The sequence below is a fragment of the Rugamonas violacea genome, assembly GCF_016461825.1.
Taxonomy (GTDB): domain Bacteria; phylum Pseudomonadota; class Gammaproteobacteria; order Burkholderiales; family Burkholderiaceae_D; genus Rugamonas.
This window is the reverse complement of the sequence record NZ_JAEMNU010000011.1, coordinates 10,762-55,322: the sequence shown is the minus strand read 5'-3', so window position 1 is coordinate 55,322 and position 44,561 is coordinate 10,762. Positions and strand designations below refer to the sequence as shown.

Genomic DNA, 44,561 nt, shown 5'->3' with positions numbered 1-44,561 from the left:
GCGGCGGCGGCGGCCGCCTCGTCCTCGGCCGCCAGGCGGGCGGCCAGGCGCGCCGCGAAGGCGGCGCCCGGCAGCGCCTCGGCGCCGCGCAACATGTCGCCGATCAGATGGTAGGTCTGCCAGGCCAGGCGCCCCTCGGCGTCGTTCAAGGCGGCCAGCGTCAACTCCAGTTCGCTGTCGGGCAGCTCGCCGTCGGCCAGCGCCGAAATGTTTTCATGCAGACTCTTCAGGGTATCCATCACGTTTCCAGCCAGGTCTATGCCAACAGTTCACGCCGTGCGATGCCGAAGTGCATCGCTTCGATGATTGCCGCCCTACCAGCGCTTGTCAATCGGCAAATCCAACAAGGGGCGCAATTTCTCCGCGATCACCTCGCGCGCCCGGAAAATACGGCTGCGCACGGTGCCGATCGGACAGGCCATGATCGCCGAGATCTCCTCGTAGCTCAGGCCCTCGATCTCGCGCAGCGCGATGGCGGTGCGCAGGTCGACCGGCAAAGCATCCATGGCGGCGTTGACGGTCTGGGCGATCTGCTTGCTGGCCAACAGCGACTCCGGCGTATTGATGTCGCGCAGATGGTCGCCGTCCTCGAACACCTCGGCCTGCTCGGCGTCGGTCTCGGTCGAGGTCGGCGTGCGGCGGCCCTGGTTGATGAGGAAGTTCTTCGCCGTGTTGATGCCGATGCGGTACAGCCAAGTGTAAAAGGCCGACTCGCCACGGAAGTGGCGCAGCGCGCGGTATGCCTTGATGAACGTCTCCTGTACCACATCTTCGGCCTCCGCCGGATCATGCACGATGCGCGACACCAAACGCATCAAGCGTCGCTGGTATTTCGACACCAGCAAATCGAATGCCTGCCTCTCACCTGCCCGGACCCTGTCGACCAGCAGCTGATCACACTCACGTTCTGTTGTCACTCCCGATATCCTTGGTGGCCTGCAGCGTGGGCGCCCGCGGCGGCGGTTTCGCTGAACTGAAACGGCCCCCATACAGCTATAGAGTTAGCCCACTGCAATAAGTTCACGGTTTCTGCATTTTTTTTATTGCTCAACGCCGCGCGCGGCGATGGCACGACACGCCACCACCAATCCACGCAGCCGCGCGCCGGGCGCCACCGCCAACGTCGTCACCCGGCCATCGGCATGGCGCAGACGCAGCAACAGCAAGCCCGGCCACAGCGTCGATCCGGCCAGCAAGACAACCGGTTCGGCGACGCTGAAGGCCCCTGTCTGTTGGTATACCGTCAGCCGAATTTGTCCGACAGCGGAAATATCAAGCCTGCTCAGCATAGGCTGGCGCGGCGGCAAGAGCAGTCCGACCGCCCCACCCAGCAGACACACGGCAGCCCAACTCCAAGCCGGGCACAAGGCGGACGCGGCCATGACGCAAACGCACACGGCGGTATGCGACAGGCGCAAACAGGCCGACGGACGAACGACGACGGACACCGCGATCGACATGACTCAGCGACAGTGGATAATGCAAAAAGGGAAAAAACTACTGGAAGCGCCGGCCGCGAAGGCCGGGCAATTCAGGTGCCCGCGAATGCGGGCACCGAATCAGCGCTCACCCCGTTCGACCAGGGCGGGCGCTAAAAAGTTCAAACTTTTCCGAACACGAGGCTACCGTTGGTGCCGCCGAAACCGAACGAGTTCTTCACCGCATACTCGATCTTCATCGGCCGCGCCACGTTGGCGCAGAAGTCCAGATCACAATCCGGGTCCGGGTTGTGCAGGTTGATGGTCGGCGGCGACACCTGGTGGTGTACCGCCAGCACCGTAAACACCGCTTCCAGACCGCCGGCGCCGCCCAGCAAATGGCCGGTCATCGACTTGGTCGAGTTGACCACCAAATTCTTGACGTGGGCACCGAAGGTGCGCTTGATCCCCTTCACTTCCGCCACGTCGCCTTGCGGGGTCGACGTGCCGTGGGCGTTGAGGTACTGCACCTGATCGGGATTGATGCCGGCGTTGGCCAGCGCGGCGATGACGGACTTGCTGCCGCCACTGCCATCCTCCAGCGGCGAGGTCATGTGATAAGCGTCAGCGCTCATCCCAAAACCGAGCAGCTCGGCGTAGATCTTGGCGCCGCGCGCCTTGGCGTGTTCGTACTCTTCGAGCACCATCACGCCGGCGCCCTCGCCCAGCACGAAGCCGTCACGCTCGGCGTCCCACGGCCGCGAGGCGGCCGCCGGGTCGTCGTTGCGGGTCGACAGCGCGCGGGCCGAGGCGAAGCCGCCCAGGCCCAGCGGCGAGACGGTCGCTTCCGCGCCGCCGGCGATCATGACGTCGGCATCGCCGTACTCAATCAGACGCCCCGCCGCGCCGATGCTGTGCAGGCCGGTGGTGCAGGCCGTCACGATCGACAGGTTGGGACCGCGCATGCCGTACTTGATCGACAGGTTGCCGGAGATCATGTTGATGATCGAGGCGGGCACGAAGAACGGCGAGATACGGCGCGGACCGCGCTTGTCGTAGTCTTGCTTGGTTTCTTCGATCAGCGGCAGGCCGCCGATGCCCGAACCGATGATCACGCCGATGCGGTCGGCGTTTTCCTCGGTCACGACCAGGCCGGAATCCTGCACCGCCTGGATGCCGGCGGCCATGCCGTAATGGATGAAGGTATCCATATGACGGGCTTCTTTGGCGGGGATGTAATCCTCGATGTTGAAGCCTTTGACTTCGCCGGCGAAGTGGGTGCTGAAGGGCTGCGCATCAAACTTGGTGATGTTGGCGATGCCCGACTTGCCCTCGGTGATGGCGCCCCACGCTTCGGCAACGGTGTTGCCGACGGGTGAAACGCAACCCAGGCCAGTAATCACGACACGACGGTTTTTAGAACGGCTCAAGCGATTCTCCTGGAGTCGATCGGACAGGCTTAGGCCTTGACGTGGGCAGTAGCGTAGTCGATCGCTTGCTGCACGGTGGTGATCTTCTCGGCTTGTTCGTCCGGGATTTCCATTTCGAACTCGTCTTCCAGGGCCATCACCAGCTCAACGGTGTCGAGCGAATCGGCGCCGAGGTCGTCGACGAACGACGATTCGATTTTGATGTCCGCTTCGGCGACGCCCAGTTGTTCAGCGACGATTTTCTTTACGCGTTGTTCGATATCCGACATGTTATGGCTCCATTATGTTTGTTACGGAAAGCGCGCATTTTATCAGGTTTGCGCACCTAAAAACTAATTTCGGTGTCTGCTGCTAAATATTCCGAAATCACTACTAAATGACAGGAACAGGCGGCTTCAAGCCGCCCGGGCACATCAATTCATGTACATGCCGCCGTTCACGTGCAGCGTGCTGCCGGTGATATAGGCCGCTTGCGGCGAGGCCAGGAAGGCGACGGCGGCGGCGACGTCCTCGGGCTTGCCCAGGCGCGCCAGCGGAATTTGCGTCAGCAACGCGGCGTGCTGCTCCTCGCCCAGCGACTTGGTCATGTCGGTGTCGATGAAGCCCGGCGCGACGCAGTTGACGGTGATGTTGCGGCTGCCGATCTCGCGCGCCAGCGCGCGGCTCATGCCTTCGACGCCGGCCTTGGCCGCCGCGTAGTTCATCTGCCCCGGGTTGCCCGACGAGGCCACCACCGAGGTGATGTTGATGATGCGGCCGGCCTTGGCCTTCATCATGCCGCGCAACACGCCGCGGGCCAGGCGGCCGACCGCCGACAGGTTGGTGGCGATGACGCTGTCCCACTCCTCGTCCTTCATGCGCATGGCCAGTTGGTCCTGGGTGATGCCGGCGTTGTTGACCAGGATCGCCACGGCGCCATAGGTCTTGCCGATCTCGTCGATGACGGCGGCGCAGCGCGCCGGGTCGGTCACGTTGAGCACCAGGCCCTTGCCGGCCTCGGCGCCGATCTCGGCCAGATAGGCGCTGATCGCCTCGGCGCCGGACTCGGTGGTGGCGGTGCCGATCACGCGCGCACCCTGGCGCGCCAGTTCCTGCGCGATCGCCTTACCGATGCCGCGCGACGCGCCCGTGACCAGGGCGACTTGATTTTGCAGATTCATGAAAGTCCTTAACGTAATTAATCATACTGCACCAGTCGGCGCCACGGCGCCAGCCGGTCTTACTTGAGCAAACTCAGCACTCGTTCGAGCGAGGCCTGGTCGACGATGGCGTCGCCCACCAGGTTCGGGTCGATGCGTTTGGCCAGCCCCATCAACACCTTGCCGGGGCCGCATTCGACCACCTGGGTGATGCCTTCGGCCGCCACCTTTTGCATGGTCTCGACCCAGCGCACCGGGCTGGCCGCCTGGCGCACCAGGGCGTCCTTGATGCTGGCCGGATCGTTCAGCACGGCGACGTCGACGTTGTTGATCAGGGCGATCTGCGGCGCGGCGAAGTGCAGCTCGGCCATGTAGTCGCGCAGACGGTCCGAGGCCGGCTTGAGCAGCGAGGAGTGGAACGGCGCCGACACCGGCAGCTTCATGGCGCGCTTGGCGCCCTTGGCCTTGGCCAGTTCGCAGGCGCGCTCGACGGCGGCCGTGTGGCCGGCGATGACCACCTGGGCCGGCGCGTTGAAGTTGACCGGCTCGACCACCAGGCCCGGCGCGGCGGCGGCCGCCTCGAGGCAGGCGGCGCGCACGTCCTCGTCGGACAGGCCGAGCACCACGGCCATGCTGCCCTGGCCGACCGGCACCGCCTCCTGCATCGCCTGGGCGCGGAAGCGCACCAGCGGCACGGCGTCCTTGAAGGCGATCACACCGGCGGCCACCAGGGCCGAATACTCGCCCAGGCTGTGGCCGGCGACCACGCTCGGCAGCGCGCCGCCGGCCGCCAGCCAGGCGCGGTAGACGGCCACGGCGGCGGTCAGCATCACCGGCTGGGTGTTGCTGGTCAGGTCCAACTCTTCCTTCGGCCCCTCGGCGATCAGCTTGCCCAGGTCGAACTGCAAGGCGTCGGACGCCTCGGCGACGGTCTGCTCGACCACCGGGTTGCCGGCGAAGCCGTCGAGCATCGCGATCGCTTGCGAGCCTTGGCCGGGGAAAACAAATGCAAATTTAGTCATGCTGAGATTCCATCTCTGTGTTGTCTGTGTTCAGTCGGTAGTGCCGTTCAGTTTAGCAAACCCACAGGCGAAAATCTGGGGTCGGACCCAGCGGGTCTGACCCCGGCTCTCTGCCTTTGGGTGCCGGTGTGGCCGCCGGCGCCTAAACTTAACAGCATTCTGTTCAGTCGGTGTTCCGGCTTCCTGCGGCGCCCGCCCGCTGGCGGGCTTGTCAACATGACATCGGACGCGGGCCGAAGCAAGCTGGACGGGCGCCTTTAGAATTCTAATTCTAAATTACTTCCGGAAAATTACATCCGGGCCCCGTCCTGCCGAGCAGAAGTAAGCCATTACATCCTCACCAGGACAGCGCCCCAGGTGAAGCCGCCGCCGACCCCTTCCATCATCACATTGTCGCCCTTCTTGATGCGGCCATCGCGCACGGCGATGTCCAGCGCCAAGGGGATCGAGGCGGCCGAGGTGTTGCCGTGCTGGTCGACGGTGACCACCATCTTTTCCAGCGGCAAGCCGAGTTTCTTGGCGGTGCTGTTCATGATGCGGATGTTGGCCTGGTGCGGGATCAGCCAGTCGAGCTGGTCGGCGCTCATGCCGGCCTGTTCCAGCGCCTCGTGGGCGACCTTCTCCAACACCGAGACGGCCAGCTTGAACACCGCCGGGCCGTCCATGTAGAGGAAGGCGCTGCCGGCGACGGCGCCGCCGGCGACACTGCCGGGAACGCTGAGGATGTCGGCGTGGCGTCCGTCGGCGTGCAACTTGGTCGCCAGAATGCCCGGCTCGGCGGAGGCGCCCAGGATGATGGCGCCGGCGCCGTCGCCGAACAGCACGCAGGTGCCGCGGTCGTCGAAATTGAGGATGCGCGAGAACACTTCGGCGCCGATCACCAGCACTTTTTTATGCGCGCCGGACTTGATGAAGCTGTCGGCGGTGGCGACGGCGTAGACGAAGCCGCTGCAGACGGCCTGCACGTCGACCGCCGCGCAATTGTTGCTCATGCCCAGCTTGCGCTGGACGATGCAGGCGGTGCTGGGGAAGCTGCCGAAGAAGTCCGGCGTCGAGCTGGCGACGACGATCAGGTCGATATCGTCGGGCTGCAGGCCGGCCATGTCGAGCGCACGGCGGGCCGCGTGCACGGCCAGGTCGGAGGACTTCTGCTCCGGCTCGGCGTAATGGCGCGCCGAGATGCCGCTGCGCGAGACGATCCACTCGTCCGAGGTTTCGATGCCCTTGGCCGCCAACTGCTCGGTCAACTCCTGGTTGGTCACACGCTTTTCAGGCAGATAGCTGCCGGTACCGATAATTTTGCTGTACAAAGTCATGCCGTTCTACCGTCCACTAAATAGTTGAGCTGGGTAATTCCGGTGCTACCGGGTCGCGCGGCATCAGTTCAGCGATCATGGTCGACAGATGTGCCAGCACGTCATTTTTTGCAGCATCATACGCTCGCTTGATCGCCCATTCAAAGGAATATGCGTCGGCGCTGCCGTGGCTCTTGAACACCAGGCCGCGCAGGCCGAGGAAACTGGCGCCGTTGTAGCGGGCCGGATTGAACTTGGCCTTGATCGATTTGAGCGCACCCATGCCGATCAGGGCGGCGAGCATGGTGAAGATGTTACGCTTGAATTCGCTGCGCAGGGTGTTGCCCATGAAGCGGGCCACGCCCTCGACCGCCTTCAGGGTGACGTTGCCGACGAAGCCGTCGCAGACGACGATGTCGACCGTGCCCTTGAAGATGTCGTTGCCCTCGACGTTGCCGTGGTAGTTCAGGGCGCCGCGCTCGTGGTCGGCCTGCAACAGCTTGGCGGTCTGCTTGACCACCTCGTTGCCCTTGATGTCCTCGGTGCCGACGTTGAGCAGGCCGATGGTCGGCCGGGCGATGTTCTCCATCGCGCCGACCAGCACCGAACCCATGATGGCGAACTGGTGCAGGTGGTGCGACTCGCAGTCGACGTTGGCGCCCAGGTCCAGCATATACGTCGGGCCGTCTTTTTCGTTGGGCATGATGCTGCAGATGGCGGGACGGTCGACGCCGGCCATGGTCTTGAGGACGTAGCGGGCCACGGCCATCAGGGCGCCGGTGTTGCCGGCCGAAACCGAGGCCTGCGCCTTGCCGTCCTTGACCTGCTCGATGGCGACGCGCATCGACGAATCCTTCTTGCGGCGCAGGGCCACTTCGAGCGGATCGTCCATCAACACCTGCTCGGAAGCGTGCAGCACGGACAGGCGCGGATGCGCCTCGGCGTGGTGCTTCTTGAGCTCGGCGCGGATGACGTCTTCCAGGCCGACAAGGATCAGCTCGGCGTCCGGTTCACTGTTTACGAAGGAAATTGCGGCGGGAATGGTGACCGACGGGCCATGATCTCCGCCCATGCAGTCGATAGAAATTTTGATTGTCATTGTTTTGATTCAGTACCACGCTGCAACCCTTCTGGGGCAAGCTGCGGCAAGGGGCGGACCACTAGCGAACAGGGTCGACGCGATTCAAAATGACGGTGTGCAAATGAGGATTGCAGCCGATGATAAAGAAAAAGCGGCGCCACGCCGGTATACACCACGTCGCACCGCTTTCATCTTAGCCTACTAAAAACGTCGATTACTCGTCGTTTTTGGTTTTCAGGACTTTGCGACCACGGTAAAAGCCGTTAGGGCTGATATGGTGACGCAGGTGGGTTTCACCGGTGGTTGGCTCGATACCCAGTTGTGGTGCTACCAGGAAATCGTGCGAACGGTGCATACCGCGCTTCGAAGGGGACTTCTTGTTCTGTTGAACTGCCATGATGACTCCTAATACATAAGTTCTAAAATTTTAACACATTCGACTGGCAAATACATGCGAATCGAGTATCCCAGCGGCAAAACCGAGCTTGCTTGTCTTGCCGACATCGTTAAACCACTTTTACTACGTTTTCACTACACACTGCCATACTCGATTACCACACGCGTTTGACACGTTCTTTACAACACTTCAATTCGGTACCGCGGTTTATTCTGGTTTGAGGCCCTTGAGGGCGTCGAAAGGCGACTTCTTCTCGACCTTGAGGGCGTCCAGCGCCGAACTGTCCGGGCAAGCGCCGTGCTTCGGCGTGTGCGGCAGGGCCAGCAGGGCTTCGTCCTCGACCAGGTCGGCCACGTTCATGCTGCGGCTGCCGACGATCACATCGATCGTCTCGTCGTCCAACATTTCTTCGATTTCATCAGCCTGATCGTCGTCCTTGCCCAGCATCAGCAGGGTCGAGGCGTTGATCGTATGGGCATACGGGGTCAGGCAGCGCTGACAGATCAGTTGCACCGTGCCGGTCACCGACATGGTCATCTGCGGAAAGCCCGTCTTGCTGGTGCTTCCCACGATTTTCCAGGCGATGGAGCCAGACTGGTCCGCGCAATCCTTGGTCAACCGGGTCATTTCGGCGACAGGCGTGACGCCCTCGCGGCTCCCGCTGATCCGACAAAATTCAAAGGCGTCGATCACAAAAGCGTTCATTGGTAGAAAATTTCCCCGGAAAACCTGCGATAATAACAGGGTTTTCGCCGCCGAGTCAAAGCCTTAGCACATTTTTTTCGTTCTAATGCGTGCCTTGCTTGCCCGGCCACAGAGCATATAACATTTCGCCCCCGGGAGCCAGTGTTGCCGCCCTATTCCCCGCTTAAAACTTGCTCCACACCTATAAAAATGACCTTCAGCACAACTAGTCCGTCCGCCGCCCACGGCGCCCCCGTCCGCCTGGTCCTCGCCTCCAGCTCCGCCTACCGCAAAGAATTATTGCAGCGCCTCGGCCTGCCCTTCGAGGTGGCCGTGCCCGACCTGGACGAACGCCCGCTGGCCGGCGAGACGCCGAGCGCCACCGCGCTGCGCCTGGCGCGCGAGAAGGCCGCCGCCGTCGCCGCCCGCCTGCCCGGCTGCGTGGTGATCGGCTCGGACCAGGTCGCCACCCTGGACGGCGAGCAGATCGGCAAACCGGGCGACCACGCCAATGCCTTGTTGCAATTACAAAAGATGCGCGGCCGCGAAGTGGTGTTCCACACCGCCCTGTGCGTGTGGGACGGCCGCGCCGCCGACCCGGCCGCCGCCGCCCAGGTCGAGGACGTGCAAACCGTGGTGACTTTCCGCGACCTGCCCGACGCCGAACTGGACGCCTATCTGCGCATCGAGCAACCCTACGACTGCGCCGGCAGCGCCAAGAACGAGGGCCTGGGCATCGCCATCCTCGAACGCATCACCAGCGGCGACCCGACCGCCCTCACCGGCCTGCCGCTGATCGCCCTGACCGGCATGCTGCGCCGCGCCGGCGTCGCCTTTTTCCAGGCTTGAAGCGCCGCCATTCAAGCGCCCCCGCCTATTACTTACCGAATCCCTACCGAACACTAGCTAAGCACCCATGACGACTCCCGGCACCCTTTATCTGATCCCCAACACCCTCGGCGACACCGAGGCGCTGTCGCAAGTGATACCCGAGCAGGTGCAGCGCATCACCGCCGGCCTCGACTACTTCGTCGCCGAGAACGCCAAGACGGCGCGCGCCTTCCTGAAACTGATCGCCGCCCAGCATCCGCTGGCCAAGCCGCTGCAGGAAATCCAGATTGCCGAATTGAACGTCAACACCCAGCCGCAGGCGCTGGCCGGCCTGCTGGCGCCGCTGCTGGCCGGCCGCGACGCCGGCCTGGTGTCCGAGGCCGGCGTGCCGGCGGTGGCCGATCCCGGCGCCGACCTGGTGCGTCTGGCGCACCAGCACGGCGTGCCGGTGCGGCCGCTGGTCGGTCCCTCCTCGCTGCTGCTGGCGGTGATGGCGAGCGGCCTGAACGGCCAAAGCTTCGCCTTCAACGGCTACCTGCCGACCGATGCGGCGCAGCGCGCCAAGCGGATCAAGGAGTTGGAGCAGCGCTCGCGCGGCGAAAAGCAGACCCAGCTGTTCATCGAGACGCCCTACCGCAACGCCGCCATGCTCGAGGCGCTGGTGGCCAACTGCCAGCCCGGCACGCTGATCTGCGTGGCGACCGACATCAGCCTGGCCAGCGAAAGCATCCGCACCATGACGGGGTCGCAGTGGAAGGGTTTGCTGAGCACAGGCAAGGCGCCGGACTTCCACAAGAAGCCGACCGTGTTCCTGCTGCTGGGCCAATAGCCGGCAGCCAACAAGCGGTCAGCAGTCAGCAGCAAGCAGTGAGCAGTGAGCAGTGAGCAGTGAGCGGCGGCGGGCGACCGGCGGGCTACTGCACGCCGTGGGCGTATTCGTTCACCCAGTCGAAGGCGGCCAGCTGGATTTCGTACAGTTCGGCCGGGCTCAGCCGCAGCTCGTGCAGCATCTTCGCCAGCGTAGGCCCGCGCTCGGCCAGTTCGATATGCTCGATCAGGCTGAGCATGCTGCCGTAGTCGCCGGCGCGGTGCAGCAACGCCTGGCGCACCTCGTCGAGCACGTTGACGCTGTCGAGCACGTCGCTCATCTGGATCGAAAACAAGGTGTCCATCAGCGACATGATGCCGACGGTGAAGCCGATGTCGGCGCTGACGCGCTGGCCGGGACGCAACTTCTCCATCATCAACTCGATGGTCTTGCCGCGCGTGGTGGCCATCTGCAACAGCGGCGAGGTGAATTCCTGGCGCTGGCCCGACTTCACGTACAACAGGATCTGCAACCAGCGCTGCAACTGGCGCCGCCCCAACACCACCAGCGCGTGCCCCACCGAATTGATGCGGAAGCGCGCGCCGACCGACGGCGTGTTGACCAGGCGCAGCAGGTTGAGCGAGATCAGCGCGTCGTGCTTGACGCTGCGCTCGATGACGTGGCTGTCGGCGTCGGCGCCGAGCAGGTCGAGCAGGTGCAGGATGGTCAGCTGCGAGGGTGCGATCTTCTTGCCGCTCAAAATCACCGGGCGGGCGAAGTAATAGCCCTGGAAGTACTCGAAGCCCATCGCCATGCACTGGCGGAACTCCTCGACCGTCTCGACCTTCTCGGCCAGCAGTTTCTGCTGCGGATTCTTCAGCACCCGCGCCAGGGTGCGCAAGGTGCCGGGGTGCATGTCCTTGATGTCGACCTTGATGACGTCGCACAGCGGCTGCAACTTCTGCACGTCGTCCGATTCGGCGATGACGTCGTCGAGGGCGAAGCGGAAGCCGGCGCGCTTGAGCTCGCGCACCCGCTCGATCACCTCGGGCGTCGCCTTGACGGTCTCGAGGATCTCCAGGATCACCTTGTTGTTGGGCAAAAAACTGATGAAGTCGCTCATCAAGCCGACCGTGTCGACGTTGACGAAGGCCATCTGGTCGCCCACCACCTGCTCCATGCCCAACTCGGAGGCGTGGGCGATCACGGTGGCGGTGGCCTCGGCGTCGTCGGTGATGTTGGCTTCGTTGCGGTCGGCGGCGTTACGGAAGAGCAGCTCGTAAGCGACCAGGCGTTGATGACGATTGAGAATCGGTTGGCGGGCCAGAAAAAATTGATTGGCGAGCGCGGCGGAAATGGGGGACGACGGTGACAAACCGGTGGTCATGGGAAAACCCAATCTGCGATTAGCACTGGTGGCCGTGGCTGGGCCACGGCAAGCCCGGCCGGGATGTCAATTGCATCCCGGTTGATACAAGACTATACCTATCGGTAGAGTCCTGACAATATTTTATTTGCTGATTTGCGGCCGGCGCGCACTAGTGTTGCGCCCAGCCGTCGGCTGACCGGACTCGAGCACGAATTTGGCGCCGGAATCCTTGCCCAGCACCTTGACCAGGTAGGGCATGATTTCTTTGAGCATAGGCTCCAGCGTGTACGGCGGGTTGATGACGAACATGCCGCTGCTGTGCAAACCGAAGCCGTCCGGCATCGGCGTGTTGATGGTCAGGGTGACGTGCAACCATTCGCCGGGCAGCTGCTTGAGCTTGTCGGCGAACTGGCGCGACTCCATCCGTTGCAGCACCGGATACCAGACCGCGTAGGTGCCGCCGGGGAAGCGTACCAACGCGTCGGCCAGGGTGTCCTTGACCTTGCGGTAGTCCATTTTGTCTTCATACGGCGGATCGATCAGAATCAGGCCGCGGCGCGACGGCGGCGGCAGCATCGCCTTCAGGGCGTGGAAACCGTCGCCCTTGGTGATGATGACGCGCTTGCCGCGCGTGGTCGGCCGCACTCCCTGGGCGGCGGCGTGCGCCTCGACCTTGCGGAAGTTATCGGCCAGGATCTTGGCGTCGGCCGGGTGCAGCTCGAACAGGCGCAGGCGGTCCTGCTCGCGCGCCACCTGGTCGGCGCAGTACGGCGAGCCGGGGTAGTAGCGCATCTTGCCGCTCGGGTTCATCGCCTTGACCAGGTCGACGTACTCCTTCAAGGGCGCCGGCAGGTCGGTGCGGTTCCACAGCGGACCGATGCCGGTTTCGAACTCGGCGTTCTTCGAGGCGTAGCCGCCGTCGAGGGCGTAGACGCCGGCGCCGGAGTGCGTGTCGATATAGCTGTAGGCCGTATCCTTCTGGTTCAGATACTGCAACAACTGAATGGTCACGAAATGTTTCAACACATCGGCGTGATTCCCCGCGTGAAAGGCGTGGCGGTAACTCAACATAAGCTTGGTAATTCCTAAAATGGGGTGGCGGCGCGGCGGCGCGGGGCGCCTGGGCGATAGGCGTCCGCAGCATGGCACGACGCAAGAATACCGCCATTATCCACCAGAACGCCCGCGACGCCAAAAAAGCGCGCCGCCGGCAACCTCGCCCGAGCTTACATTGAGAAACAAAACGCCGCCGTGGCGGAGTCGATTCTGCTGTATTCTAGGCAAGTTATCGCCATACGAACCCGCATCGCCCCGGATGAAACGCCTGCTTCCCCTGTCATTGCTCTCCCTCTCGCTGATCTGCCGCGCCGCCCCGGCGCAGGATTGGCACGTCTACACGCACAGCAGCGCCAACCAGACGGCGCTGATCGACGGCAAGCTGCACGGCAAGCCGAACGGCGGCAAGCGCGCCTATTATGTCGAGCTGATGCACGCCATGCTGGCCCAGCTCGACCTGCCCGACCGCATCGACGAGGTGCCGCTGGCGCGCGGCTTGGCCATGCTGCGCAGCCGCGACGACGTGGTGCTGTTCAATCTGGACCGCACGCCGGAGCGCGAGGACAAGTTCGCCTGGGTCGGACCGATCTCGGAGGAATCCGATTATCTGTACGAAAGAACGGCGGCGCCGACCGGCATCCGCAGCCTGGCCGACGCCCGCGCGCTGCGCGTCTGCGTGCTCAACGGGAATATCCACGACGAGCTGCTGGCCGCCGCCGGCCTGAGCAATCTCTACCGCCACAACAATTACGCCGGTTGCTTCCAGATGCTGATGTTGGGCCGGGTCGACCTGGTCGCCTCGGCCGACAGCGGACTGCGCCACAAGCTGCGCGACGCCCGCGTCGATGCGGCGGCGATCCAGGCCACGCCGGTGCGCATCTCCCACTCCAAGGGCTATATCGCGCTGTCCAAGGCCACCTCGGCGGCCGAACTGGCGCGCTGGAACGCCGCGCTCGCCACGCTGGGCAGGAACGGCGCGCTGCGCAAGCTGCAGCAACAATACGCCGGCGGCGCCGAACCCTAGGCGGCCAAGGCCGACACCGAGGCCGAGGCCAAGCCGCCCCACTGCGCCGGCCCGCCCACCCGCCGGCCGGAGCGAGCCCATGCGCGACACCGACTGGATCAATGCGCCGCCGGCGCCCCTGCCTATGATGAAACAGCCGGGACGCACCCGCGCCCGGGCTTTTTTCTTGGAGGGAATCATGGCTTTTACCAATGTCGGTCCCCTGGTGTACCTGGCGCCCGGAGAGACCGCGTTCTGGAACTTCAGTTACGGCGACGACCACGGCCCGCAACTCGCCGAGGCCGACGTCAAGACGCCCAACCTGGGCGCGGTGCACCAGGCCGACCATCAGCGCAAGCGCAAGGACAACAACGAGGTGGTCACCTACTTCGTCGACATCCACAACCTGGGCGCCGGCGGCTGCTTCCACAATCTACAAGGCGGGGGGATGTCATGAAGATGACCATCGTAACGGACGACAGGGGCAACCTGCTCGGCGCCGTGCAGGGCCACAGCCTGACGCAGCGCGACGGCGACATCGAGGCCGGCGTCAACTTCGCCGCCGGCCATCAATTGCATTACGTCGATGTCGACGACGACATGGCCACCGTCACCGACGCCGGCACCTTCCAGCAGCGCCTGATCCAGCACCTGCCCAAGCCCTGAGCGCGGGCCGCGGTCCTGCCGCTGTCCTGCCGCAAGCCGGCGCAAAAAAAGCCGCCACGGGACCTACTCCCGTGACGGCTTGTGAAGTCGGCGGGAGTCGCACCCGCCATTCCCCTAAACATTCCCTCCTACGCGACTTTCTTGGCGTCGAAGAACTGTTCGTTTTCCGTCGAACCGTGCAGCGCGGTGGTCGAGCTTTGACCGTTCTGGATGCACTGGGTGACGGCGTCGAAGTAGCCGGTGCCGACCTCGCGCTGGTGCTTGACGGCGGTGAAGCCCTTGTCGGCGGCGGCGAATTCGGCCTCCTGCAACTCGACGAAGGCCGACATCTGGCGCCGCGCGTAGCCGTGCGCCAGGTGGAACATGCCGTAGTTCAGCGCGTGGAAGCCGGCCAAGGTGATGAACTGGAACTTGTAGCCCATCACGCCCAGCTCCTTCTGGAACCTGGCGATGGTGGCGTCGTCCAGGTTCTTCTTCCAGTTGAACGAAGGCGAGCAGTTATAGGCCAGCATCTTGCCGGGGAACCTGGCGTGCACCGCGTCGGCGAACTGTTTGGCGAAGGCCAGGTCGGGTTTGCCGGTTTCGCACCAGACCAGGTCGGCGTACGGCGCGTAGGCCAGGGCGCGGGCGATGGCCTGCTCGATGCCCGGCTTGACCTTGTAGAAGCCCTCGACGGTGCGCTCGCCGGTGCAGAACGGGCGGTCGTTGTCGTCCACGTCCGAGGTCAGCAGGTCGGCCGCCTCGGCGTCGGTGCGGGCGATCACCAGGGTCGAGGTGCCCATCACGTCGGCCGCCAGGCGGGCGGCGGTCAGCTTCTCGACCGCCTCGCGTGACGGCACCAGCACCTTGCCGCCCATGTGGCCGCATTTCTTGACCGAGGCCAGTTGGTCCTCGAAGTGGACGCCGGCGGCGCCGGCGTCGATCATCGACTTCATCAGCTCGTAGGCGTTCAGCACGCCGCCGAAACCGGCTTCGGCGTCGGCCACGATGGGGGCGAAGAAGTCGATCTCGCCCTTGCCCTCCGACCATTGGATCTGGCCGGCGCGCTGGAAGGTGTTGTTGATGCGCTTGACCACCATCGGCACCGAGTTGGCCGGATACAGCGACTGGTCGGGATACATTTCGCCGGCCAGGTTGGCGTCGCCGGCCACCTGCCAGCCGGACAGGTAGATCGCCTTCAAGCCGGCCTTGACCTGCTGCATGGCCTGGTTGCCGGTCAGCGCGCCCAGGGCGTTGACGAAGGGCTCGTCGTTGAGCAGGTCCCACAACTTCTCGGCGCCGCGCTTGGCCAGGGTGTGCTCGATCTGCAGGGAGCCACGCAGACGCACCACGTCCTCGGCGCTGTAGCTGCGCGTGACACCCTTCCAGCGCGGATTGGTATCCCAGTCTTTTTGCAGGGCTGCTACTTGCTGTTCACGAGTTGCCATGGTGTTCTCCTATTCAAGTGCAAATTAAAAACGACTCCGTTGGATAAATCATAGACTGTTTTGCGTTACGCAACATAGTCTTATATAAGACATATAAGCAAAATAAATCCTCATTTAATCAATGGCTTAGTTTTAATTTCCCTGTATGTGAAATGAAATTCCTCTCCGTGAAAGAAAAACATGCTGCGCCCACACATCATTTATCATGATGTGGAATGCATTTCCCGTCAGATGAAAACAGGCGGCGAAAACGGCGCTTCGATTTGAACCGGCTTGCTGGCAGACGACAGAGGGGCGGTAGCAGCGGGAGGGGGGGGGTATTACGCCGTCAAGGCGCAGGTGTGCCGGCCAACCCCACAGGCAAAATCTGGGGTCGGACCCGGCGGGTCCGACCCCGGCCTGCGCCCTTGGGTGGTCTAAAATGCGCCGTCGGCCCGATCAGCCGAGCTTCTGGCGGGCGACGAGTACGCCGTCGGCGTCGGCGTAGATCCAGTCGCCCGGACTGACCGCCACGCCGGCGATGCTGACGCGCACGTCGCGCTCGCCCTCGCCCTTCTTGCTGCTCTTTTGCGGATGCAGGCCCAGCGCGCGCACGCCGATGGCGCAAGCATTGATCTCCGCGCTGTCACGGATGCAGCCGTTGACGACGATGCCGCTCCAGCCATTGTCCTGCGCCAGCAGGCCCAGTTGGCCGCCGACCAGGGCGCGGCGCATGCTGGCGCCGCCGTCGACCACCAGGACGTGGCCCGCGCCGGGCATCTCCAGGGTGGCGCGCACCAGCGCGTTGTCCTCGAAGACTTTCAAGGTGCGCGCCGGGCCGCTGAATTGAAGGCGCCCGCCAAAGTGCTGGAACACCGGCGGCAGCACGGCCAGGCCGCCCTCCTCCAGCAAGACCGGGTTGTCGTCGCACAGATCGGTTGTCGCAAAGCTCATGGTTACTCCACAGTGGTGTTGGCGTCGGATGATTCTAAACTTTTTGCGGCCGCAGCGCGCGGCGGGTATTGCCGCCCACGCCCACCGCCGTCAGGATCGCCAGCGCCTGGAACAGCGCGATGCCGACAAACACCCAGGCCGGCCGGTTGGCGTCCATCAGCGCGCCGAACAACAACGGACCGAGCGCCAGGCCGCTGTCCAAGCCCGAGTAGACCACGCCGAAGACGCGGCCGGTGGCGTTCTTCGGCGCGGCGGCGCGGATCATCAGATCGCGCGACGGCCCGGCCACGCCGGAGGCCAGGCCGATCAAGCCCATCATGACCAGCGCCAGCCAAGCCGGCGTGACGGCCAGCGCCAGCAGCAGCGCCAGCAAGGCGGCGAAGGAGAAGGCGAAGACGATGGTGCGGTCGTGGTCGCGCGAGCGGGCCGCCAAAAAGCCGCCGTAGACCATGCCCAGCGCCGAGGTCACCATGTAGATCGTGTAGGCGCCGGTGGCCCAGGCCAGTGGCATGCCGAACAGCGCCACCAGGCTGAGCGAGGCGAAGCTCTGGATGCCGCCCAGCGCCACGGCGGTCAGCAGGAAGAAGCCGAAGCACATCCACACCGAGCGCAGGCGCAGGAAGTCGAAGGAGCCGGCCGGCGCCAGGCCGGCGTCGCCGCTGTGGCGCACGATGGGGTCGGGGCGCAGCGCGTGGCGGTTCAGCGCCAGCACCAGCAGCACGACGAAGGGCAGCGCGGCGGCCCACAGCAAGGCCACGCGCCAGCTCGACATGCTGGCGACGAAGGTCAGGAACAGCGGCGCCGCCGCCCAGCCGATATTGCCGCTGATGCCGTGCACGGAGAAGCCGTGCGCCAGCCGCGCCGCCGAGACGCGCTGGTTGAGCAAGGTGTAGTCGGCCGGATGGAACACGCTATTGCCGGCGCCGGCCAGCAGCGCGCCCAGTATCAGCATGGTGTAGCTGTTGGCGGCGGCCAGCAGCAGGGCCGACAGGCCGAGCAGGCCGATGCCGGAGAACAGGACGGCGCGCGCGCCGAAGCGGTCGACGACGAAGCCGGCCAGCGCCTGGCCGACGCCGGAGATGGCGAAGAACACCGTCATCAGCAGGCCCAGTTCGGCGTAACTGAGGCCGAAGGCGGGCTTCAGCCAGGGGAACAAGGCCGCCAGCACCAAATGGAAGAAATGCGACACGCCGTGCGCCAGCCCGACCAGGCCGATCACGCGGGCATCCTGCCGCAGTGTGGTTGTACTCATCTTGCACTCCTGTTTCAACAATTGAAACTCAGTGTAAGCAAAATGCGGGCGACTGATTTAAGATAGGAAGACAAGCTTTGTCGCGATTCCGCCAACCCTCGTTTACATCCGCCATGCCGATACCCGTCGTCACCCACACCAGCCACTACCGGCCTTGCAACGATCCGACGCCGCAGCGGCCGCTGACGATGAGCGCGCGCAATCTGCAGGCCGACGAGCACCTGCCGCCGCACCGGCATCCCTGGGGCCAGATCACCTACGCGATGGAGGGCGTGGTGCGGGTAACGGCCAACAACAGCAGCTGGATCGTGCCGCCGTTGCGGGCGATCTGGATTCCGCCGAACGTGGTGCACGAGGTGACGGTGCTGCAGAAGACCCGCCTGCGGCCGCTGTGGGTGCAGGCCGAGCACGCGCCCTTCCCCGGCGCCGAGTGCGAGGTGCTGGAGGTGTCGCCGCTGCTGCGCGAGTTGATCTCGGCGCTGGAGCAGCTCGACCTCGGCGTGGCGCACGCCCGCGAGCCGCTGCTGATCGCCTTGATCCTCGACGAGGTGGGCCGCTCGGCGACGCGGCCGATGCGCGTGCCGCTGCCGCAGGATAAACGTTTGAAGGGCTTGTGCGCGGCGCTGATCGCCCAACCCGGTTCGCCGCTGACCCTGGACGAATGGGCGGCGCGGGCCGGCGCCTCGGCGCGCACCTTGGCGCGGCTGTTCGAACGCGAGCTGGGGATGGGCTTCGTGCAGTGGCGCCAGCAGGTGCGGCTGGCGCACGCCGCAGCGCTGATCGCGCGCGGCATGCCGCTGGCGCAGGTGGCCGAGCAGCTCGGCTACGCCAGCCAGTCGGCCTTCTCGGCGATGTTCAAGAAGACCTTCGGCAGCACGCCGTCGGCCTTCTTCGCCGCGCGCGGCGGCTAGCCGCCGGCTGCGAAGCTGCCGCCGGCCTCGAACACCAGCGCGCCGTCGCGCACGTCGATGCGGATGGTGTCCTTCGGCGCGAAGGTGCCGGCCAGGATCTGCTTCGACAACGGATTTTCGATCTGCTGCTGGATCGCCCGTTTCAAGGGACGCGCGCCATACACCGGATCGTAACCCGCCTCGGCGATCCGCTGCAGCGCCTGTTCGCTCACCGTCAAGCCCATCTCCATGCGGGCCAGGCGGTTTTCCAGAATCTTCAGCTGGATCTTGGCGATGGCGCCGATGTTCTTCTCGTCGAGGCCATGGAACACCACGATCTCGTCGATCCGGTTAATGAACTCGGGACGGAAGTGCGAACGCACCTCGGCCATCACCTGCAGCTTGATCACGGCCGGCTCGCTGCCCTCCAGCGCCTGGATCTTATGCGAACCCAGGTTCGAGGTCATGATGATGACCGTGTTCTTGAAGTCCACCGTGCGGCCCTGGCCGTCGGTCATGCGGCCGTCGTCGAGCGCCTGCAACAGCACGTTGAACACGTCCGGGTGGGCCTTCTCGACCTCGTCGAGCAGGATCACGCTGTACGGCTTGCGCCGCACCGCCTCGGTCAGGTAACCGCCCTCGTCGTAGCCGACGTAACCCGGCGGCGCGCCGATCAAACGGGCCACCGAATGCTTCTCCATGAATTCGCTCATGTCGATGCGGATCATCGATTCCTCGGTGTCGAACAGGAAGCCGGCCAGCGCCTTGCTCAGCTCCGTCTTGCCGACCCCGGTGGGGCCGAGGAACATGAAGGAGCCGTACGGACGGTTGGGGTCCGACAGGCCGGCGCGCGAACGACGGATGGCGTCGGCCACCGCGACGATCGCCTCGTCCTGCCCCACCACGCGCTCGTGCAGCTTCTCCTCGATGTGCAGCAGCTTGTCGCGCTCGCCCTGCATCATGCGCGAGACGGGGATGCCGGTGGCGCGCGAGACCACCTCGGCGATCTCCTCGGCGCCGACCTCGGTGCGCAGCAGCTTGGGCGCGCTGGCCGCCACGCTGGAGATTTTCTCGGCCTGTTTGAGCTGGGCCTCGAGTTCCGGCAGCTTGCCGTACTGGAGTTCCGAGACGCGCTGCCAGTTGCTCTCGCGCGTGGCGCGCTCCATCAGCAGCTTGACCTGCTCGATCTCCTCCTTGATGTGGGTGCTGCCCTGCACCACCGCCTTCTCCGCCTTGAGGATCTCCTCGAAGTCGTTCAGCTCGCGCTGCAGCTTGACGATCTCCTCGTCGATCAGGCCGAGGCGGCGGCGCGAACCCTCGTCCTTCTCCTTCTTGACGGCCTCCTTCTCGATCTTCAACTGGATCAGGCGGCGTTCCAGCTTGTCCATCACCTCCGGCTTGGAGTCGATCTCGATCTTGATCTTCGCCGCCGCCTCGTCGATCAGGTCGATCGCCTTGTCGGGCAGGAAGCGGTCGGTGATGTAGCGGTGCGACAGCTCGGCGGCGGCGATGATGGCGGCGTCCGAAATGGCCACCTGGTGGTGCAACTCGTACTTGTCCTGCAGGCCGCGCAGGATGGCGATGGTGGCCTCGACCGTCGGCTCGTCGACCAGGATCTTCTGGAAGCGGCGCTCCAGCGCGGCGTCCTTCTCGATGTATTTGCGGTACTCGTCGAGCGTGGTGGCGCCGACGCAGTGCAGCTCGCCGCGCGCCAGCGCCGGCTTGAGCATATTGCCCGCGTCCATCGCCCCCTCTGCCTTGCCGGCGCCGACCATGGTGTGCATTTCGTCGATGAAGACGATGGTCTGGCCCTCGTCCATCGCCAGTTCCTTCAGCACGGACTTGAGGCGCTCCTCGAACTCGCCGCGATACTTGGCGCCGGCCAGCAGGGCCGCCATGTCGAGCGACAGCACGCGCTTGCCCTTGAGCGATTCGGGCACCTCGTTGTTGACGATGCGCTGCGCCAGGCCCTCGATGATGGCGGTCTTGCCGACGCCCGGTTCGCCGATCAGCACGGGGTTGTTCTTGGTGCGCCGTTGCAGCACCTGGATGGCGCGGCGGATCTCGTCGTCGCGGCCGATGACCGGGTCGAGCTTGCCGGCGCGGGCGCGCTCGGTCAGGTCCAGGGTGTATTTTTTCAGCGCCTCGCGCTGGCCCTCGGCCTCCTGCGAGTCGACCTTGGCGCCGCCGCGCACGGTGTCGACGGCGCTCTCCAGCGACTTGCGGCTCAGGCCGTTCTCGCGCGCCAGCTTGCCGGCGTCGGACTTGTCCTCGGTCAGCGCCAGCAGCACCATTTCGCTGGACACGAACTGGTCGTTGCGCTTCTGCGCTTCCTTGTCGGCCAGGTTCAGCACGGCGATGAACTCGCGGCTGGCCTGCACGTCGCCGCCGGTGCCGGAGACCTTGGGCAGGCGTTCCAGCGACGATTTCAGCGCATTGCTCAGCGCGTTGACGTTGACGCCGGCGCGCTGCAACAGCGAACGGGCGCTGCCGTCGTCCTGGTTCAGCAGGGACGTCAACAGGTGGACCGGTTCGATATAGGGATTGTCGTTGCCTACAGCCAAGCTTTGCGAGTCGGCCAGGGCTTCCTGTAATTTCGTGGTGAGTTTGTCTTGCCGCATGGAAGTGCTCCGGTGAATTTGACTTAGCGCTACAGGTTGGGCTGCGCGTTCCGTTTTCAAGGAGACCACTATTTAAATGACATTTCCATGATCTGGGTCAAATAGCCCGACAGTCACCCATGCGAGGCGCCGGCGGCCACCAAACCACCCACGGGCGGAAGCCGGGGTCGGACCCGCCGGGTCCGACCCCGGATGTACGCCTGTGGGTTTTTCAAGCGCAGCCGGGCGGCGTCAGGCGGCGTTCCACTTTTCCAGCGCCGCCTCGTCGCTGACGCGGGCGTCGACCCAGCGCGCGCCGTCGGGCGTGTGTTCCTTCTTCCAGAACGGCGCCTCGGTCTTCAGAAAGTCGATGATGAACTCGCAGGCGGCGAAGGCTTCGCCGCGATGCGCCGACGTCACCGCCACCAGCACGATCTGTTCGAGCGGCTGCAGCGGGCCGACGCGGTGGATCACCAGCGCGCCGTAGATGGGCCAGCGCTGCTTGGCCTGCTCGATGATGGCGCCGATCGACTGCTCGGTCATGCCGGGGTAGTGTTCCAGCTCCATCTGCGCCACCTCGGCGCCCTCGTTCAGGTCGCGCACCGTGCCGACGAAGCTGACCACCGCGCCGACCTTGGGATTGTCGGCGCGCAGCTTGGCCAGTTCGGCCGTCAGGTTGAAGTCCCATTCCTGGATGCGCACCTGGTTCGGCGCCGCGCCGCTCACGAGGCCTCCGCCGCGCCGATCCGGCGGAACAGCTGCTCGATGCGGCTGGCGGTGCGGTCGTCGGCCAGCGCCGGCATGGCGCACAGCTGCAGGTACTGGGCCGCCTGGGTCAGCGGCTTCTGGCCGGACTTGAGCGACGACTGCAGCACCTCGACCTGCATCTTCAGGCGTTCGCGGGCGAACTCGGCGCCGCTGTCGACGCCGGCGACGATCTCCAGGCGCAGCACCTCGTCGAGCAGGCGGGCGCGGTTGGCCTCCAGCTGCTCGGCGTAGCGGCCGCGTTGGCCGTCCAGCGCCAGCAGCGCGGCGTTGAAGCGGCCGTGCAGCGCGCGCTCGTACTCGGCGGCCAGCGGCGGCAGGGCCTGCCAGCGGCCGTTCCACTCGGCCTGGTCGGCGCTGGCGCCGTCCTGGCCCAGCGTGACTTCCAATTGCTGGCACAGGCGCAGCTTGTCGCGCAGGGCGTTGGCCTGGGCCGCGCCGGCGCGGCGCTTGATGGCGTCGGCCTGGGCCTGCACGGCCGCCACGGCGGCCTGGTAGCGTTGGGTGATCTTGGCCTCGGTGGCGCGCGGCACCGCGCCGGCGCCGTGCCAGGCGCTGGCGGCTTCGCGCAGCGCGGCGGCGATGGCGGCCAGCTGGGCCTTGTCGGCGCCGTCGAAGGCGGCCGTTTCCAGCCCGGCGCAGATGGCCTCGCGGGCGTGCAGGTGGGCCTTGCGTTCGCTGTCGGCGGCGTGGGCGCTCTCCTTGCGCTGGGCGAAGACATGGTCGCAGGCGGCGCGGAAGCGCTGCCACAGGGCCTGCTCGGCCTTGCGTTCCAGCGGCAGCGCCTTGGCCTGCTCCTGCCAGCGCTCCTGCAGGTGACGCATCACGTCGAGCGTGCCACGATCATGCGGCACCAGCGCCTCGACCTCGGCGATCAGCTGTTCGCGGCGCGCCATCTCCAGCGAACGCTGCTCGGCCAGCGGCGCCATCATGGCGTTCATGGCCTGGTCGAAGGCGCTGTCGAATTTTTTCTTTTCCTTGCGGTCGATGGTGCCCAGGCGGCCCCACACCTGGCGCAGGCGCTGCGCGGCGGCGGCCACCTGCTTCCAGTCGGCGTGCTCGGTGCCGGCCATGGCGCTGACCTCGTCGATCAGGGCCTGGGCCTTGGCGGCGTTGTGGTGGCGCTCCTCGGCCAGCTGCTTGAAGTGGGCGGCGGCCGGCGCGTAGGCGGCGCTGCAGGCCGCGTCGAAGCGCTCCCACAGGGCCTTGGGGGCGTGGCCGGAGACCGCGTCCAGAGCCTTCCAGCGCTCGCGCATACTGCCCACCTTCTTGGCCAGCTCGCTCATCGCCAGGCCCTGCGCGGCCAGTTCCTCGACCGCCTTGACCAGCTCCTCGCGCGAGACGTTGCCGCCCCAGCGCGCCCAGTCGCCCAGGCGTTTCAGCTCGGCGCGCACGTGCGCCAGACGCTCCGACTGGGCCGGCGTCAGGCGCCCGCCCTTGTGCTCCTTGAGCCACTTGTCGTGCTCGGAGGCAGCGTGCAGCAGGCCCTGCTCCAGCGCCGCCTCCATCGCGTCCAGCGTTTCGATGAATTGCTTGTTGTCTTGCTTGCCGTCTCGCTTGTTGTCCTGCTTGCCGTCCTTGGCCGGCTTGGCGCCAGTGGCAGCGGCCGTGTTGGCACCGTGGGGCGGATTGGCTTCGCGGGTCTTCGCGTTGCGCTCGGCCGGAGCCACCGGCGGCTTGGCGGCCAGCACGGTGGCCAGCACCACGTCCAACTCGGCCTGCTGGCGCGCGGCCAGTTCGCCGGCGGGCACCTGGCCCAGCGCCTGCCAGGCGCGGCGCAGCTGCTCGGCGTGCAGGCTGTCCGGCGCGGCGGCCTGCCACTCGGCCAGCGCCGCCTGGCGCGCGTCGAAGACGGCTTGATGCTGTTCCAGCGCCTGCAGGGCGGTGCCGGCCAGTTCCAGCGCGGCGGCGACGTCGTTCAGCAGATGCTTGGGCAGCGAGGTCAGCTCGGCCGACGCCAAGGCGCTGGCGTGGCCGGCGCGCAGCCGTTCCAGCGTCTGGGCGGCGGCCGCCGGGGCCAGGCCGGCGGCCGGCAGCGCGCGCAGCTCGGCCAGCGCGTCGATGACGGTGCGTTGCAGGCTGACCTGGGTTTCCAGCCGTTGGGCCAGCGCCACGCGCAGCGGCGCGAAGCGCTCGGCCTGCTCGGCGGCGGCGGCGGTGACGGACCATTGGCGGTCGAGGTCGGCCACCATGTTCGGTGTCAATTTTTCATCCTGGATCAGGCGCTCGGCCTGGGCGATGCAGGCCTGGGCCTTTTGCTGCTCGGCGTGCTGGTAGCGGATCGCGTCCAGCCGGCCCTGCATCAGCTTGGCGACGCGGCGGTCGCTATTGCGCATGGCCAGCAAAACTTGCTCCAGCGCAGGCTGCGACACCACGTGTTCGGCGGCGGCCAGGCGCACGCCGGCGAATTCGCTTTGCAGGATCAGCTCCACCGCCGCCGCCTCGTCGCCGGCCAGCATGCCGGCGCGGGCGGTCTGCTCGTCGCGGCGCGACGCGGCCTGGGCGACGGCGGCGTCGCTGGCTTCGGAGGCGGCCGTGGCCCGTTGCGGCTCGGCGGACTTGTCGGTAGCTCGTTTAAATAGGAAATCGAACATGGTGAGCTATGAGTGGGGAAAACCACCATCATAGCAAAGCAGGGGAAATTTGCCCGGCGATGCTGCATTCCCGGCGCCGGCGCCGGCCGCGCCGCCGTCCCAACCCGGCCGTATTGGCCTTACTGGCCTTACTGGCCTCGCTGGCCTTACTGGCGCGCCAGCGGATCGGCCAGCGGCAGGTCCAGCGCGGCCAGCGACAAGGCGCCGGTGGCCAGCGGGGCCTCCAGCTGTTCATGGGAGTCGGCCGTCATATCCAGCGGCGGCAACGGCAGCAAGGCCAGCCGGGGCGACAGCAGGCGCTCGATGGCGGCGGCGGAGGCTGCGGCCGAGGCGGCCTTGGCGGCGGCGGAGGCAACCGCAGCGGCGGAGGCGGCGGAGGCAACTGCTGCTGCGGAGGCAGCCGAGGCGGTGGCGGCGGCAGCGGTGGCGGCGGTGGGCAGCGTGATCGGCGCGGCCGAGCGGGCGCGGCGCTCCTCGACCATCTTGGCGTCGTGCAGCAGGAACTGGTTGGCGATGGCGAACCAGGCCTCGCCGCAGATCACGCTGCGGGCGATGGCGAACAGCTCCTTCTCCTCCTTCTCCAGGCGCTGCAACAGGGCGCTGCAAAAGGTTTCGATGCTGGCGCAGATCTGGCTGACCTGCTCCTCGGCGCCCTCGTGCAGGCCGCCGATGCGCTCCTGCATGGCGCGGATCACCGCCAGCGCCGCCTGGTTCAGACGGCTCAGCTCGTCGAGCAACTGGTCGGCCCGCTCGGTGGCCTGGCGGATCGCCGGGATCAGGTACATCTCGATCTTGCGCCAGTGGCAGGCCTGGTACAGGCGGTTCAGGGTCTCGCAGGCGTATTCCAGCTGGCCCAGGGTGATGCTGTTTTGCTGCATGAGGTTGGCGCGCACGTATTGTTGAAACGACTGCAGGCTGACGCGCACGCTGGCTTGCTCGACCGATAGAGCTACCAGGGTATAGGTGGCCGTTAACATTCTGACTCCCAGGAAAACGTGGCGTCTGAGCGGGACGTCAACGAAAGTATGTCTGGCCAGCAAGTTTGTGACACCTGACGGACAGCGCGGAAGTAAAAGTGTAAATAAACCCGACAAAGCCGCTTTGACTTAGGACAAGCGCGGCCGTGTTCCCTGCAGAGCGAGGCGCAAACCGACCGTCCCCGCCTCCTCGCGCGGCAACACCTCGCCGCCGAAGCGGCGCACCAGGTGTTGCACGCCACCGTTTTCGGACAAGGCCTCGCCGCTCAGTTCGGCCGTGCCACGACTACGGAAATAATCCACCAGTTTCTGGAACAACACCAGGCCCAGGCCCTTGCCCTTCAAATCGGAGCGCACCACGATGGCGAACTCGGCGCTGAAATTGTCCGGGTCGGCCACCGCGCGCACCACGCCCAGCGTCTCGGGCAGGCCGTCGGCGCCGGCGCGGGTGGCGATGAAGGCCATGGCGCGGTCGTAGTCGATCTGCGTCAGCCGCGCCAGCTGGGCCGGCGGCAGCTCGCGCATCGCCGAAAAGAAGCGCAGCCGCACGTCGTCCGGATCGAGCGCGTTGAAGAAGACCAGATGCTGCGGCGCGTCCTCCGGCCGGATCGGCCGCAGCAAAATGGCGCCGCCCTGCCAGGCCACCTCCTGCTCCAGTTCCTGCGGATAGGGCCGGATCGCCATGGCGCAGGCGGCGCGCGGCGGCGCCAGGCGGATGTGGGCGTCCAGCGCCAGCACGCCGTCGGCGTCGGCCAGCAGCGGGTTGATCTGCAACTCGGCCAGTTCGGCCAGGTCGGCCACCAGCTCGGCCACCTGCACCAGGGTGCGGCCGATGGCCTCGAAGTCGGCCGGCGCGCGCTGGCCGATGCCGCCCAACAGGCGGGCGACGCGGGTGCGGCCGACCATGTCGCGCGCCAGCACCATGTTCAGCGGCGGCAGGCCGACGGCGCGGTCGGCCGCCACCTCGGCGCCGATGCCGCCCTGGCCGAACACGATCACCGGGCCGAACACGGCGTCGTTGTGGACGCCGATGGCCAGCTCCTGCGCCTCCGGCCGGCGCACCATCCGCTGCACCACGAAGCCGGTGCCGGCCAGGTCGGGACGCAGCCGCTTGAGGCGGTCGCGCATGGCGCCGGCGGCGGCGCGCAGCATGTCGGCGTCCTCCAGGTCGAGCACCACGCCGCCGACGTCGGCGCGGCGGCCCAGCTGCGCCGCGCTGGCCTTCAGCGCCACCGGGTAGCCGATCGCGGCGGCCGCCGCCAGCGCTCCCTCGACGTCGGCCGCGACGCGGATCGGCGCCAGCGCAATGCCGTAGGCGGCCAGCACCGCCTGGCTGTCCATCTCGCTCAATTGATGGTGGCCGGCGGCCAGCGCGGCGGCCACCACGGCGCGCGCGGCGGCCCGCTCCGGCGCCGCCGGCAGTTGCGCCGGCACCTCGATCAGCAGCTCCTGGTTGCGGCGGTACTGGGCGATCTGCAGAAAGCCGTGCACCGCCTTCTCCGGCGTGTCGTAGGTCGGCAGGCCGGCATCGGCGAACAACTGGCGCGCCGCGCCCACGGCGGCGCCGCCCAGCCAGCACGACAGCACGTTCTTGCCGGCCTCGCGCAGCAACGGCGCCACCGCCTCGGCGATGCGCAGGCTGGGCACCATGGCGGTCGGCGCGTGCAGGAACAGCAGCGCGTCGGCCTGCGGCTCCCGCAGCAGCGCCTCGACGGCGCCGGCGTAGCGCTCGACCGGCGCGTCGGCCAGCAGGTCGAGCGGATTGGCGGCCGGCGCGGCCATCTGCTTGAGCCGCTCGACGGTGGCGGCCGACAGCGGCGCCAGTTGGGCGCCGCCGGCCAGCAGCGCGTCGACCGCGATCAGGCCCAGGCCGCCGCCGTTGGTCATCACCGCCAGCCGCTCGCCGCGCTGGCCGCGCGCCCGCGCCAAGGTCTCGACGGCGTCGAACAGGTCTTCGGTGGAGTGCACCCGCAGCATGCCGGCGCGGCGGATCGCCGCGTCGAACACCGCGTCGGCATCGCCCTCGCGGTCGCGGCCGACCTTCAGCACGATCACCGGCTTGCCGCGCGCGGCCAGGCGGCCGGCCGACATGAACTTGCGCGCGCCGCTGACCTGTTCAAGGCAGAGCAGGATGGCGGCGGTGTCGCTGTCGGCCGCCAGGTAGTCGAGCAGGTCGCCGAAGTCGATGTCGGCGCCCTCGCCCATGGCGACGAATTTGGAGAAGCCGATGCCGCGCAGGCTGGCCCAGTCCAGCACCGCCGTGCCCAGCGCGCCGGACTGCGAGACGAAGGCCAGCTTGCCGGGACTGGCGCCGATGTGGGCGAAGCTGGCGTTCAGGCCGAGCGCCGGCACCAGCAAACCGACGCTGCCGGGGCCGAGGATGCGTAGCAGATGGGGTTTGGCGGCGTCCAGCATGGCCTGGCGCAGGCTGCGTCCGGCGCCGCCCTTGAGCTCACCCAGGCCGGCGGTCATGACGATGGCGGCGCGGCAGCCGCGCGCGCCCAACTCGGCGATCAGGCCGGGGATGGTGGCCGGCGGCGTGCACAGGATGGCCAGCTCGGGCGCGCCGGGCAGCGCCGCCACCTTCGGATAGCAACGCAGGCCGTGCAGCATGTCGTACTTGGGGTTGAGCGGCCAGATGACGCCGTCGAAGCCGCCCCCGGCCAGGTTGGCCAGCACCCGCGTACCGATGCGCTGCGGCTGCTCGGAGGCGCCGATCACGGCCACCGAGCGGGGTTTGAACAGACGGTCGAGATTTCTAATGCTCATAATCCTGGCCTCTTGGCGTATGCCTGCATTATCCCTATCGCGCGGCCCTTGTGTGCCGTGTTCTGCCGCTCGGCGCGGCTGTGTGCCGTTGCCGCCGTCGCGCTGTTGTTTTTTACCAGCGCGAGTGATGGTCCTCGGTGACCCCGACCAGTTGGTTGACCATGCGCTTGGGCTGCTCCGGCCCGCTCCTGACCCAGCCGGTAAAGGTGCCGATCGGCTGCAGGTAGCGGCTGGCCGCCACCACCAGGTTCTTGTCCTCGCGGCGCGCGCCGTCCGGCGTGAAGTGCAGTTCGAGCAGGTCGTCCTCGGTGAAGATATGCCAACGCGCCAACGGGTCCGACACATCGTACAGGAAATGCGCCGGTCCAAGCGGATAGATGCGGCCATCCAGCCACAGCGCGTTCTCGTTGTCGCCGAAGTAGCCCGCTTGCAGGTTGAAACCCATCTCCAGGCTGTGCGCCGAGGCCCAGCGCCAAGCCGTCTCGCGCGCCAGCAGGCCGTTCGAATAGTCGAAGCTGGCGACGCCGCCGGCCAGGTCGTAGTCGTCGCGCCAGGTGCGCACCTGGCCCGTCAACGGCATGCCGGACGACTTCTGCGTGGCGTGCACCGAGCCCTTGGCGATCGGCCCGACCGCCAGCAGCAGCGGCGAGCTGCCGGGGCCGAACTCGGCGTCGATCTCGACGTGGTCGCAGCGCAGTTCCAGCCGGTGGCGGCCGGCGCCGTCGCTGTCGATCAAAATGCTGCTGCGGCGCGTGCGGAAGCGGCTGGCGCCGCCGGCGTGGCCGGCCAGGCTGGCCGAGCGGCCCGGCAGGCCGTCCTGCGAGAAGTTGGCCAGCATGTCGCCGTCTGCGCGGTCGAAGGCGTAGGCGAAGGCGGTGCTGGTCCAGCCGACATCGACGATGGCGACGGCGCAGAAGATCTGCTCGGTGGCCAGCGCGACGTAGTGCCAGCGCTTGTGGTGGAAGCGCCGCCACAACGCGCCGCGCGCATAGGGCGCGGCCAGCGCGCGCCAGTCGAAGCCGTCGACCTGGCCGGCGTAACGGCCGAAGCGCGGCAGGCCGTCGGCGCCGATCACGCCGGCCGGCGCGGCCGGCAGCGCGGCCGGCGCGGCGGCGCCGGATGGGTCGTCGCGGCCGATGCCGATGCCGCCGCCGCCTCCGGCCGCCGTGTCAAGCGCGCCACGCGGCTCGGCTGGCGGCTCCTTGTGCCAGTTCGCCGGCTGCTTCATGCGGCCTCCCGCTCTGGGGCGTCGGCCAGCGCGGCCGCCAGCGGCGCGGCGAACTGCGCCGGCGCGCACTGCTCCAGCCGCACTTGCGCGCAGCCGTGCCAGGCGGCGCAGCGGCGCAGCGCGGCGGCGATGTCGTCGACCAGGCGCGCGCTCAACCGCACACCAGGTTCCATGTGCAACGCCTTCAGCTCGAACACGCCGTCGCGCCGGTGCGCCTTGGCGTCGACCCGGCCGACCAGCGCGCCACGGCGCAGGATCGGCAGGCAGAAGTAGCCGTGGCGGCGCTTCTCGGCCGGCGTGTAGCACTCCAGCCGGTAATCGAAGTCGAACAGTTCGAGGGCGCGGCGGCGGTCCCACACCAGCGGATCGAACGGCGACAAAATCGTGGTCAGGCTGGCGTTCAACGCGCCGGCGGCGGCGGCGGCCGCCAAGTCGGCGTGCTCCGGGTGGATGTAGACCGGCTCGTCCCAGCCGGCGACGCGGGCGCGCAGCAGGGCGCCCTCGGCCACCAGCGCGTCCAGGTCGGGTCGCGCGCCCTTGCTGCGGAAGTAGTCGGCGGTCCAGCCGGCCTTGGCCAGGCCGAGCGCCTTGACCGCCTTCAGCAACAGCGTGCGCCGGGTCGCCTCGGGCGCCGGCAGGCGGCCGTCGTCCCAGTCCGGCAGCACGCGCTCGGCCAGGTCGTAGACGCGCTGGAAGTTGTGGCGCCGCGCGATCATCAGCGCGCCGGTGGTGAACAGCACCTCCAGCGAGCGCTTCTCCGGCTTCCAGCTCCACCAGCCGCCGGCCTTGCCGTCGCTGCGCTCGAAGTCGGACGAGCGGGTCGGGCCGTTGGCGCGGATGTGTTCGAGCACCGCGTCGACCTCGGCGCGGCGCTCGCGCATCCAGCTCGCCGAATACTTCCACCCCATCGCCGCCGGGTCGAGCATGCGCGGGCGGTACAGCGCATAGTCCTCGATCGGCACGAAGCAGGCCTCGTGGGCCCAGTACTCGAACAGCGCGCCGTCCTCCAGCAACTGCTCCAACCAGGCCTGCGGATAGTCGCCCAGCCGGCTCCACAACACCAGATAGGGGCTGCGCGCGACGACGTGGATGGTGTCGATCTGTAGCACGCCCATCTGGCGGATGGCGGCCAGCAGGTCGTCCGGCCTGGCCTTGCGGCGGCGCGGTTGCAGCAGCCCCTGCGCGGCCAGGTGCAGCGCGCGGGCGGCGGCCAGGCTGAGTGTCAATTCGGTCAAATCCCAAGTCCTTTTGTGGTCTTTTTTGTGCTCTTCTATCGTCGCTGCCGACGGCCGCCGGACGGGCGCCGGCGCGCAAGGTCTATTCTAATGAGAAATCGGCAATTCCTGTATTTTTTGTGCCACCGGCGCCCCGGGCCGCCGGACGGCGCCGCCCCGGCGGGCGAATATTTTCGCAGGGCAAGCCCCCAAGCGCGGCAATTCCGGGCAGAATGAAGAAAAACACGAGACACCGGTTCCCGCCGGGGAAAGACCACTTTCATGACTCTTGTCGGCCAACGCCCAATTGAGCACGCTTAACACCCCTCTGCGCCGCCTGTACCGGGCGCTGCTGCTGCCCGCCTTCGCCCTGGCGCTGCTGGCCTCGATGTGGGCGGCGGTGACCTACCAGATCGGCCAGGAACGCGACAACGCCCACCTTGAGGCGGTGCTGCGGGCGCAGGCGCTGGCGCGCACCTTGGCCGAGCACTCCGAACACCTGCTGCGCCAGAGCGACCACGCCACCCAGCTGTTCAAACTGCAGTTCGAGCAGAGCGGCGGCGCGCTGCGGCTGGCCGAATTCAGCCGCAAGGGCGGCCTGCTCGACTCGCTGTTGCCGAGCAAGCTGGATCCGCCGCTGGCCCTGTTCGACGCCGGCGGCCGCCTGATCGACAGCCGCAACGGCAGCTTCGACCCGGCGCTGGGCCGCCAGGCCTTCTTCCGCAACCACGCCGCCGAACCGAACGACATCGTCCAGGTGTCGACCGCGCTGGTCGAGCCGCGCACCAAGCGCTGGCTGGTGCAGCTGTCGCGCCGCCTGAACGACCGCGACGGCGGCTTCGCCGGCGTCTTCGTCATCATGATCGACCCCGCCATCTTCGTCGAGGACTACGACCGCCTCAACGTCGACGAGCAGGGCGCGGTGGTGCTGCTCGGGCGCGACAGCGGCCTGAGCGCCGGCCGCGTCGGCGCCCAGCTGGTCATCAGCGACAGCATCGACTTCGGCGCCCCGGCCGCCGCCGGCCTGGCCAACGACGAGCTGCAACCCAAGCGCCCGCTCGACCACATCGCGCGCATCTACAGCTACCGCGAGCTGCCGCGCTACGGCCTGATGGCGGTGGTCGGCATCAGCACGCAAAGCGCGCTGGCGCGCTTCGAGCGGCAGCGCCGCATGTATCTGGGCACCCTGCTGGTGGCCTCGGCGCTGGTGCTGCTGTTCGTCGGCCTGCTGATGCAGCAGGCGGCGCGCCTGCGCCGCACCACCTTGCGCGCCACCGAGGCGCAGCACATGCTGCGCGCGGCGGCCGACGCCAGCCTCGACGCGGTGTTCCTGCTCAAGGCCTGCCGCCAGGGCGGCCGCCGCGGCGGCAACGTGGTCGACTTCACCTTCGCCGACCTCAACGAGCGGGGCGCCGCGCTGATCGGCTTCCCGCGCGCCGCGCTGATCGGCCGGCGCCTGTGCGAGGTGCTGCCGGCGCTGCGCAGCGAGGGCTACATCGACAAATACCTATCCGTGCTGCGCACCGGCCAAGCGCTTGAGGAGGAGTTCCAACTCAGCTTCCTGCCCGGCGGCCCGCACTGGCTGCACCACCAGATCGTCGCCATCGACGACGGCGTCGCCGTCACCACGCGCGACGTCGCCGCGCGCATGGAGGCCGAGCTGGCGATGCGCAAGAAACAGGCCGAACTGGCCGCCGTCAACGACGCCTCGCCGCTCGGCCTGATCCGCGCCGACGCCAACGGCAACTGCACCTACGTCAACCTGACCTTCGAGGCGATCACCGGCCTGACCCGCGCCCAGGCGATGGGCGACGCCTGGCAGGCGGCGGTGCATCCGAACGACCGCGCCCCGTTGCAGCAGGCGCTGCGCCGGCTCAGCCGGGACCACCAGCCCTACCAGGACACCCTGCGCGTGGTGCACCCGGACGGCGCCGTGGTGTGGGTCTCGTTCAAGATCGCCGTCATGCGCATCGACGACAAGGTCTACGGCTACGTCGGCACCGTCGACGACATCACCGTGGTGCGCAAGTCGGTCATGGCGCTGCGCGAGAGCGAGGCGCGGCTGCGCACCATCGCCGACACGCTGCCGGCGATGATCGCCTACCTCGACGACGACGAGGTCTACCGCTTCCACAACCTGGCCTACGAGCGCGAGTTCTCGCGCAGCGGGCTGCAGGTGCTGGGCAAGAGCGTGCTGCAAACGGTCGGCGAGCAACGCTACGCCTTCCTGGCGCCGTTCATCGCCAGCACGCTGGCCGGCGAGACGCTGACCTTCGAAGAGGACGACGACAGCCTGGGCTACGAACGCTGCTTCGAGGTGGTCTACATCCCGCAGCGCGACGAGGACGGCGGCCGCGTCATCGGCTTCCACGTCATGCGCCAGGACATCACGGCGCAAAAGCGCGAGAAGCAGCGCCTGCTCAAACTGTCGCAGATCGACGCCCTGACCGGCCTGACCAACCGCGCCGGCTTCCTGCAAAAGCTCAACGACAGCATGGCCCAATGCCGCGACAACGCCGCCCTGATGGCGGTGATGTACATGGACATCGACCGCTTCAAGCCGGTCAACGACACCTTCGGCCACAGCGTCGGCGACGCCCTGCTGAAGTCCTTCTCGGCGCGCCTGACCCACACCATGCGGGTCAGCGACACCATCGCCCGCCTCGGCGGCGACGAGTTCACCATCATCATGGAGCGCATCAGCCGGCTCGACGACGCCGAGGCGCTGGCCGCCAAGATCGTCACGGCGATGCAGGCGCCGTTCGAGCTGGACGGCATCGTCGTGTCGATCTCGGCCAGCATCGGCCTGACCTTCTACAGCGACGAGGAGCTGTCGCCGGCCGAACTGCTCAACCGCGCCGACGTGCTGCTGTACGAGGCCAAACAGGCCGGCCGCAACACCTTCCGCGCCGGACCGGCGCTGCCGGACGCCCGCTCGAACGCCGCTTGAACGGCGCCGCCATTCGGCCTGCGTCAATGCCGCCCCGCTCTGGGCCGACCCATATTGCGCTATATTGAGCGCTTCCTGGCCGTTTCCACACTCACTCCATGCGTCTGCTGCACACCTCCGACTGGCATCTGGGCCAGTCCCTCCACAATTTCGAGCGCGGCTACGAGCACCAGTGCTTCCTCGACTGGCTGCTCGACACCCTGGTCGCCGAACAGGCCGACGCGCTACTCATCGCCGGCGACATCTTCGACAACGCCAACCCCTCGTCGGCCTCGCAAAAGCAGTTGTACCGCTTCCTGCGCCAAGCCGGCGAGCGCCTGCCGCGCCTGAACATCGTCGTCATCGGCGGCAACCACGACTCGCCCGGCCGCCTGGAGGCGCCCGGCCCGCTGCTCGAAGCGCACGGCACGCGGGTGGTCGGCGCCGTGCCGCGCGACGCCGCCGGCGCCATCGACCTGGAGCAGCTGGTGCTGCCGCTGACCGGCGCCGACGGCAGCGTGCAGGCCTGGTGCCTGGCCCTGCCCTTCCTGCGTCCCGGCGACGTGCCGCGCCCGGCGCCGGCCGCCGCCGCCGACGACGACGACGACGACGACGACGACGACACGGCTGTCGACGTCACCGATGCCGAGACGCCGGACGCCGACGCCAATGCCACCGGCGCCCGGACGCCCGCCGCCGCTCCCCCCACCGACCATGCCGCCACGCCCGGCGATCCCTACCTGGCCGGCATCGCCCTGCTGTACCGCCAGGCGCTGGCGCTGGCCGAGACCAAGCGCCAGCCCGGCCAGGCGATCATCGCGATGGGCCACTGCCACATGGTCGACGGCCAAATGTCGCAGGACTCCGAGCGGCGCATCGTCATCGGCGGCACCGAGATGCTGCCGGCCGGGATCTTCGCCCCGGCCATCGCCTACGCCGCGCTGGGCCACCTGCACCTGGCGCAGACGGTCGGCAAGCAAGGCCACATCCGCTACAGCGGCAGCCCGATCCCGCTGTCGTTCGCCGAAATCGGCTACCAGCACCAGGTGCTGCGGGTCGACCTGGCCGACGGCGCGCTCAGCGCGGTGACCGGCATCCCGGTGCCGCGCGCGGTGCAGCTGCTGCGCGTGCCGGCGCGGCCGGCGCCGCTGGAGCAGGTGCTGGCCGAACTGGCCGCGCTGGAGTTCCCCGCCGTGGCCGACGCCAACGCGGAGACGACGGCCGACAGTCGGCCGCTGCTGGAGGTGCGCGTGCGGCTCGACGCGCCCGAGCCGGGCCTGCGCGCCCGCATCGAGGCGGCGCTGGACGGCAAGCCGGTGCGCCTGGCCAAAATCGAGACCAGCAGCGGCCCGCGCGGCGCCGCCGACGACGCCACGCTGACGCTGGACCAACTGGACCGCCTCAAGCCGGACGACATCTTCCGCCAGTTGTACCAACAAAAATTCAACGCCGAGGCGCCGGCCGAACAGCTCAGCGCCTTCGCCGAGCTGATGCTGCCCGCCGCCTGAACACCCCAACCGTATTGAACACCACAGCATGAAGATTTTAAAAATTGGCGGCAAAAACCTGGCCTCGCTGGCCGGCGAGTTCCAGGTCGACTTCGAACAGGAGCCGCTCGCCTCGTCCGGCCTGTTCGCCATCAGCGGCCCCACCGGCGCCGGCAAGAGCACCCTGCTCGACGCCCTCTGCCTGGCGCTGTACGACGCCACCCCGCGCCTGCTCAAGGCGCTCGGCCGCAGCCTGCTGCCCGACGTCGGCAGCGACACCATCTCCTCGCAGGACACCCGCGCGCTGCTGCGCCGTGGCGCCGCCGAGGGCTACGCCGAGGTCGACTTCATCGGCAACGACGGCAGCAGCTACCGCGCCCGCTGGAGCGTGCGCCGCTCGCGCACCCGCGCCGAGGGCGCGCTGCAACCGACCGCGATGACCCTGCACCAGCTGCCCGGCCTGCAACCGATCGGCGCCACCAAGACCGAGGTCAAGGCCGAGATCGAACGCCGCATCGGCCTGTCCTTCGAACAGTTCACCCGCGCCGTGCTGCTGGCGCAGAACGAATTCTCCACCTTCCTCAAGGCCGAGGACAACGAGCGCGGCGAGCTGCTCGAAACCCTCACCGGCAGCACCGTCTACAGCGAGATCTCGATGCGCGCCTTCGAGCGCGCCAAGCTGGAACAGGCCGACCTGCAAAGACTGCTGTCGCGCCTGGCCGACCAGCGCCCGCTGAGCGCCGAGACGCGCGCCGAACTGGAAGCCGACAGCGCCGCCGCCGACCAGGTCGTGGCGCTGCTGGACCAACGCAAAGCCGCGCTGGAACAAGATCTGCGCTGGCACCAGCAGGCCGCCCGCCTGCGGCAAGGCGAACAACAAGCGCAGCTGGACTGGCAAGCGGCAAACGAACAGCTGGCCGCCGCCGCGCCGCGCCGGCTGGCGCTCGAACGGGTCGACGCCATCCAACCGGCGCGCCCGCTGGCCGCCGACATCGCCCGCCTCGACGCCGACCGCCAAGCCACCGAGGCCGCGCTGGCCGCCAACGCCGGCAATATCCAACAGGCCAGGGAAGCGCAGCGCCAGGCCGGCGCCGCGCTGGAACAGGCCGCCGCGCAGTTGCTGCAGGCCGAGCAGGCGCAGCGCGACGCCGCGCCGCTGCTGGACCAGGCCAAGGCGCTCGACGCCCGCATCGAGGCGATGCTGCCGGCCCACGGCGCGGCGGCCAAGGCCAGCGAACAGGCCGGCCAGGCCGACAGCCGCGCCAAGGCCGCGCTGCAGGCAAAGCAGGACCAACATCAACAACTGCAATCATCGCAGCAAGCCGGCGCCGACTGGCTGGCGCGCCACCACCACTGGCAGGCGCTGGCGCAGTCCTGGCCGCGCTGGGACGTGCTGTTCGTCCAGGCCGGCCAAGCCGCCTCGCAGGCCGAAAAACTCAGCAAGGCCTTGGCCCGCGTGCAGCACAGCGCCAAAGGCCACCGCGACGACGAGGCCGGCGCCGCCGCCAAGCTGGCCGGCGCCCAGGAACGCCTGCACGCGCTTGAGGCGCAACGGCAGGAAGCCTTGCGCGCGCTGGCCGCCTTCCCCGCCGAACAGCTGCTGGGCCAACGCCACGCGCTCGACCAACGGCGCGCACTGCTGGCCGGCGCCGAGCGCATCTGGCTTGAGCTGGACACCCGCCAGCAGCGCGGCCGCCAGATCGAAACCCAATCCGCCCAGCTGCGCCAACAGCGCGAGCGGGCCGACGCCGCGCTGGTGTTGGCGCGCCAGGAGCACATCGGCATCATGGCCGCCTTTGGCCAGGCCGAGCGCTCGCTCAAGCTGGCCGAGGCGGCCTGCGCCGAGAACGTCGAAACGCTGCGCGCCGCGCTGGAGGACGACACCCCCTGCCCGGTTTGCGGCGCGCTCGAACACCCCTACCGCCACAACGACGGCGCCATGCAAACCATGCTGGGCGGCTTCCAGGCCGAGGTGGCGCGCTGCCGCCAACTGGCACAGACCAATATCGACCAACAGGCCGACCAGCGCGCCAGCGCGCAGGCCAGCATCGAACAGCTGGGCGCATTGACGGCCGAACTGCGCACGCTGCAGGAAGCCATCGAACGCCACGACCAGTCCTGGCACAGCCACCCGCTGCTGGCCGACGCCGCGACGACACTGCCGGCCGAGGCCGAACGCGCCGCCTGGTTCCAGACCGAACTGGCCGCCGCCACGGCCGGCCTGCAGCAGCTGGAGCAGCAGGAACGCGCCATGCGCCAAGCCGCCGCGCAACGCGAACAAACCCAGGCGGCCTGCGAGCGCGCCGCCGCCGAACACGCCCAACTGCTCGACGTGGCGGCCCAGGCCCGCACCGCACTGGCCCAGATCGACGCCGAACACAAGGCGCTCGACGAGCAGCGCATTGAAGTGGCGCTGCAACTGGGCGCCCTGCTCGACGACCTCGACGCCGCCTTCAGCGGCAACGACCTGCCCAGCGAAGGCTGGAAGGACGACTGGAAAGCCGGCCCGGCGCGCTTCCACGAGGCCCGCCAGACCGAGAGCCGGCAGTGGCTGGCCCAGCGGGCTGCCGCCGACGAACGCGCCGCCGCGTTGGCCACCATCGACGTCGAACTCAGGGCGCTGGCCGACGCGCTGGCCACCGCCGGCGCCGCCGCCAGCGTCGCCCGTGGCACCTTCCAGCAGGCCGAGCGCGACATCCAGGCGGCCCAGCAGCAGCGCATGGCGCTGTGGGACGGCCGCGAAATCCACGATATAGAAACGGCGCTGCGCGGCGCCATCGACGCCGCCAAGGCGCGGCTGGAAGCCCAGCACGGCGCCAGCCAACAGGCCGCCCACGCCATCACCCGTCTCGACGAAGCCGCCGCGCAAGCCAGCCAGCGCCTCGCCGCGCTGGCCGAACAGGCCCGCCTGGCCGCCGCGCGTCTGGACGACTGGCTGGCCGCTTTCCAGCGGCGCCAGCCGGATGACGACGACAGCCGGCTCGACCTGGCCGGCCTGCACGCGCTGCTGGCCTGCCCGGAGGACGCCCTGGCCGCCGAGCGCCAGTCGCTGCGCGCGCTCGACAGCGCGCTGGCCAACGCCGCCGCCGTGCAGCGCGAGCGCCAGGAGCAACGCGCCCAGCACCAACATGGCGCGCCGCACGACACCGCCCAGTCCGGCGACACGCTGATCGAGGCCATGACGGCGCTGGCCGCCGAGCGCAAGGAACGCCACGACGCCGCCACCGCGCTGCAACTGGGGCTGGCCCAGGACAACGCCCGGCGCCAACAGGCGCAGGCGATGCTGGGCGCGATCGAGCAGCAGGAGGCGATCGAACGGCGCTGGGCGCGCATGAATGAGCTGATCGGCTCGGCCGACGGCAAAAAATTCCGCAACTACGCGCAGCAGTTCACGCTCGACGTCCTACTCGGCTACGCCAACGCCCACCTGCGCCAGCTGGCGCGGCGCTACCAGCTCGAACGCATCGCCAATCCGGCCCATCCCTCGCTCGGCCTGCTGGTGCGCGACCTCGACATGGGCGGCGAGATGCGCTCGGTGCACTCGCTGTCCGGCGGCGAATCCTTCCTGGTGTCGCTGGCGCTGGCGCTGGGCCTGGCCTCGCTGTCGTCCAACCGGGTGCGGGTCGAATCGCTGTTCATCGACGAGGGCTTCGGCAGCCTCGACGCCGAAACCCTGCGCATCGCCATGGACGCCCTCGACGGCCTGCAATCGATGGGCCGCAAGGTCGGCGTGATCTCGCACGTGCAGGAGATGACGGAACGGATCTCCACCAAGATCATGGTGCAGCCCTCGGCCGGCGGCAAGAGCGTGGTCACCGTGCAGTAGAAATAGAAATAGGAGTAGGCGCCGGCCTGGCCGGCGGCGCCGGCCGCTAGCGCTGCGCCAGCGTGCCCTTCTCCAGCTTGACCAGATCCCAACCCAGCTCGCGGCGAATCTGCTGCGGGCTGGGCGGCGGGCGACGCTGTTCGATCTGCGTTCGCAACCACTGGCGCACCGATTCCTTGCTGGGTTGCTTAGACTGGTCCATAACAAAACCTCATTCGCAGACGGACGACGACAAAGCCGGTTGGCTACTCCTTCAACGCGCCGGCGCCTGTTCAGTTGACCGCCACGACGCCTCCGCGCGCGATGAAATTGCAAGCAAATGCTACAAATTTGCTATCATCGGGGTAGATCGAAGCCGATCAAAGCTGACCGAAGGCCGACCAACATAGCGTGCCATCATGAGCATCGCCGCCGTCACCGCCAGTGCCATCCCACCCGCCACGCCGCAGCGGGTCGCCCCCGCGCGCGCCGGCGCCGGCGCGCCCACCGAGCTGACGCCGCAAGCCTTGGTTTTGATCGACAAACTCAAGGCGCGCGACGCCGAAGTGCGCCAGCACGAGCAGGCCCACCTGGCCGCCGCCGGTGGACTGGCCGTCTCCGGCGCCAGCTACACCTACCAGCGCGGCCCGAATGGCGTCGACTACGCCGTCGGCGGCGAGGTCAACATCGACACCTCGCCCGGCCGCACGCCCGAGGAGACCATCACCCGCGCCCACACCATCCAGGCCGCCGCGCTGGCGCCGGCCGAGCCGTCCGGCCCCGACCGCGCCGTCGCGGCCCAGGCCCAGCAACTGGAACAGCAGGCCCGCGCCGAATTGGCCATCAAGACTCAACAGGCGCTGCAACAGGCCTACGAGCTCGCGCCGCCGGCACCGCCGACCCTCAACGTCTTCGCCTGAGGCCCCGGCGAAATTAGGGCGCCGAGGCCGCGCCTCATAGCCCGACCATGGCCATCTCCTGCGCGCTGTAGCGAGCGCCATGACTTCCTCCACTCCCCCAGCCGCCGCCAGATGCCGCCCGCCCTGCCCGTCTTTGTCGACGCCGTGCGCGCCGGCTAGGCGCCGAGCAGGCACGCCGCGCCGCGCCGCGCCGCCAAGCAGGTGATAAAATCGTCCCTTTGCGCGAAAACTCAGCCACCATGTTAAAAGCACCACGCACGCTCACCTTCAAATGCGCCAAATGCGCCAAATCCGTGCAGGTCTTCCTGCAAAAGGTGTCGGCCTGCTCGCACATCCAGCCCTACCAGGGCATCTGCAAATGCGGCGAAATCAAACGCCATGCCACCGGCCAGAAGGACGCCGTCCAGTCCTACCTCGAATCGGCCGACGGTAGCTGGTCACATCACCACTAACACCGCTCGCCGGCGCGATTCAAAGGCGCCAGGGAAGCCCGCCAACCCCACAGGCGTAAATCTGGGGTCAGACCCCGCGGGTCTGACCCCGGCTCTCTGACCTTGGGTGATTTTTACAGCCACCCGCCCTTTATTGACTTAGCGGCAGTACAAGAAGAAGCATCTTTTTGCATCCGTCGCCCTCAAGTAAACCAGCACCCTGCCGTTGTATCCTCTACAACTCCCCTGGAAGCCGCCATGTCTACTATTCCCGCCCTCGGCACACCCTATCGCTCCACCCTGCCGGCGCTGCTGCCGCAGGCTGACGACAAGAGCGGCGCCCCTGCTTCCGCCACCGGCAGCAAAGCCACCAAACTCGCCCCGCTCGGCAACGACGTCACCCTGTCGCCCAAAGGCGTCGACCTGCAAAAGCGCGTCGACAGCATCGGCAACGCCACGGTAGACCTGGCGCAGAACCTGCTCGGCAGCTTCGCCCAAGCCCTGTTCGGCGACGCCGGCAAGGGCGCGCAGATCTCCTTCGACTCCGTCAGCCTGGACACCTCGTCGAGCTACGGCGCGATTCTGCAGCACAGCTCCGGGCCCAACGGCAGCACCGACACCGCCGCCTTCCAGCTCAGCGACAGCTCGCACTTCCTCGGCAAGGGCACCATCACCACCGCCGACGGCCGCAAGTTCGACTTCGAGGTCGAGGTGCAGTACGAGGCCAGGGTCGAAGCCGGCATCAGCCAAACCAGCAGCGCCGCCAACAACAACGGCCAGACCAACAACCAGGGCAAGGCCGCCGACGGCGCCAAACCCGGCACCCTGCCGACCGTGCAGCTGCCGAACATCGACTTCCCCGGCAGCCTGGCCGACTTGTTCAAACTGATCGGCCAAGACCTGAGCACCGACCTGCTCGGCGGTGCCGCAGGTCTCGGCCAGTCCGACGCCACGGGCGGCAACGCCGATCAAAACCAGGGCCCGGGCGGCAGCCTGACGCTGCGCCTGCTCAAGCTGATCGACAGCCCCACCCCGCTCGACCTGTACGCCCCGCCCAACACGGCGGAAAGCCGCGCCAAGGCGCTGGCCGACTCCTACGCCAACCAACCCGGCGCCCCGGCCACCCCGCCGGCGCTGACCTCGTCCACGCCGGCCGCCACCACGGCACCGGCTGGCGCCAGCGCCAACCAAACCGCAACCAAGACCGCAGCCTGAGCCCAGCCGCCGGAGCGCGCCACTCGACGCGCCCCGGCGGCCTCCCCATCGCGTCCCATCCCGCCTCACGCACCGGCCTGACGCCGGCGTTATCGCCGCCGCCCCTGCGCGGCCATGTGCTGCCATGTGCTGCCACCCCGGCCGTGAACGCAAGCGGCGGCCGGCGCCGCGCCATCGCCACGCATCCATCGCCCCGTCCGCCCCACGTATAATAGCCACACCATCAACGAAGCGCCGCGACCGTGCCCGCACCGCCGGCGCCATCGCCGCTACCCTATTCCTTTCGATTGCCCCAAACATGCCCGTCCAAGAATTCGCCCATCGCCCCTTCCAATCCACGCAGGTGGCGCCATGACCGCCCCGCAAAGCGCGACGCCGCAAATCCACTGGACCGAAAACGGCGTTGAGCAAAGCGCGCGCTGGCGCTCCGAAAGCGGCATGGCGCCGCCCAAGCGCGTCGTCATCGCCGACGACCGCACCACCGCCGACGTGGCCTACCGCCTGGCCTGCGAAGGCACCGCCCTGCTCTGGCGCGGCGACTTCCAGAACGCCCGCCAATTGCTGCAGGCGCTGGCCCGCCGCGCCGACCACAAGCACAGCAAACCGGGCAAGAAAACCAAGCCGGCCAAGCCGCCGGCCAACCCGACCGAGGCCTTCCACCTGCACCGCCAGGCCCAGTCGCAGCGCGCCCGCACCCTGGCCATGCTGCTGATCCCCTTCGAAGCCGACTACGCCATCCCGCTGCGCCGCGCGCCCGAGGTGCAACTGGCCTGCAACGAAGCCTACGGCCGTGGCGAGCTGCCCTTCATCGCCTCGCTGCGCGAGCTGCTCGGCCTGATCGGCGCCCACGAATGGCGCCGCACCGGCGTCGAGATCCCGGCGCTGGAAGACCGCATCCACCCGCACTACGGCGTGTTCTCGCCGGTGCGCGGCGAATACGTCGAGCTGGTCGCCACCACCCCGCTGCCCAAGGGCGCCACGCTCGGCTTCGACATCGGCACCGGCACCGGCGTGCTGGCGGCCGTGCTGGCCAAGCGCGGCCTGGCCCGCGTCATCGCCACCGACCAGGACCCGCGCGCGCTGCGCTGCGCCCGCGAGAACCTGGCCCGCCTCGACCTCGACGGCACCGTCGAGCTGCTCGAAGCCGACCTGTTCCCGCAGGGCCGCGCCCTGCTGGTGGTGTGCAATCCGCCGTGGCTGCCGGCCCGCCCCAGCTCGCCCATCGAATACGCCATCTACGACCCGGACAGCCGCATGCTGCGCGGCTTCCTCAACGGCCTGACCGAGCACCTGGCGCCCGGCGGCGAGGGCTGGCTGATCCTCTCCGACCTGGCCGAGCACCTCGGCCTGCGCACGCGCGAGGAGCTGCTCGGCTGGATCGCCGCCGCCGGCCTGACCGTCCTGGGTCGCAACGATATCAAGCCGGTCCACCCGCGCGCCGCCGACGCCAGCGACCCGCTGCACGCCGCCCGCTCGGCGGAACTGACCTCGCTGTGGCGTTTGGGCGCCGCCACGGCATAAGCTGCGCTTAATCAAAATGGCGAAATATAAGCATTTCTTATTTCGCCCTTGCGCATCTTCCCCCGCCTGTATATAATTCCGGCATACAGACGCGGGGTGGAGCAGTCTGGCAGCTCGTCGGGCTCATAACCCGAAGGTCACAGGTTCAAATCCTGTCCCCGCAACCAGATTCAAAAAGCCGTTGAATTCGCCAGAATTCAACGGCTTTTTCACGTCTGGCCTACCTCACCCAATCAAGTTGGACACTATGCCGACGACAGCGAATGCATCCGCGCATACAGCGCCACCTGTGAGCACGTCGCGCCCCCATCCCTTGTGACAATCCGCGCACCGATCCACAGCCCGGCAGTGTATATTCTGTCATGTCAATCTTAGCAAGAGCAGTCCGCCGAACAACGGCTTCGGCACCCCGCGCCGGCGCCACCACCGGAGCTTCGCCATGGCCACCCTTGTCACCGCCGCACCCAACGCCTACACCCAACAAAAGCTAGCGATCCAGAATGAGCTGGACCGCCGCGTCGCCGAGCACCGCGCCCGCTTCGAGCAGCGCCAGATGATGCAAAGCGCCACCCACCAACTCGGCGCCAAGCCGCTCAACCTCATTGCCCAGGGTGACAGCTGGTTCGACTATCCGCTGCCGGTGTTCGCCCACAGCGACGTCATCGCCCACCTCAAGGCGATGCCGCTGTCGCCCAGCATCCTGTCGCTGGCCCACTACGGCGAGGCCGCCGAGGACATGCTCGGCGTGACCAAGCTGCACCGCCTGCTGGCCCAGCTCAACGCCGGCGACGACGGCAGCCAATATGACGCCATCCTCTTCTCCGGCGGCGGCAACGACCTGGCCGGCGACCAGTTCCGCCTGTGGATCGCCGACTCCGCCGTAGTCCACAAGGACCCCGCGCTGGGCCTGCAAAGCGCGCGTGTCGACGCCGTCCTCGGCATCGTCAAGGCCGCCTACCAGGACCTGATCCTGGCCCGCGACAAGATCGCCCAGGCGCACAATCGCAGCATCCCCATCTTCGTCCACAGCTACGATTTCGCCCTCCCCAGCGGCGTCGGCGTGTGCACCGTCGGCCCCTGGCTCAAGCCCAGCCTGGACGACCGCGGCTGGGACAGGGAGACCGGACCCGGCATCGTCAAGCAGCTGCTGACGCGCTTCGCCGAGCTGCTCGACGAGCTGCAGGGCCAGCACGCCGACTTCATCCACGTGAAGACCCAAGGCACGCTGAGCGCCGGCCAGTGGGCCAACGAGCTGCACCCCACGCCGGACGGCTTCGCCGCCATCTCGGCCAAGTTCGTCGCCGCGCTGCGCGCCCGCTTCCCCCACCGCATCTGAGCCGAACGCCGTCAAGTCAAGGCGCCGGCGGTTACAAAAACCACCCAAGGGCAGAGGCGGGGGGGGGGG

The 44,561-nt window shown here is 67.6% G+C and carries 38 protein-coding genes and 1 tRNA gene; 15 read left to right on the top strand and 24 right to left on the bottom strand.

What is annotated here, in order from left to right; all coding sequences use genetic code 11:
- The 11 genes from H7U20_RS02400 to H7U20_RS02350 all read right to left on the bottom strand — a co-directional run.
- A partial coding sequence (locus H7U20_RS02400) for a sigma-E factor negative regulatory protein (protein ID WP_199518022.1) occupies positions 1 to 239 on the bottom strand: 239 nt, incomplete at its 3' end.
- Positions 240 to 314: 75 nt separating this feature from the next.
- Positions 315 to 917: an RNA polymerase sigma factor RpoE gene (gene rpoE / locus H7U20_RS02395; protein ID WP_199518021.1), complete on the bottom strand. Its 603-nt coding sequence runs from the start codon at positions 915 to 917 to the stop codon at positions 315 to 317.
- Positions 918 to 1,040: 123 nt separating this feature from the next.
- Entirely contained in the window at positions 1,041 to 1,460 is a 420-nt protein-coding gene (locus H7U20_RS02390) for a hypothetical protein (RefSeq protein WP_199518020.1), read from the bottom strand.
- Between the two features lie 140 nt (positions 1,461 to 1,600).
- Positions 1,601 to 2,848, bottom strand: coding sequence for a beta-ketoacyl-ACP synthase II (gene fabF, locus H7U20_RS02385; protein ID WP_199518019.1), 1,248 nt, complete (start codon positions 2,846 to 2,848; stop codon positions 1,601 to 1,603).
- Between the two features lie 29 nt (positions 2,849 to 2,877).
- Positions 2,878 to 3,117, bottom strand: coding sequence for an acyl carrier protein (gene acpP, locus H7U20_RS02380; protein ID WP_008449912.1), 240 nt, complete (start codon positions 3,115 to 3,117; stop codon positions 2,878 to 2,880).
- Positions 3,118 to 3,261: 144 nt separating this feature from the next.
- The gene (fabG, locus tag H7U20_RS02375) at positions 3,262 to 4,008 is read right to left on the bottom strand and encodes a 3-oxoacyl-ACP reductase FabG (protein WP_199518018.1); all 747 of its coding nucleotides are present in this window, start codon (positions 4,006 to 4,008) and stop codon (positions 3,262 to 3,264) included.
- Positions 4,009 to 4,067: 59 nt separating this feature from the next.
- Entirely contained in the window at positions 4,068 to 5,009 is a 942-nt protein-coding gene (fabD, locus tag H7U20_RS02370; protein WP_199518017.1) for an ACP S-malonyltransferase, read from the bottom strand.
- Positions 5,010 to 5,338: 329 nt separating this feature from the next.
- A complete protein-coding gene (locus tag H7U20_RS02365) occupies positions 5,339 to 6,325 on the bottom strand; it encodes a beta-ketoacyl-ACP synthase III (RefSeq protein ID WP_199518016.1) in 987 nt (328 codons plus the stop codon).
- Between the two features lie 16 nt (positions 6,326 to 6,341).
- Entirely contained in the window at positions 6,342 to 7,403 is a 1,062-nt protein-coding gene (gene plsX, locus H7U20_RS02360; protein ID WP_199518015.1) for a phosphate acyltransferase PlsX, read from the bottom strand.
- A gap of 196 nt (positions 7,404 to 7,599) precedes the next feature.
- Complete coding sequence (rpmF, locus tag H7U20_RS02355) at positions 7,600 to 7,782, bottom strand: 50S ribosomal protein L32 (protein ID WP_008449924.1); 183 nt, start codon at positions 7,780 to 7,782, stop codon at positions 7,600 to 7,602.
- Positions 7,783 to 7,989: 207 nt separating this feature from the next.
- Positions 7,990 to 8,487: a YceD family protein gene (locus H7U20_RS02350; protein WP_199518014.1), complete on the bottom strand. Its 498-nt coding sequence runs from the start codon at positions 8,485 to 8,487 to the stop codon at positions 7,990 to 7,992.
- A 189-nt stretch (positions 8,488 to 8,676) separates the two neighbouring features.
- Here H7U20_RS02350 and H7U20_RS02345 point away from each other — a divergent pair, with 189 nt between their 5' ends.
- Both H7U20_RS02345 and H7U20_RS02340 read left to right on the top strand, forming a co-directional pair.
- Positions 8,677 to 9,315, top strand: a complete 639-nt coding sequence (locus H7U20_RS02345) for a Maf-like protein (RefSeq protein ID WP_199518013.1) — start codon at positions 8,677 to 8,679, stop codon at positions 9,313 to 9,315.
- 67 nt (positions 9,316 to 9,382) lie between these two features.
- Positions 9,383 to 10,126 carry an SAM-dependent methyltransferase gene (locus tag H7U20_RS02340; protein ID WP_199518012.1) on the top strand — a complete coding sequence of 248 codons (744 nt, stop codon included), beginning with the start codon at positions 9,383 to 9,385 and terminating at the stop codon, positions 10,124 to 10,126.
- An 85-nt stretch (positions 10,127 to 10,211) separates the two neighbouring features.
- Here H7U20_RS02340 and H7U20_RS02335 read toward each other — a convergent pair whose 3' ends face one another.
- On the bottom strand, positions 10,212 to 11,492 hold the full coding sequence (locus tag H7U20_RS02335) for an EAL and HDOD domain-containing protein (protein ID WP_199518011.1): 1,281 nt from the start codon (positions 11,490 to 11,492) through the stop codon (positions 10,212 to 10,214).
- A gap of 123 nt (positions 11,493 to 11,615) precedes the next feature.
- On the bottom strand, positions 11,616 to 12,545 hold the full coding sequence (locus H7U20_RS02330; protein WP_199518010.1) for a 23S rRNA (adenine(2030)-N(6))-methyltransferase RlmJ: 930 nt from the start codon (positions 12,543 to 12,545) through the stop codon (positions 11,616 to 11,618).
- Between the two features lie 244 nt (positions 12,546 to 12,789).
- Between H7U20_RS02330 and H7U20_RS02325 the strand changes: the two genes are divergently transcribed.
- From H7U20_RS02325 to H7U20_RS02315, 3 genes are all read left to right on the top strand, one after another.
- Positions 12,790 to 13,554: a substrate-binding periplasmic protein gene (locus tag H7U20_RS02325; RefSeq protein ID WP_199518009.1), complete on the top strand. Its 765-nt coding sequence runs from the start codon at positions 12,790 to 12,792 to the stop codon at positions 13,552 to 13,554.
- A 178-nt stretch (positions 13,555 to 13,732) separates the two neighbouring features.
- Positions 13,733 to 13,990 (top strand): hypothetical protein, encoded by a 258-nt coding sequence (locus H7U20_RS02320; RefSeq protein ID WP_199518008.1) that lies wholly within the window; start codon positions 13,733 to 13,735, stop codon positions 13,988 to 13,990.
- Complete coding sequence (locus H7U20_RS02315; protein WP_199518007.1) at positions 13,987 to 14,199, top strand: hypothetical protein; 213 nt, start codon at positions 13,987 to 13,989, stop codon at positions 14,197 to 14,199. The genes H7U20_RS02320 and H7U20_RS02315 overlap by 4 nt, the downstream gene beginning before the upstream one ends.
- Positions 14,200 to 14,327: 128 nt before the next feature.
- On the opposite strand, the gene aceA is transcribed toward H7U20_RS02315, so the two are convergent.
- From aceA to H7U20_RS02300, 3 genes are all read right to left on the bottom strand, one after another.
- On the bottom strand, positions 14,328 to 15,626 hold the full coding sequence (aceA, locus tag H7U20_RS02310) for an isocitrate lyase (RefSeq protein ID WP_199518006.1): 1,299 nt from the start codon (positions 15,624 to 15,626) through the stop codon (positions 14,328 to 14,330).
- Positions 15,627 to 16,064: 438 nt separating this feature from the next.
- Complete coding sequence (rraA, locus tag H7U20_RS02305) at positions 16,065 to 16,559, bottom strand: ribonuclease E activity regulator RraA (RefSeq protein WP_199518005.1); 495 nt, start codon at positions 16,557 to 16,559, stop codon at positions 16,065 to 16,067.
- Positions 16,560 to 16,593: 34 nt separating this feature from the next.
- Positions 16,594 to 17,811 (bottom strand): MFS transporter, encoded by a 1,218-nt coding sequence (locus H7U20_RS02300; RefSeq protein WP_199518004.1) that lies wholly within the window; start codon positions 17,809 to 17,811, stop codon positions 16,594 to 16,596.
- 113 nt (positions 17,812 to 17,924) lie between these two features.
- Here H7U20_RS02300 and H7U20_RS02295 point away from each other — a divergent pair, with 113 nt between their 5' ends.
- Entirely contained in the window at positions 17,925 to 18,722 is a 798-nt protein-coding gene (locus tag H7U20_RS02295) for an AraC family transcriptional regulator (protein ID WP_199518003.1), read from the top strand.
- Here the strand turns inward: H7U20_RS02295 and clpB are convergent.
- From clpB to H7U20_RS02260, 7 genes are all read right to left on the bottom strand, one after another.
- On the bottom strand, positions 18,719 to 21,322 hold the full coding sequence (gene clpB, locus H7U20_RS02290; protein WP_199518002.1) for an ATP-dependent chaperone ClpB: 2,604 nt from the start codon (positions 21,320 to 21,322) through the stop codon (positions 18,719 to 18,721). The two genes, H7U20_RS02295 and clpB, sit on opposite strands and share 4 nt — an antisense overlap.
- A 231-nt stretch (positions 21,323 to 21,553) precedes the next feature.
- Positions 21,554 to 22,027: a molybdenum cofactor biosynthesis protein MoaE gene (locus H7U20_RS02285; protein WP_199518001.1), complete on the bottom strand. Its 474-nt coding sequence runs from the start codon at positions 22,025 to 22,027 to the stop codon at positions 21,554 to 21,556.
- Positions 22,024 to 24,660 (bottom strand): DUF349 domain-containing protein, encoded by a 2,637-nt coding sequence (locus H7U20_RS02280; protein ID WP_199518000.1) that lies wholly within the window; start codon positions 24,658 to 24,660, stop codon positions 22,024 to 22,026. The genes H7U20_RS02285 and H7U20_RS02280 overlap by 4 nt, the downstream gene beginning before the upstream one ends.
- Before the next feature lie 146 nt (positions 24,661 to 24,806).
- Positions 24,807 to 25,637, bottom strand: coding sequence for a hemerythrin domain-containing protein (locus tag H7U20_RS02275; RefSeq protein WP_199517999.1), 831 nt, complete (start codon positions 25,635 to 25,637; stop codon positions 24,807 to 24,809).
- A 129-nt stretch (positions 25,638 to 25,766) separates the two neighbouring features.
- Entirely contained in the window at positions 25,767 to 28,406 is a 2,640-nt protein-coding gene (locus H7U20_RS02270; protein ID WP_199517998.1) for a bifunctional acetate--CoA ligase family protein/GNAT family N-acetyltransferase, read from the bottom strand.
- 112 nt (positions 28,407 to 28,518) lie between these two features.
- Entirely contained in the window at positions 28,519 to 29,634 is a 1,116-nt protein-coding gene (locus H7U20_RS02265) for a DUF2804 domain-containing protein (RefSeq protein ID WP_199517997.1), read from the bottom strand.
- Entirely contained in the window at positions 29,631 to 30,869 is a 1,239-nt protein-coding gene (locus H7U20_RS02260) for a winged helix-turn-helix domain-containing protein (protein WP_199517996.1), read from the bottom strand. The genes H7U20_RS02265 and H7U20_RS02260 overlap by 4 nt, the downstream gene beginning before the upstream one ends.
- A 286-nt stretch (positions 30,870 to 31,155) precedes the next feature.
- Between H7U20_RS02260 and H7U20_RS02255 the strand changes: the two genes are divergently transcribed.
- The 3 genes from H7U20_RS02255 to H7U20_RS02245 all read left to right on the top strand — a co-directional run bounded on the left by H7U20_RS02255 (position 31,156) and on the right by H7U20_RS02245 (position 39,090).
- Positions 31,156 to 33,798 (top strand): sensor domain-containing diguanylate cyclase, encoded by a 2,643-nt coding sequence (locus tag H7U20_RS02255; RefSeq protein ID WP_233410449.1) that lies wholly within the window; start codon positions 31,156 to 31,158, stop codon positions 33,796 to 33,798.
- Positions 33,799 to 33,896: 98 nt separating this feature from the next.
- Positions 33,897 to 35,285 carry an exonuclease SbcCD subunit D C-terminal domain-containing protein gene (locus tag H7U20_RS02250; RefSeq protein ID WP_199517995.1) on the top strand — a complete coding sequence of 463 codons (1,389 nt, stop codon included), beginning with the start codon at positions 33,897 to 33,899 and terminating at the stop codon, positions 35,283 to 35,285.
- 28 nt (positions 35,286 to 35,313) lie between these two features.
- A complete protein-coding gene (locus H7U20_RS02245) occupies positions 35,314 to 39,090 on the top strand; it encodes an AAA family ATPase (protein WP_199517994.1) in 3,777 nt (1,258 codons plus the stop codon).
- 46 nt (positions 39,091 to 39,136) lie between these two features.
- Here the strand turns inward: H7U20_RS02245 and H7U20_RS02240 are convergent, their stop codons facing one another.
- Positions 39,137 to 39,292, bottom strand: a complete 156-nt coding sequence (locus H7U20_RS02240; RefSeq protein WP_199517993.1) for a hypothetical protein — start codon at positions 39,290 to 39,292, stop codon at positions 39,137 to 39,139.
- A 196-nt stretch (positions 39,293 to 39,488) separates the two neighbouring features.
- Here H7U20_RS02240 and H7U20_RS02235 point away from each other — a divergent pair, with 196 nt between their 5' ends.
- The 6 genes from H7U20_RS02235 to H7U20_RS02210 all read left to right on the top strand — a co-directional run bounded on the left by H7U20_RS02235 (position 39,489) and on the right by H7U20_RS02210 (position 44,492).
- A complete protein-coding gene (locus tag H7U20_RS02235) occupies positions 39,489 to 39,989 on the top strand; it encodes a putative metalloprotease CJM1_0395 family protein (RefSeq protein ID WP_199517992.1) in 501 nt (166 codons plus the stop codon).
- A 239-nt stretch (positions 39,990 to 40,228) separates the two neighbouring features.
- A complete protein-coding gene (locus tag H7U20_RS02230) occupies positions 40,229 to 40,441 on the top strand; it encodes a hypothetical protein (protein WP_199517991.1) in 213 nt (70 codons plus the stop codon).
- Between the two features lie 237 nt (positions 40,442 to 40,678).
- Positions 40,679 to 41,635, top strand: a complete 957-nt coding sequence (locus H7U20_RS02225) for a hypothetical protein (protein ID WP_199517990.1) — start codon at positions 40,679 to 40,681, stop codon at positions 41,633 to 41,635.
- A 351-nt stretch (positions 41,636 to 41,986) separates the two neighbouring features.
- On the top strand, positions 41,987 to 43,156 hold the full coding sequence (locus tag H7U20_RS02220) for a methyltransferase (RefSeq protein WP_199517989.1): 1,170 nt from the start codon (positions 41,987 to 41,989) through the stop codon (positions 43,154 to 43,156).
- Between the two features lie 90 nt (positions 43,157 to 43,246).
- Positions 43,247 to 43,323 (top strand) — tRNA-Met (locus H7U20_RS02215).
- Positions 43,324 to 43,595: 272 nt separating this feature from the next.
- Positions 43,596 to 44,492 carry an SGNH/GDSL hydrolase family protein gene (locus tag H7U20_RS02210; RefSeq protein ID WP_199517988.1) on the top strand — a complete coding sequence of 299 codons (897 nt, stop codon included), beginning with the start codon at positions 43,596 to 43,598 and terminating at the stop codon, positions 44,490 to 44,492.
- Positions 44,493 to 44,561: the final 69 nt, after the last annotated feature.

Bases quoted from the DNA above. Each gene is read 5' to 3' on its own strand.
- H7U20_RS02325 (WP_199518009.1), top strand. From the start codon at position 12,790: ATGAAACGCCTGCTTCCCCTGTCATTGCTCTCCCTCTCGCTGATCTGC.
- H7U20_RS02335 (WP_199518011.1), bottom strand. From the start codon at position 11,492: ATGACCACCGGTTTGTCACCGTCGTCCCCCATTTCCGCCGCGCTCGCC.
- H7U20_RS02320 (WP_199518008.1), top strand. From the start codon at position 13,733: ATGGCTTTTACCAATGTCGGTCCCCTGGTGTACCTGGCGCCCGGAGAG.
- H7U20_RS02390 (WP_199518020.1), bottom strand. From the start codon at position 1,460: ATGTCGATCGCGGTGTCCGTCGTCGTTCGTCCGTCGGCCTGTTTGCGC.
- H7U20_RS02265 (WP_199517997.1), bottom strand. From the start codon at position 29,634: ATGAAGCAGCCGGCGAACTGGCACAAGGAGCCGCCAGCCGAGCCGCGT.
- H7U20_RS02210 (WP_199517988.1), top strand. From the start codon at position 43,596: ATGGCCACCCTTGTCACCGCCGCACCCAACGCCTACACCCAACAAAAG.
- H7U20_RS02235 (WP_199517992.1), top strand. From the start codon at position 39,489: ATGAGCATCGCCGCCGTCACCGCCAGTGCCATCCCACCCGCCACGCCG.
- H7U20_RS02280 (WP_199518000.1), bottom strand. From the start codon at position 24,660: ATGTTCGATTTCCTATTTAAACGAGCTACCGACAAGTCCGCCGAGCCG.
- H7U20_RS02350 (WP_199518014.1), bottom strand. From the start codon at position 8,487: ATGAACGCTTTTGTGATCGACGCCTTTGAATTTTGTCGGATCAGCGGG.
- H7U20_RS02275 (WP_199517999.1), bottom strand. From the start codon at position 25,637: ATGTTAACGGCCACCTATACCCTGGTAGCTCTATCGGTCGAGCAAGCC.
- clpB (WP_199518002.1), bottom strand. From the start codon at position 21,322: ATGCGGCAAGACAAACTCACCACGAAATTACAGGAAGCCCTGGCCGAC.
- H7U20_RS02245 (WP_199517994.1), top strand. From the start codon at position 35,314: ATGAAGATTTTAAAAATTGGCGGCAAAAACCTGGCCTCGCTGGCCGGC.
- H7U20_RS02300 (WP_199518004.1), bottom strand. From the start codon at position 17,811: ATGAGTACAACCACACTGCGGCAGGATGCCCGCGTGATCGGCCTGGTC.
- fabD (WP_199518017.1), bottom strand. From the start codon at position 5,009: ATGACTAAATTTGCATTTGTTTTCCCCGGCCAAGGCTCGCAAGCGATC.
- aceA (WP_199518006.1), bottom strand. From the start codon at position 15,626: ATGGCAACTCGTGAACAGCAAGTAGCAGCCCTGCAAAAAGACTGGGAT.
- H7U20_RS02315 (WP_199518007.1), top strand. From the start codon at position 13,987: ATGAAGATGACCATCGTAACGGACGACAGGGGCAACCTGCTCGGCGCC.
- H7U20_RS02365 (WP_199518016.1), bottom strand. From the start codon at position 6,325: ATGACTTTGTACAGCAAAATTATCGGTACCGGCAGCTATCTGCCTGAA.
- fabG (WP_199518018.1), bottom strand. From the start codon at position 4,008: ATGAATCTGCAAAATCAAGTCGCCCTGGTCACGGGCGCGTCGCGCGGC.
- H7U20_RS02295 (WP_199518003.1), top strand. From the start codon at position 17,925: ATGCCGATACCCGTCGTCACCCACACCAGCCACTACCGGCCTTGCAAC.
- rraA (WP_199518005.1), bottom strand. From the start codon at position 16,559: ATGAGCTTTGCGACAACCGATCTGTGCGACGACAACCCGGTCTTGCTG.
- H7U20_RS02240 (WP_199517993.1), bottom strand. From the start codon at position 39,292: ATGGACCAGTCTAAGCAACCCAGCAAGGAATCGGTGCGCCAGTGGTTG.
- H7U20_RS02270 (WP_199517998.1), bottom strand. From the start codon at position 28,406: ATGAGCATTAGAAATCTCGACCGTCTGTTCAAACCCCGCTCGGTGGCC.
- H7U20_RS02340 (WP_199518012.1), top strand. From the start codon at position 9,383: ATGACGACTCCCGGCACCCTTTATCTGATCCCCAACACCCTCGGCGAC.
- H7U20_RS02220 (WP_199517989.1), top strand. From the start codon at position 41,987: ATGACCGCCCCGCAAAGCGCGACGCCGCAAATCCACTGGACCGAAAAC.
- acpP (WP_008449912.1), bottom strand. From the start codon at position 3,117: ATGTCGGATATCGAACAACGCGTAAAGAAAATCGTCGCTGAACAACTG.
- plsX (WP_199518015.1), bottom strand. From the start codon at position 7,403: ATGACAATCAAAATTTCTATCGACTGCATGGGCGGAGATCATGGCCCG.
- H7U20_RS02230 (WP_199517991.1), top strand. From the start codon at position 40,229: ATGTTAAAAGCACCACGCACGCTCACCTTCAAATGCGCCAAATGCGCC.
- H7U20_RS02330 (WP_199518010.1), bottom strand. From the start codon at position 12,545: ATGTTGAGTTACCGCCACGCCTTTCACGCGGGGAATCACGCCGATGTG.
- H7U20_RS02250 (WP_199517995.1), top strand. From the start codon at position 33,897: ATGCGTCTGCTGCACACCTCCGACTGGCATCTGGGCCAGTCCCTCCAC.
- H7U20_RS02225 (WP_199517990.1), top strand. From the start codon at position 40,679: ATGTCTACTATTCCCGCCCTCGGCACACCCTATCGCTCCACCCTGCCG.
- H7U20_RS02345 (WP_199518013.1), top strand. From the start codon at position 8,677: ATGACCTTCAGCACAACTAGTCCGTCCGCCGCCCACGGCGCCCCCGTC.
- rpmF (WP_008449924.1), bottom strand. From the start codon at position 7,782: ATGGCAGTTCAACAGAACAAGAAGTCCCCTTCGAAGCGCGGTATGCAC.